Consider the following 57,671-nt stretch of genomic DNA (forward strand, 5'->3'; position numbering starts at 1 on the left):
CTGTTGACGCTGCGAAGTGAAGTGAACCGCCAGAAACAGTTACCGGTCTCGAAGACCATGCCGATGAAGATCGCCTCGTGGGTCTTCCAGCGGCCGAAGCTTTATGCCTGGCTGGGTGGGATCGGCAAGTTCTTTCTGCGGACCATGCCCCGCTTCCTGATCTACAACGGATTGAATCCCTGGGGCCGCAATCGAGAAATGCCCGAGTCCCCGCCCGAAAGCTTCCGCAAGCAATACGCCCAGCGCAAGAAGTCCCAGAAGAGCGAACGTTGATGAGCAGCAAAGACGACATTTTGAAATCGGTCCGCAACCAGATCGTGCCTGCGGCCGACCTGCCCAGCCTCGATCAAGATTGGATCCATTACGGCGATGCGGTCGCCCACTTCGGCGATGTGTTGCAAGCGGTCGGCGGAACAGCGGTCGTGGTCGAAGGGGTCGACGGACTATCGGCCGAACTCGCCAAGATCCCGGTCTATACCGAAGGCCGCAAGACCGTCAGTTGCATCGACGGCTTGATGGGAACGGTTGATCTCGACCGCGTGGAAGATCCCCACGAACTGGAAGATGTCGACTTTGCCGTACTGCCAGGCGAGTTTGCCGTGGCCGAGAATGGAGCCGTCTGGGTAACCGACGCGAAGATTCGTCATCGCGTCGTGCTGTTCATTCCGCAGCACATCGCCCTGGTGATTCCATGCCCCAGCGGCAATGTCGAAGAAGCGATCGTCAACAACATGGCCGAAGCGTATCACCGGCTATCGTGGCAGAGCAACGATTTTGGTTGCTTCGTCTCGGGACCGTCCAAGACTGCCGACATCGAGCAGTCTTTGGTTATCGGTGCCCACGGGGCGCGGTCGCTCCATGTTTTCCTGCTTCTGCCGTGATCGACGATCGTTGTCGGTGTCGGCTACGTTATCGTCATGCTGACGGTCGCGGCGACGTTCTTGTTGTCGCTTTTGTGCTTCGTGCCAGGCCTGGATCTGCTCTTGAGTAGGAGGCGGTCCCGGAGGTGCTGGTCCACGGCGGCCCCAACCAGGATGACGACCATGCGTGTTTCGCCATCCGTTGTGCCAGCCGTTCTTGGGGAACATGTCTCGCGTTTCGCTATCGGTCATAGCAATCTGTTCGCGCGAGATCTGGTAGTGGACGACCTGAGCCATCCGATGCGACTGCTGCGGAATGTCGCGCACAATTTCGAGCACAGCATAACCATCTTGCGGTGAAAGATGCGTGCTGCGAATCGAACCGGCGTTGGCTTCGACCTTACGATCGATCACCTTGCTCCACTTGTCCACGAGAAGCAGTTCTTCGTGATTGTTGGTGTCTGTCTTCGATTGCGCCAGGTCGGTGATCACATAGACCATGCACTCTTCGCCAAGTTCGTCCGTGAACATCGCCTTAAGGCGGACGCTGTACTTCACTGGGCCAAACAACGAATCACGCTGCATGCTGTAGGCGAGCATGTGCTTGCGAAAGTACTGCACGTAACCGGGGCCGTGCATGTAAACCAGGGCGCCGAAGAGGAACAAACCTGGCAATATAAGCTGGGTAATGCTCTTTCGGGTCGATTCCGTCATGGGACTTTTCTCTTCTGTCGATCTGTTCCAAGATTCGAGACGACCGAGGTGGGATGGGGTGGGTCGCCTTTTAGAGTAAACCGCGCAGCACAGCGCAAGTGTCGCTCTGTCTGGACGATTCTCGGGGAAACCGCTTAGCGGTCAAGGAGTTTGTAGACGAACTATCTGGCGATTGTTAGATTTCCACGCCCTGTTGCTTGGCGCGTTTTCGCATCGCAGCTTCGAAGTAGTAAAAACGTCGCCCCTTGTCGTACTGCAGAGACCATTTAAAGGTAGAGTACACCAACTTGGGTGAAAGAATCTTGTTGGCGACCAGCAGCACAACCGTATCAATAAACTCGAATTGTTCTGGCGTTCGAGCGTATAAATCTTTTTCCAAAGTGTCCTTCAGGTCGACCGTATTGGCCGCCATCAGCTGCGACGTGAAGGCCCAGTTACCACCCAGTGCCGATGCGGCTCCGAATGCGAAACTGCTAGCAATCCACTTCAAAATTTGACGTCGCATATTCGACACTCCTTCTCAGTCGAGATAATTCGGTGGCGGTAGGTACCAAAAAGAAGCCGCCCCCGACAAGAGCAACCAGCGACGGCGTTCAGGCCGGAAGATGGAAAACGAATCGGGCCGAAACTCACGCTAGCAGGGCGAATCGGCCGCCCTAAGGGGCATATCGCACCGCTAAAACCGATTGCGGATGCGCAGCTTGACTTTGCCTTTTCGAATTGTCATACTGCGGCCTGCAGCCTTCGTGTGAGGGGTAATACCATGACAGGCTGTTTTGTCGAGGACCGCGCTCTCCCCGCAAGCGCCGGATGCCCGCCGAGAGACCTTCTCTCTCGTTCATCTATCACTTGATGATTCGGCCATCCTACCTCCGCTCGCATGCCATCACTTCATCCGTGGTGGCGATCCTCCCATTTGACCAAGGAGCATTCCTCATGCTGGTCATTCCTGGAAGTAAAGCGAAGGACGTTTGCGATAGCCACCTGGCACCTTCCCGCCGCGATCTCCTTCGCGTTGGTGGATCGGCAATGCTAGGCCTCACCCTTGGGCAACTGCTGAACATTCAATCGCAGCAAGCTCAAGCCGCGCCGGTGACTTCGCATGGTGCTCACTTCGGCAAAGCGAAGAGCATCATCCTGGTTTACCTGCAAGGTGGACCAAGCCATCTCGATTTGTGGGACCCCAAAGACAACGTTCCAGATAACGTTCGCAGTGCGTTCAAACGGATCGGCAGCAAAGTTTCAGGCATGGACCTGACCGAGAACCTGCCGAAGCTGGCCCAGGAAACCGACAAGCTGACGCTCATCCGCTCGATGAGCTATACACCGGTTGGCTTGTTCAATCACACGGCCGCCATCTATCAGATGCATACCGGCTACACTGCCGACAAGGTGAGCCCCAGCGGCCAACTGGAACCGCCGACGCCGAAAGACTTCCCGAACTTCGGCTGCAACATCATCAAGTTCAAGCCGCCCGAAGTTCCGATGCTGCCGTTCGTGATGATGCCTCGCCCGCTGCAGGAAAGTAACGTCGTCAACAAGTCAGGTACCGCTGGCTTCCTCGGCCGCGCATACGATCCGTATTATCTCTTCCCCAGCGGAGACGATATGGACATGAACAAGATGGAGCGCATCAACGTCGACGATTTGAAGCTCCGTCCCGAGATTACCAGCACGCGTCTCGGTCGCCGCGCTCGCCTGCGCGACATGATCAACGCCGGCATGCCGGCGCTCGACAAAGCGGTCGAGTCGTACGATCTCGACAAGTATTACGAAACGGCCCTCAACCTGATCTCCAGCGGTCGGGCACGTGACGCGTTCGATCTTTCCAAAGAATCGGACAAGACCCGCGATCGCTATGGCCGCAACACGTTTGGCCAAAGCTTACTGCTGGCTCGGCGGTTGGTGGAAGCTGGTACCCGCGTCGTCGAGGTGATCTGGCCGAAGGTTGCCAACAGCGACAACCATAGCTGGGACCATCACGTTGAATTGACCAAACGGATGAAGACCCAATCGGCGCCGCTGCTCGACTCAGGCCTTTCGGCACTGATTGCCGACATGGACGATCGCGGCCTGCTGGAAGAAACGCTGGTCGTTGCCGTGGGTGAGTTCGGTCGTAGTCCGCAGCGTGGCGTGAGCACCTCCGGCAACAACAACAGCGCCGACGGTCGCGATCACTGGCCTTATTGTTACACCGCATGCCTTGCTGGTGCCGGAATCGGTCGCGGCAAGGTCTATGGCGAATCGGATGAAACCGCGTCCGCTCCCAAGAGCGATCCGGTCCATCCCACCGAACTGCTAGCGACGATGTATCACGCGATCGGCATCGATCCGCAGACCATCGTTTACAACCACCTCAATCAACCTCGCGAGCTAGTCAAGGCCGAAGCCGTTACATCGCTCTTCGGTTAGAACTCGCTCCAACCCTGCTCTTCTTCATTCCTCCCTATCCCTTTTCGCCAAGCGGCCGCGGTGGCATCCATCCCCACCGTGGCCGCTTTTTTATGCGCGGTTGTGGAAGCGAAAGACGCACTCGAAATCGAACCGGTGAGATTCCTTCGCTACAAAAGCAATGTGCGAACTGGCGAGCGGGAAACCGAGGCAAATGGCAAAAGCACATTCTCTAACTACGCTAGCACCCCTGTTTTTCCAAAAACAGCCACAGAGGTAATTCGCATTGCTGCTGGCATCGAACAGTCCCCCTTCTTCCCCTATCGCCGGTCTACGCGGACTTTTCTTACGCACCTCTTTTCCGCAGTAAAGACCGGATTTGCTGACGGCGAAACCGAAGAGAAAGTTGTGACACGATGTTGTCGAAGGGTTATGTTATCGCAGAGTGTCTTTCGCTCGGACTCGTTTGCGAAGGACGTCGCATTCGTTCGATCCATACTCAATTTCACGACTTACACCGCAAAATCGTATGCTCGAAATCTCCTCCGCTAACAAGCCGCTGGACACCCATCAAAAGGCGCTGGCCGTCAACCTCGACAATCGCCGCTACGGAACCTTCGCTGAAATCGGCGCCGGCCAGGAAGTTGTCCGCTGGTTCTTCCGCGTGGGTGCCGCCGCGGGCACGATCGCCAAGAGCATGTCCGCTTACGACATGCAGGTGAGCGATGCCATCTATGGCCGCGCCGCTCGTTATGTCTGCCGCGAACGCTTGCAGGCGATGCTCGACCAGGAACACAAACTCAACCTCGAGCGTTTGACCGACATGCGCGGCGAGACGAGCACCTTCTTCGCCTTCGCCGACACCGTGGCCGCCCGTGGCTACAAAGGTGGCGCCGAATGCCATGGTTGGATGGGCATCAAATTTCAGGCCCACCCCCGCGACGAAGACAGCCAGGTGATCATCCATGTCCGGATGCTCGACAACGAAACGGCTCTCCAGCAGGAAGCCCTGGGCATTGTCGGCGTGAACCTGGTCTATGGCGCATTCCATTACCATCACGAGCCAGAAATGCTGGTCGATTCGTTGCTGGATGGTCTGTCGACCTCGCGCATCGAAATCGACATGATCGAGTTCTCCGGGATCGCCTTCCGCCGGGTCGACAATCGCCTGATGAGCTTGAAGCTGGTCGAACTGGGCCTGAGCGGTGCTGCCATGTTTGCCGCCAACGGCACCGTGCTGCAGCCATCCGAGTTCCTCTACAAGAAGCCGCTGCTGGTCGAACGTGGCAGCTTCCGTCCGGTCTGCAACGTCAACGTCGACATGCTGCAATGTGCCCATGAAAAGTTCTCGCAGCTTCCCGAAGTGAAAGGGAAAGAGGTGGCCCAGATCATGGAGATCACCATGCGGAACTTGAAGGCCGAGGGGGAGATCGATCGCCGCGACTTCCTGGCCCGAGCCGACATTATGGCGGCCTGCGGTATGACGGTGCTGATCTCGGACTACTTCGAGTATTACCGCCTGGCGGCTTACCTGGCCCGCTATACCAAGGAAAAGATTGCCATCACCATGGGTGCGGGCAGCATGCGAGAGTTGTTCGACGACAAGTACTACACGCAGTTGGACGGTGGCATTCTCGAATCGTTCGGCCGTTTGTTCAAGAACGATCTGAAGATCTATTGCTACCCACTGCTCGATCGCGACACCGGCGAGCTGATGACCTGCGAAAATCTAGAGATCAAACCAGAACTGAAGAAGCTGTACGGCTACTTGCTGGAGCGTGGCGGGATCAACAATCTGGACAATTACGATCCAGATTGCCTTGGCATCTTCTCGCGTGACGTGCTGCGAAAGATCGGCGAGTGCGACCTTTCGTGGGAGTCGATGGTTCCGGCCCCGGTCGCCAAGGTGATCAAGGACCGCAAGTTCTTCGACTACACCTGCGACGACGACCCGTCCTGCGCGACGCGATAGATCGTCTTGCCATAAAACGACGAAAATATACTTTCATAACAATGCACCTCGCGATCTGTGATTGCCAGGTGCATTTTTTAATATCAACATACGTAGTTACGAAATGCCTAGTGAACGATCTGTTTATCACGCCAACTAAATCGAGCAGTACGTTATGTACCTCAACATGTTCCTCCAGGCAGATGAAGACCATTTGACGGTTGAATTATCGCCGGCTGACATGGAAGTGATTCAGGCCCTGTGGCAGCCTGAACAGATCTCGACTGAAATACTCTTCGGGGCTCCCTGGGATGACTACGCCCGCGTGGTCACCAGCGAAGGAGCCAGTGCTGCGGCAGCGACCTTGATCGATTATCTGCAGGGCGATGCCCACGACATGCGGCGGCAATTCTATCTCGAGTACGTCGATCCTGCGGGTTCGATTGTTCAAGAAGCGAAGGTTACCCGAGGCCTACGTTGGCGCGGGGAACCGATTCGCATTGAAGCCGGCATCGGCCGCTGTCAGTTGTTCGAGCAACAAGAGGATAGCTGGAACATCGAACCGATCGACGACCTGCGAGATCAGGCCGCCTTTTTGCATGACAGCGGCACCGTGGCGATCCACTTCCGTGAGATCTCGTTGCCAATCATCGATAGCCTGAAGCGGATTCAAACGTTCGCCCAGCAGCGACCTGGGCAAAGCCTGACAATCGACATCCCAGCCAGCCGGGTCTTACAGCAGCCAGACCCGGACGACTACGAAGATTAACTGATACGAGATGCGAGGTCACTCGTTTTACTCAGCCGCCTTCCAGATGGCGACGTTGCGGAACTGGGCCCCTTCTCCGCGTGCGACGAAGCCAACACGACCCTTGCGATCGAGAAAACGTTCGTGCGTCCCTTCCAGGACGTGATCGTCGACGCGAACCAGCCAGCGATCCCCTTTGACTTCGACAGTCACTTTGTGCCAGGTGTTTGGATCGATGTCGACCTTGATCCGCTTCAACTCTTCCCTGCGTGTCTCTTTGGCAATGCCGCTCATCTTTTGAATCCAGATGGCGGACGGCGTGATCAGCACGCGGCCGAGATGGTGATTGGGTTGATGCGTGTCGCGACAGACGAAACCAACCTGAGGTGCTGGGCCCAGCTTGAACTCGCCGGTCAACACCAGGTCGCCTAAGTCAACGATATGTTCACACACCGCTTCATGGCCACGCGGTCGCTTTTCGCTCGGGCCTTCTTCTTTGGCATAGCCGGCACCGTCGACGACGCTCCACTCGCCAATGCCTGCCCGCCAGCCATTCGCTCCTGGCTTGCCCTTAGGACCAAACGCTTCGTCCTGATCGAGCTTGTCGAAAGTGATTAGCTCGCCAGGCTTTACCAATTGTGTTTCTGGAGGTGCAGGTTTATCGGCGTACGCCACGGCGGCAAACGAAATCAGACAAAGAAAGAGCACTACGCGTTTCATGAGGGGGCTCGCGAGGAAAGAAAGAAAGGTGGGGGGTGGGTAGGAGCTCAATTTAGCATACTTAGCGTCCTCATTCGACGTGCGGAGATTACGAGAAATTGCCCGCAACTCTATGCGGTTTGTTTCATTATAAATCTGGCCTTCTTACGGCATCTTAATCTTTACGATCCCCCCCTCCTCTGCGAGGATTGTACGCAAGCGGCTGGGGCAGCCTCTTCTTCGACGACTGGCATCGCGATTGCTGGTCGTTAAGAGTCGCCAGAGACTGCGGGAACGCACATCACGAAGGTTCTCGTTTTCGCATCGCGCAGCATCAACATATTTACATGCAAGACCTGCATAGGATGTGATCTGCCGCGCCTTCGATCCTCCTGCGATCAGACTTTTCATTCGAGACGAGTAACACGGAACCAAAGCCTGACGGGCGGTTCTGTGGTTGCCTGTTCCGACTTCGCATTTGACGCTTGGATCCCTTTTGCGAGTTTCCTCGGCATGGGCCAATACATCCGTTGCATCATCACGGACGGCAATCTCACGCGTGACCAGCTCGCGCGCATGCTGCCGCAGATCTCTCGGCGATATCGTCTGGAAGGCGACCTGCTTCTGCACGACGCGGAAGCGAAAGCGGTCCTGGAGTTCAATCATCCAGGAGACGGCATCATGGAAGACGATGTCGAACTGCTGAAACGCTATGCACAGGCAAAGCAGGACAGCGCACACCTGGCCAGCATGCTGGAAAAAGCGACCAGCATGATCGCCGCTCAAGACATTACACAGCAAGGGGACGAGAAAGAAGCGCCCCGCAGCGTGCTCGACCCGATCTGGAAGTGGCTACTCGCCAATCGCCAGGCACTGATCGTGTACGAGGGTGGGCACTTCGTCGATGCCGACGGGCCACACCCATAAGATTTCGGAAGCCAGCGGCCTACTCAGGGCTTTCCGCCGAGGATTCTTCTGCCGATGCTTCCGCAGGCTTTTCCTCGCCTGGCTTCTCTTCGGTCATTGGCTCTTCTTCCGATCCAGCCTCTTCCTTCGGCTCTTCGGTTGCCATTGGCTCTTCCGCCGGGGCAGTCGTGCCGTCCGAGACCTTCAAGTCGGCCGCAAAGCGATATAGCGATGGCAAGTGCCGACTGTTATCGCTGGTGTAAGACAACAACTCGATCGAGTAACGCTTGCCACCCAAAACGGTTTCCAGTGTCACGCCGCTGGCTGGCTGGCTGCGGAACGACATCGCTTTCTCGAAGCGAACGAAGCGGTTGCCACCGAGGTTCATCTTGGTGATGGCAGCCTTCTTATCGCTGCCGACTTCTTCGGTCACCTTGGCGACCAGTTGATCGACTGCGGCGTCGGAATCCGAATCTGGCAAGCCATCCGCATCGGTCTGCTTCAAGACGATGCGCGGAACGCCTGCCTTATCTTCGAGATAGGCGGCGAACAGATAGTCGTTGGACCGTGGCAGAAACTTCCAGCCGGCCGGCATGGTCGATTGAACCTTGCCACCATCCAGCGGAGGCGTAGCGTCGCCAGGAGGGGCAAGCGCAAACATCGGAGGCCCACCGGCGGTCGCAGGTCGCGGAGCAGTTCCTCCACCACCCGCAGCAGCTGGTTTAGCCGGCTCCGTGGAACACCCCAGCGCCATTCCAAACAGAACAGCGCACGAAGACAGATAGATTCGAAGCATCATCGAGGAAACTCCCGCACTCAAGACGTTGAGGTTGGTACTAGGACGAGGCAACGACGCATGGGGGTGACCGTTCAAGTAGTTGCTGAACGACCGCGAGGCTTACTCGATCGTTTCTTCGATCGTTTCCTTCACCTTCTGAACGAAGTGTGGCGGCTTGCCCGACTTGCTCAGATCGGCGGCTTTCGCTTCTGCTTCTTCCTTTTGGTCGAATTCGTAGAGAGCGACCCGCTTCATCGATTGATTGAAAACGCCCCAGAACATCTTCATGCGGACTTCTGTGGTTTTCTTACTGCGGGATTTGCGCTTCGCCTTTTTCTTCTTGGGTGCTCCATCATCCTGAGCTTCGGCTGCTTCTGCAGCTTCCACTTGGGCGCGCAACTCTTTACGATTAGCGACTTTTCGGGCCATAGTGCAATCTTGCCGTTGGGGAAGTTGACCTAGTACTTGCGAGGCGGAGAATCGACTGAAGAGAAGTTTGCCAGTTGGCCCCGCCATCGCGAAGTGATGAATTTCGCTAATATAACGCATTCTGACGCTGTTCACCATGGGCAAGACGTTTTCCCCCGATTTGACCAGCGACGGCATTCCAGGCCACAACCGAGGCTTAAAATCGCCCGCTGGCAATGGATCGGCCCGAATGGGCTGCAAGCGGGTCCTTCCGCTCTGGGGCGTATTGGCCGCTGTTTTCCCGCGAATCCTTGGGTTTCTGGGCTCGCTTGAGTACCATTTTTGAATGATCGACCTCGTAGAACAAATCGTCCAGCATCAGCTCGAAGCATCCGTCCAAGAGCTGGGACAGCCGAAATTCCGTGCCAAGCAGCTGCGCGACTGGATCGTCCAGCAGCGCGTCGACTCGTTCGAAGAGATGACGAACCTTCCCAAGGCACTACGGGAAAAGCTGGCGGAGTCGGCCCGGATCTGGACGACCACCATCGCCAAGCACACCACCGCTGACGACGGCACCGAGAAGCTGCTGGTCCAACTTCAAGACGGCGGACGGATCGAATGCGTTTTGCTGCGGGACGGAGAACGCCGCACGATCTGCATCAGCAGCCAGGTTGGCTGTGCGATGGGGTGTGTTTTCTGTGCCTCGGGCCTGGATGGTGTCGACCGCAATCTGACCTCGGGCGAAATCGCCGAACAGATGCTGCGTCTGCAAATGCTTCTTCCGGCCGGTGAACGCCTGAGCCATATCGTCGTGATGGGCATGGGCGAGCCGCTGGCCAACGTCGATCGCTTACTGCCGGCGTTGAACTTTGCCTCGGCGGAAGATGGCCTGGGGATCAGTGCCCGCCGCATAACGATCAGCACCGTCGGCTTGCCGCCGGCCATCGATAAGCTATCGAAGCTCGACACACGCTTTCACCTGGCGGTTTCGCTACATGCCCCGAACGACGAGCTTCGTACCCAGATTGTGCCGGTGAACAAGAACATCGGGATTCAAAAGATCCTCGACGCGGCCGATCACTACTTCGACGTCAGCGGACGCCGCCTGACGTTCGAGTACGTATTGCTTTCAGAACTGAACGATCGCCCGGAACATGCCCTGCAGCTGGCTCGCCTGCTGAAGGGTCGGCCTGCCCTGCTGAATGTGATCCCTTATAACCCGGTCCCAGGGCTTCCCTACGCGACTCCGACCGTACAAGCGCAACAACGGTTTCGCGAGATCCTCGAGAGCCACGGCATCACCGTGAAGTTCCGGCATCGCAAGGGAGACAAAATCAACGCCGCGTGCGGGCAGCTGCGGCGGCTCTCGAAAGAAAACCTGGTTCCGCTGGATGGGGCCATCAGCCCGTAATCGATCGGCAGAGACGCTTTCCTACTGGCAAGAAACAAAAAACGCCCCGCTTAGTCAGCGGGGCGTCTTTTGTAAGTAAACCTTCGGCCAATGCGACGAGTGGAGTCGCTGCGAGAAATACGCGTTTCTTAGCGTGCACTTGCACTAGCCGTTTGTGAAACGGGTATTCGCAAAAAATTGGTCCCTCTGCCGGATGGAGGCCGAAGGCTTAGATCCAAATGTTTTGTGTTGCTCCCCTATTTTACCTCCCAAAGGCAATTGGGGTAGGCGGAAGCATGAAGAATATGTTCGTCCAATCGCCCTGCTCAGCATTACTAAAACCAGCAATCGGATTGATTCGTGAAGTATCTGCTACAGTCGTAACGATTTGCGAAACTTTGCTAGCCTTCCGATTTTTTGACCCGGGACCGAAAATCTTCTCGCCAAACTTCCGCTAGCAAGGGGCAATCGGCCATGGTCCGGGCATCCTCGACATTATGGCGATCGCGGTAGAACAGTTCGTTCACCCGCGCGATCGGCCAATCGGGTAGCGGACGCTCGATTAATTGCATCGATTGCCCCTTCGCCACGGCACCTTCCTCCAGGACCCTGATATACCACCCCATTCGGCCGGTGGTCACCGCCAAGGCGGTCAATTGTTTCAGTTCCCATCGGCGGCCCAGCTTCCAGCAAGGCTGCCTCGGCTGCGAGACCTGGACCTTGGCCGTCCCGATTTCGTAGACATCCCCCAGGCAGACCGTCTCTTCGCTGAGCCCCGATACGGTCAGGTTCTCGCCGAACGCCCCGTTGCCGAAGTCCTTCACCGGAAACGAGCTCGCCAGGCTATCCAACTGCTGGAACTCGTTCCGCCAGACCGGGTAATGCTCGGCACAATAGCACAGTACCGCTTTATCGACGCCGCCATGATTCACCAGGTCGGCCACGCCGTCTCCCTCGAACCCCAGCTGGTTCAATTGAACCTCGCCTTCGACCGGCTGCTTGAAAAAGCCAGTGGTCCAGACGCGCTGCATCGGGTCACTCGACTCCGGGTTGCCATACCTCTTGGGCATCCCGACGGCAAGTTGCACTACTTCGGCTGCGATAAGTTCCGTTTCAGACAAGATTTAAGCCCTTTTAACCGATGGCTTCGCCACAACAACGATGGAAAAGTCCTGGTGGCGGTCATTCTTCCTTCGATGAACGTCACGCCCTCAGGTTTCGACATTTTATGGTCAGCTTTTCCCCTGCCGATGCGCGGAGTCGGAAACTTTCTTGAATATTTCCAGGCGGCTACGAACCACTTCCGTGAAGAGATCGTAACAAGCACATCGAGACATTTCCCTCCAAGAATGTTTACGAAGCAGTTTGTGAGTTCCAGGACAAGGCCACTGAAGAACGCACCGGATTTCCCGAGCGTTTTGCAGTGGCCTTTTCCATTGGCTGCGCGGTTTGATTTCTTAACATCGACCTTAACAACCTAACAAACTCCTTAACACTTCTCTTCATCTTTCTTATTTCTGCGCACGATCACTCATCGTGACCGTTTCGCTTGCGCTCTCTTCAAGCGAAGACAACTGGGACTAAATCCGTTCTTAACACCACGTCCCCAGAATGTGGGCGATTGCAAGCGGCAAGGCAGGCAATCCATAAGCAAGCGTTCCTACATCCAAGCTGAAAACCAACCCGTACATTCCCTATCCGCTTTCCCGAATCTGCCTCGGCGGACGGCATTTCGAGGCCATGAAAGCGGACTCTCTGAAGAACCAACTGCAACCAGGCCTTCGCCCATGGCCAGTCGTGGCGAATCGGCCCCAATGCCTATCCAGTGCAGGTAAGCCATGTCCATGAGTCCATCGAATTCCAAACCGCGTCGAGGTTTTACACTCGTCGAATTGCTGGTCGTGATCGCGATCATCGGTATTCTGGCCGGCTTGATCCTGCCAGCCGTGGCGACCGCGCGAGCTTCGGCGCGACGCATGGAATGCCAGTCGAATCTGAAGCAGATCGGCATCGGCCTGGTGAACTTCGCGGCTGCGGATCGTGGCGGCCGGATGTGCAGCGGTAGTTTCAGTTGGCGCCGCGATGGTGCCGTGACGGAAGTGGGCTGGGTGGCCGACCTGGTGAACTCCGGCATGACCATTGGTTCGATGACCTGCGTCTCGAATGTCTCGCAGGTTTCCGATACCTATGAAGACCTGATCTCGGAAACCAACACGTCGATCACCGGTACCGCTCCGAATCTGTATGCCCAGTTTGCCGACCCGGAAGGGAAGTCGCTCGGCTCGGAATCAGCCATCTTCGATAGCGGCGTGGTTGGCTTTAATCCTTGCCGCGAGATCGCCGCGACCGGCCTGGGCATCGGCCCTGCTCGCGACGAGCTGGTCAAAAGCAAGATCTTTGAACAGCAGTACAACACGAACTACACCGCGCATTGGTTCCTCGTCCGATCGCGCGTGAAGATGACTTACGTCTCGGGTCGCCCCGACGGCAATATCCGTGGTTCCAGCACCGGTAATCCTCTGATCACGCTCGGTTCGACCTATGGTCCGCTGAGTACGGCGATTCTCGACAGTGCCGCGGCATCGTCCAGCCTGGTGCCGATCATGGGGGACGGTTTGTCAGGCGGCGGTGGCCTTCTTTCGCGTGGCATCTCAGGTGCCATGAAGGCAGGTGATCCGATGGTTCCGGCCCTGACCTGGGGACCACGGGTCTGCAATCCAGCTGGCCTGACCAACGCCGCTTCTGGAGGTTCGTGGAGCGGTGGTGCTGCTGCCCTGCTAAATCCGCCTTCGTTTGCCTCTGGTGCCGATCAGCGTCTCTGGAAGGAAGTCTGGTGGGACCGAACCCGTCAGGACCTGCGTCAGTTTGGCGTGAACCATGGCGACGTCTGCAACGTGCTGATGGCCGACGGCAGTGTCCGCTCGACGACCGACGTCGATGGCGACGGGTACTTGAACCCTGGCTATGTCGCGGTCGAGGAATATCAGATTGGCTACGACATCACCAATGCATCCGCCGCAGATCCTGAAGTGCCCGAAACCGACATGTTCTCGCGCTGGGATCTGAAGCCCCTGAAGTACAAATAACGGCCAGAAATGGCGGCGGAATGAGAGTGCGTGAGGGGGCTAATGAACCTTCACTGAAACTTCGTTCCGAGGTTCATACAACGTTGATATTCGCAATCAACAATCTCACCAAATCACATCGATGAAAGGAGGTCAGAGTAGTCCGTAGGTTCCTGTTCGTAGATGAGAAAACGGTCTGGATCGCGTCTCCAACGCCTTCAAGACACCCACCCCGCAATGGAACATCACAGCCAGAAATAAAGAGAGACCGAAGCACTAGATTTGGAACTCCCAGTGCAACGGCCCTCTGAAAAGCGTCTTACGACACTCTTTCCACAATTGCTTGTAATCAAATCCTTGGAGATTTTCAATGAAGAAACGTGGTTTCACGTTGATCGAACTGCTGGTGGTTATCGCCATCATCGGTATCCTGGTTGCCCTGCTGCTGCCAGCCGTTTCGCGTGCTCGCGAAGCTGCTCGTAACGCCCAGTGCAAGAACAACCTGCGTCAGTTCGGTATCGGCATGTACATCTGGTCGAACACCGACAAGCGCGGTCGTCTGATCAGCTCGGCTTACGACTTCCGTCGTGACGGCTGCCCAGACACCTACGGTTGGGTTGCCGACCTGGTGAACACCGGTGCTGCTGCTCCGGCTGAAATGCTCTGCCCAACCTCGCCACTGCGTGGTCTGGAAAAGCTGAACGACCTGTTGGGTCTGGACACCACCAACGCCAAGGACAACGGTGACACCCGTCGTCTGGCCGCTGGTGCTTGTTCCGCTATCCGTGCCGCTAGTGGTTCGGCTGGTGCCGACCTCTCGGCTGATCGTGGCGAATACGTGAAGGTCAACTTCATCGACAACGGTTACAACACGAACTACGCTTCGAGCTGGTTTGCTGTCCGTACCGCTCCTCGCTACACCGCAATCGGTCAGTCGCTGGCTCTGAACAAGAGCGGCACCGGTTCGAGCCTGAAGGGCGAACCAGGTACCCTCGGCGGTCTGTCGCTGCGTATCGTTGAATCGGCTGTCATCCCATCGCAGGCCATTCCTCTGCATGGTTGCGGTGCCCCTGGTGACACCGACGAAGCCGTTCTCGGTGCCGATATCAGCCTGGACGCTGGTCTGGGTCAAGGTGCTCGTTTGGCCGAATCGTTCTGCGACGGTCCAGCTGTCAGCACCACCGCTTCCGGTATCACCGGTGTTGATCGTAAGGTCACTCTGGCCAACGACGTCTCGGGCGACCTGGTTGTATACACCGACACCGTTTCGGGTGCTTGGGACTACCTGCAGGATCCTCAGACCTACGCCAGCCCAGACCTGATGACTAACCCATCGGGCACGGCTTACTCCGCCATGACCATGACTTCGGCTACCCCAGGTACCTACAACAACGAAGCTGGCCAGCGTCTGGCCGGTGTCGGTCCAGACAAGAACTGGGCTCAAGACACTCGTGACTGGTTCGCCTGGCACTCGGTTGGTAAGTCGGGTGGTGCCGCCAACATCCTGATGGCTGACGGTTCGGTCAAGTCGATGTTCGACACCAACGGCGACGGCTTCTTCAACCCAGGTTTCCAGATCTCGGGTTCGGACGAAACCGCTCTGATCGCCAACGTTGGTTACACCGACGACACCGTGGAACTGGACTGGTTCGACATCTACTGCGGTGTTGACCTCCAGCCTCGTAAGGCTCAGAAGGGTAAGTTCGAGAAATAAGCTTCTCGATCTTTCTTCGACGAGCTAGGAACCGAAATCTACGATGATCTCGAAAGCTTGAGCCTTGGGGGAAACCCCAAGGCTCACTTTCATCTGCTCCTTCATTATCCATAGGATTTCTATCCGCCATGAGCCGCTTTATCCCACTGGTGATCACGCTGGTAACGATCGTGACTTTGGGAGCTGTTTTCTTCCTGAGCTCTCCGAGCGATCCTCCATCCGGTAAACCGGATGCGACCAAGGCCATCGCCAACCACAAGCCTCGCACTGAAGCGACCACGGCAACCACGGACTTTAAAACCAAGCTTGCAGCCAGCTCGAATCCATCCAGCGATGCTGCCCCACAATCCATCCCCAAAAAATACCCCAAGGCAGTCACCGAAGAAACCGAATTCGACTTTGGTGTGCTCCCTCGCTTCACCCAGTCTTCGCACACGTTCCTCGTCAAAAACGAAGGGGACGCTCCGCTGAAACTGGAGCAAGGTCCCAGTTCGTGCAGTTGCACCTTGCTGGGGCTCGAATCAGACGAGATCGCCCCTGGCGAACAAGCCGAAATCAAGCTTGAGTGGACGTTGAAGTTCAAAGAAGGTGGCTTTCGCCAGTCCGCCACCGTCTATACCAACGATCCCCAGCGCAAAGAGATCGAGTTCGTCGTCTTCGGTTTGACCGAAACCCGCTTCGGCTTGAGCGAGCCTTCCATGGTCTTCTCGTCGGTGCTGGTCGGTCAGGCAGGTGCCTTTCGCGAATGTTACCTCTACTCGCGAACCTGGAAAGAGATGGAGAATGTCGACTTCCACGTGAAGACCGAAATCCCTGGCCTGAAAGTGGAAGTCTTGCCCCTCACCGAAAGCGAATTGGCCGAGCTCGATACGCGTTCCGCTTGCAAGGTCCGCGTGGAAGTCCCCAAGGATCTGGAAGCAGGCCATCATGTCGGCCAGATCGTCTTCACCGCCAACGATGCCGAAGACACCGACAAAGAGGTCGCTGAGACGACGTTGACCGTCGAAGTGCGCGTGAAGCAGCCAGGCTATCGCTTCTATTCCCCTGCGATCGATGGCTTCGGCCGCATTCAACTGGGTAAGGTCGATCAGGCCACCGGCAGCGAAGTCTTGAAAATCAACTTCCGCGTCGATCAGGGTGCCGAGCCCTGGGAACCGAGCGATGTCTTTCGCTTCCCGGAAAGCATGGACGTGAAGATCGAAACGATCGACGAGAAGATCGGTCTGTTTCAGCTGCAGATTCAAATCCCGCCTGGCATGCCGAAAGGCAACTATTACGGCCAGCACGTCGGCCGCATCGTGATCTCCAGCGACCACTCGCTGATCAAGCGTATTCCCGATGGGGAACGCGCCGGTATTCTGGTCGAATTTCACGTCGAATAAACCACCCGATCTTGGCATTTGTCTTCATACAGCCTTCATGATCCATAAATACACTGGTGCCATGCCCACCACCGACTCAACTATCGATCCGTACGACCGTCTCCTTCGCGTTAAGACCGAAGGGAAGACGCCTGACTTCTATACCCTGCTTCGGCTCGACCTGTTCGAGGATGACATCAACTTCATCCGCAGCCATGGCGAGAAAGCCCGCAAGCAGCTCCACGCCAAGTTCGGCGAGATCGACCCGGCCCAGTGGCGCGATGTCTTCAACCATGTCGAAGACGCGATCGCCACGCTGAGCGATCCCGATAAGAAAAACGAGTACGACAAAACGCTGAAGCACGAACAGAATGGTGCCACGCTCAAGACTGCCAACAGCAACGGCGGCGGGAGCAACGGTCATGGTGCGGCACACGCGGGCGATCGGATCGACTGCCGAAAGTGCTCGACGCCGAATCCACCTTCGCGACGGTTCTGCTCGGCTTGCGGCGATGCGCTGTACGTGGCATGCCCTCAGTGCGGTGGCATGAACACCGTGCATGAACGCTTCTGCGGCGAGTGCGGTGTGAACCTGCAAGCGTCGGCCAACGCCCAGCGGGAAGCCCTCGAATCGAAGTTCGACGAAGCGGAAACGCTGCTGAAAGATGGTCGCCACGACCGGGCCTGCGAAACGCTTCGCCAGTTGACCAAGGCGCAGCACGAAGGGGAAATGGAGTTCGCCAAACGGGCTGCCAAACTGATCACGCAGATCACGCTCGAAAAAGAACAACTGCTGGCCAAGGCTCCTGAAGTGGAAGCCGAAGCCCGACAGCTTCGCGATGGCAAACACGCCGAAAAAGCGGTCTCGGTCATTCGCGAGATCCCGAAAGCTTTGTGGCACGAATCGCTCCGCGAACTGTACGACGAAGTCAGCGAAATCAAGAAGCAAATCAAGCGTCTCGCGCAAGAGATCAAGCTGGCCATCCAGGAACGTCGCACTTCGCGTCTGCTGCCGAAGGTTGAGAAACTGCTGGAACTGAAGCCTCACGACATCTCAGCCCAGCGACTGGCTGAGAAGCTTCGCAAGTCACAAGATCAGGCCGATCGCTTGAAGCGTGAGAAGCTGGTCGAAAAGGCGAAAGAGTATATCAAGCAGTTCCGCTACGAACGTGCTTACCAGGTCCTGACCGAAGTCCCCGAATCGGTCCGCACCGAGAACTTCACCAAGTTCTTCGACCAGGTCTCGGAACTGGCGTTCCTCTCGGCCGACTTGCGTCGGTCACGCTACGCCGATCCAACCTTGGTCGGCATGGCCAGCCGCCTGGTCAAGCTGATGCCAAAGGACAAGCACGCCATCGATCGGTTGCACAAGATCACGCAAAAGTGGGAACAGTCGAAGAAGAATCCCGCCACGGCCGACCGTACCTGGAACGAGATGCCGAAGAAGACTCCGCTGGGGGTGCCGGTCGACTTGTACCCACGTTTCCGCAAGTTCAACGCCACCGCCGTTGCCGACAACGAACACTTCGAGAACTTCTCGTCCGGGTTCATCGTGGCCACAGGCCTCGCGTTGCAAGGGCTCGGCCTAAGCCGGGTCGAAACGAACTTGATCCCCAACACGTCCGGCGGTGTCTTCGGCTTGTTAGGTGGCGGCAAGAAAGCCGCAGCCTCGGATCTGGCGTGGGGCCTCGACCTGAGTAACTCCGGGCTGAAAGCGATCCTGCTTCGCAAGGAAGTCAAAGGGGACAAAACCAACCAGACCACCGTCGTTCATATCGAACAGATGGTGAAGGTCGACTACAAGCGTCCTCTTTCCCGCGCGGACGATGCCGATCGCCGTGGACTGATTCAAGACGTGGTCGATCAGTTCTTCAGCATCGTCGGCAAAGACGCCCTGCAAGACAAACGTGGCAAGACGAGCGTTTGCTTGAGCCTGCCGGCAACCGAAGTGCTGGGTCGCTTTTTAACGCTGCCGCCAGTCGAAGATAAGAAGATTCCAAAGACGGTCCAGTACGAAGTTCGCCATCAGATCCCCTTCCCGATCGAAGAACTTTCGTGGGACTATCACGTCTGGGACGACAAACTCACTTCGGAAGAACTGAACCTGGAAAGCGAAGCAAAGCGACACTGCGTCGTGGTGGCGACGCGTCTTTCCAAGCTGCAGGAACGTCTCGCCTTCTTGCGTGGTCTGGGGATCACGCCGCACTTGGTTCAAACCGATCAATTGGCGATCTACAATTTCTTCGACTTTGACCTCTTCTCCGATCCTTCGTATCGAGAGCAAATGGAAGAGACCGAACAGGCCTTGGGTATCCTCGATGTCGGTTCCGATGCCAGTCACCTGGTGATCTGTGGAGCCAACTCGATCTGGTTCCGTAGCCTGGAAGTCGGTGGCGAGAACTTCACCCGAATTCTGGTACGTCAGATGAGTCTGACCTTCAGCAAAGCGGAAGAACTGAAGAAGAAGCCCGACACGGCGGACGAGATCTTCAAGCTGTACGATGTCCTTGATCCGGTGCTGAAGAACATCTCGAAGGAATCGTCTTACTCGGTGAACACCTACTCAGGCCTCGACCGCGAGCGCCTGGCCGAGGTCAAACTGATTGGCGGCGGTTCGTACATGCATGGCCTTCTCACCTTCCTGCAGCACGGCAAGTTTCTAGACGTTTAATTTCGGGCGATCCTGGTCGTTCGTTCGTCGACGCCCTGTTCTTCTGTTCGGCCGCACGCCCCCAGACTGTCGAGGGCGTGTATCTTTCGTACGGCAGCCTGTGTGCCCGCCCCCCAAAAGAACGCATAAACGCCCGATCTGCGTAATTCCTTATTCAGCGTCGAGCATCTAGCGCCTTAGGCTGATTAAGAAAAAAACCCTCAACAGCTCGGCGAAATACAGTTAACGAAGAAGAGCAAGCTCTGCGCTTTTTCTTAACTTTCTAGTTGATTGAAAATTATTTCAACAGTAGACTGCGGTACGCCCAATCTGCAAAGCTCCAGTAATACATCTATTTGTTACTCCACAACGACCTTATCAAGGAGCGTTACGATGTCTCGACCCGCACGGGGTTTTACCCTCGTCGAACTGTTGGTGGTCATCGCCATTATTGGCGTGTTAATCGCCTTGTTACTTCCAGCCGTGCAGCAAGCGCGGGAAGCCGCTCGCCGAATGCAGTGCACCAACCAGATGAAGCAGTTGGGCCTGGCGATGCACAACTATCACGACACCTTCGGCCAGTTGCCACCATGCAACTCGGACCTGTCCGGTTCGCAGCGTCGCGAATGGGGTTGGGCTCCTCGCATCATGGCCCACATGGAACAGAGCGCGATCTTCGATCAGCTCGATTTCACGAAACCAGCATGGGACCGCCCCAGTGGCTGGAACGTGTCGATGATGGACGACCCGAGCGTCATCTGTAACTACAAGTTCATGCGAATGGAACATCCTCAGTTCCACTGCCCTTCCAATTCGCAAAGCCATGCGGCTGCCGTCCAGCACGACTTCGACCCAGGCTGGGAGATCTCGGAATCGGACTATGCCGCCAACATCGGCGACTACCCGAACGAAACCGGCATCGCCGGTGTCGGTGTGACGGCAACCAACGCTGGCAACGACATCCTGATCCCGCGCGGCGTGATCGGCACCATGGACTACGGCGCCAAATTCGCGGAAATCAACGACGGCCTTTCGCATACCTACCTGTTGGGTGAATGCGTCGGTGCGTGGTCGAACTGGCAGAACTGGGGAGCAGAGTGCTTCGCCAACACCGCCTTCCCGATCAATCATCGCAATCGCGAGTTCCTGCAGGGAACGCTCGGCCCAACGGTTGCCCATTGGCGCGAGAACATCAACTTCCGCAGCTTCCACCCAGGCGGTGCCAACTTCCTGCTGTGCGATGGCTCGGTTCGCTTCCTGCCAGAAACCATGGATGGTGCTGCTTACCGTGCCGGAGCATCGCGTAGCGGTGGCGAAGTGGTTCAAGGCTTTCAATAACCTGGATGCCGAAGGCCTCCCTTCGCAACGCATCTTCAAAACAAGGGTAATCACATGAGATACGCTGCGTATTTCCTGGTACACTTCGCCCTGGTTGCGGTCATCGCTGGTGCCGGTGGCTGCTCGAACGGCCATAACCTGGCCCAGGTACATGGCACGGTGACGTACCAAGGAAAGCCGCTGAAGAATGGCACGATCATCATCGAAGTCTCGGACAATCGTCCTGCATACGGACAGATTGTCGATGGCCAGATCGTGAACGTTTCGACCTTCGAGCAGAACGACGGCGTTCCGGTCGGGGAAGCAACGATTGCGATCAACTCGATCGCGGAACCCGGTGCCGATAACAAAGGCGGTGCCAGTGGATCTGCCGACCGACCTTCCGAATCGGGTGGCATTGTGACCGGTAAGAACATCCTGCCGCTTCGCTACGCCAACCCAGCGACCAGCGGTTTGACCGCGACCATCGCTGCCGGCGATAACGAACTAAGCTTCGAGCTCTCGAAGTAAACCGGACAAGAAACAGAGCGAGACTCGCCCCCACGCGAGTCTCGCTTTTTTATGCGCGGTCGGTTCTGTCCGACTGGTGTTGGCCGGTTTGATTCGGCCGATGGTGTTTACTGCTGCATGGCATACAGCAAGATGTTGGTCGCAATACGGGCCGCGTCTTCTTTCACGTAGCCTTTGCACTGCAACGAAGTGCCACTCTCCATGGCACAGCTCAGATCATTTGGGCTGAAGACCACCGCCAGGCGGCCATCGATCCACAAGCCTTCCAGTTCTGGTGTTGTTTGTCGCTGCACCGATTTCAAACCACCTTCGTCGCTGCCGCGGGTTTGCGGATCGTTGAGCGTGACATTGCTCAGGTCATAACCGCCGTACTCTTCCGACAGCATCGGGTGATCGATCGGAATCGCTTCAAGCTTCGCCCCAGGGAAGATCGTCGCCAGTTCTCGGCGAAATGCCGTAGTGAATGGCTGGCCGGCACAGATCGAGTCCGCGAACAGAAAACCGCCCCGTTCCAGGTACTCTTTCAAGTTCTTCCGCTGCTCGGTGTTGAGACCGAAGTCGCGACGTCCGTGCATGAAGAGCAGCGGATAGTATTGGTGCGACTCGTCGGCGAGTGTGACCATCTTCTTTTCGAGGTCGAACCGAACCTTCAGGTGATCGCCTGCCACGCGGACCATGTTCGCCAGCGCCGCCGGGGCATCGTCCGAGCCGCCGACATGCTGCACCTTGGCGATCTTCAGCAGATTGCGATTGGTCGAGTCTTCTACCCCAGCGCCGGTGGTCAACTCGACGCGTTCCAGCTTGTCTTTCAACTGTCGCCCGGTGGCATAAGCCAACACGTTGGCACCCATCGCGTTGGCCGCTTTGACCTGGTTGCGAACCTTCTGCGAAATCGATGGGTCGTCGACAAAGCTGCGGCTGCCGGACAATTCCCAGTAGCAGCTCAAATCGCCCGGCGTATAGACGACACTTGTGCGGCAACATGCATCCAGACCATACAGCGGCATCGCATAGTCCGCGTTGACTGGCTCTTCGGCGAACCATACCGGATGATCGGGCGGGAGCATTCGCATCGCACTGTCAGGCAAGATGCGTTTGAGCATCGCACGGAAGTCTTGGTCGAACTTCTTTCCACCGCAGCCTGCTTCGGCAAACAGAAAACCGCCCCCTTCGATGTACTGGCGGAGCAGTTCTTCATTCTTGGCGTTGATCTGGAAACCATCTTTAGCACTGATCCACAGCACCGGCGTCTGCAGCATCTCTTCGGCCGACTTCACCGCGCCGAGGTCGATCACCTGCCAGGTCATGCGTTGTTTCCACAACCCTTCGACGTAGTGATTCAAATTGTGCAGATCGTGGCGATGCGGCTCCCAGTCCGAGTTCGCCGTGTAACGCAGCTTCGACACCAACACCGGACGACGCCCCTTCGCCAAAAACAGCAAGGCGAAGCTGGTCGAGATGAGCGGATTATCGAGCTCGACCACGCCGGTACCCTTCCAACTTCCCTGGAGTCGGTCTTGCCAGGCAACCAGCAGCTCGGCCCCTTCGCGGTACCAGTCGTGCGTTCCGAGAAACCGTCGGCCACTTAAGCGTCCAACACGCTCGATCCCATAGAGGTAATACAACAACGAATTCCCGCCGCCGCCACCTTCCGATGGATTCGTTCGCAGGGTCATGTTACGGGCCAGCCAATCGAAGCCGCGATCGACCGACGATTCCTGCTTGAGCGGCAAACAGCAGTTGACGTTATCGCCGTTGATTTCAACGTCGCCTTGTTCCAGGCGTTTGGTCGTAATGATCATCGACGTGATGCCAGCACAGGTCATGCTTCCGGTGCCAGGTGCTCCGGGATAATAGCCCCACGATCCACTACCGTTTTGCATCGACTCCCAGCGAAAGAAGGCGCGTCGCCAGGTTTGCTCTTTGACCTGGGCACCATGCTCAGCCGCTTCGTCGAGTGCCAGCAGCGCGAACTGACTATTACTGTTGTCGCCCACGCCAGGGCCACCTTGCGTCGCGCCATAGGTCCACAAGCCAGCACGTTCGCCAGATTCGACCTGAAAACTTTCCAGCAGCGCGGCATTCGATTTGATGAGCTGCAGATCTTTTTCCGGGTCGACCGCACAAAAGACCATCGTCTGCAGCGACAAGGCGTAGGTCTTTTGAGGGCGTGTGTTCCTCAACGAGGTGAGCGCTTTTTGAATGACAGGGTCATCTTTCGGAACGCCCGATTCCAAAAGTGCCAAAGTAACGAGCGAAGTTACCCCCCCGTCGAAGTCGTGGTAATTTGGCCAACTTCCATCCGACTTTTGCGCCTGTTTAAGATAGCGAATCGCGCGATCCATGGCGTCGCGTACATCTTGCGGGGTAACTCCACCGCGCGTTGGCGCACGCTGCGCCTGCAAAGTCGGCGTAAGCAGAAAAAATGCCACAATCAGAGTGCAGCAGCTAGTGATTCTCAGCGGGAACAAACGGCAGTTCTCCCAGGGACACGTCGCGATTGCTTCTTTTCATCTTAGGATTCCCTTCCGAAGACACAAGCAACATGCCGATGCGTTGTTTCGTTGGAAGGACGTTTCTACAATCACTGGGCGGCGTTGCTCGTTTTGTTCGACGGAAACCAAATCTCTTCCCTCGCGTAACTTACAATGGCCCAACTTGCGAACATTGGGCAAGCTATCGAGGCTTTCGCTGCCCTAAGATCGCCTGAGACGCCCCCTTCGGGCGAGGTGGCTGGTACAAACCAGTCGCCACTTTTGGCTTTCGCTTTCCAGCGTTACCTATTCAACATCGACGATTCCCATCCGAGACAAGGCGTCTATTGTGGGCAAAACCAGAAACCTGGGCGAAGTTCTTCAAGAGTTCAAACAACAACGCATCGTGATGCAGCAAGAGCTGCAGAAGGTAATCGTTGGACAAGACGAAGTCATCGAGCAACTGTTCGCGGCCATTTTTACGCGCGGTCACTGTTTGCTGGAAGGGGTGCCGGGGCTGGCGAAGACCTTGATGGTCAGCACGCTGGCCAAGGTGCTCGACATGCAGTTCAAGCGTATTCAGTTTACGCCTGACCTGATGCCTTCCGACATCACCGGCACCAACGTGCTGGAAGAAGACGAAGATGGTCGCCGCAACTTCCGCTTTGTCGAAGGCCCGGTCTTCACCAATATTCTGCTGGCGGACGAAATCAACCGTACGCCTCCGAAGACGCAAGCATCGCTGCTGCAAGCGATGCAAGAACGCGAAGTGACGGTCGGCCGCGAAACGATGGACCTGCCCGATCCGTTCTTCACCATCGCCACGCAAAACCCGATCGAGCAGGAAGGGACTTATCCGTTGCCGGAAGCCCAGCTCGACCGTTTTATGTTCAACATCATCATCGACTACCCGTCGCTTGACGAAGAAGAACGGATCTTGATGGCGACCACGCGTCAGGAACGGGTCGAAGTCCGCAAGGTGTTTTCCAGCCGAGCGATCCTCAACATTCAAAAGCTGGTTCAGTCGGTGGCGGTCAGCGAATACGTGATCAAGTACGTGGCCCGGCTGGTACGTGCCACGCGGCCCCGCGATTCCGAAACACCTAAATTCATCAAAGAGCTGGTCGACTGGGGTGCCGGTCCGCGTGCCGGGCAGAACCTGATCAACGGCGGCAAGGCAATCGCCGCCATGGAAGGCCGCTTCTCGGTCGCGATCGAAGATGTCAAGAAGATCGCCATTCCGGTGCTGCGTCACCGCATCGGAACCAACTTCCAGGCCCAAGCCGAAGGCATGACCAACGTCGATGTCATCACCCGCCTGCTGGAAGAAATCCCCGAACCCAAGATCGAAAAGTTTGACCGTTGACCACTGCCGAAAGTTATCTGAAGCCTGAGGTGATCCGCCAGATCTCGCGGCTCGACCTGCGCGCTCAGTTCGTGGTGAAAGGCTTTCTGCAGGGTCTGCATGCCAGTCCTTACCATGGCTTTTCGGTCGAGTTCAGCGAGCATCGTCGCTACGAACAAGGAGACGATCCGAAGGACATCGATTGGCTGGTCTATGCCAAGACCGATCGCTACTACATCAAGAAGTTTGAAGCGGAAACGAACATCACCGGTTACCTGGCGATGGACCTGAGTCGCTCGATGGCGTACACCTATCGCCAAGAGATGACCAAGTTCGATTACGCCATCAGCCTTGCCGCGGCACTCTGTTATTTGATGGTCCACCAGCAAGATCCGGTCGGGCTGGTCACTTTCGACACCAAGATCCGCGCCAGCCTTCCTCCGAAATCGAAACGGAAACAACTGGGGGACGTCCTCTCGCTGCTGGCCAACTTGAAGCCGACCGGCGAGACCGATATCGGGCACAGCCTTTCGCAGTTGGCGGCCATGCTCAAGCAACGCAGCGTGGTGATGATCTTTTCGGACCTGCTGGCGGAACCTGACGAAGTGATGCGTGCCCTTTACCAACTGCGGCATCGCAGTCACGACGTGATCTTGTTCCACATCATGGACGAAGCGGAAGTTACCTTTCCGTTTGACGGCATGGTCGAACTGGAAGATCCCGAAACCAAAGAGCGGATGAAGGTCGACGCCAATAACTATCGCCGCGACTATCAGACCGAACTGAAAGCGTTCCGCGACAAGTATCGCCAGGACTGCTTTCAGGCAGGCGTCGACTACGTGGAACTCGACACAAGCATGCAGTTCGACAAAGCGTTGACCGAGTATCTCATCAGCCGGCAGTCGAGGTTTTAGCCCATGCAGTTCGCCAACGTCGGCCTGCTGCTGGGAGGCCTGCTTATCGCGGTGCCAATCGTCCTGCATTTGGTAATGCGGCAGCAGCCGAAACAACTCGAATTCCCGGCTCTGCGTTTCGTTCGGCAACGTAGCGTGCAAAACACACGTCGCTTGCAACTAAAGCACTGGGTACTGCTCGCCCTGCGCTGCCTGGCGGTGCTGGTGCTGGTGGCAGCGCTCGCGCGGCCTGGGGTCGCGTCGGCGGCACTTGGCAAATGGGTGCTGACCGGTTCGCTCGGGATCATTCTGTTGATTGGCCTGTTCGTCTCGGCCGCGGCGTGGCTGGGGGGTGAAAACCGTACGCTCGCCTACATCTTAACCGCGATTACGGCGCTGGTCGGCTTAGGCACGATCGGCACCGGCGTCATGGCGATGACCAGCAGCAGTGGCCCGATCGTGGGCGAACAGGAAGCTCCTGTCGCGGCAGTGATCATTGCCGACACCTCTCCGCGCATGCTGTATCGGCATCAGAATCAAACGCGTCTGGAGAAAGCCCAAGAGCTGGGCATGTGGCTGACATCGCAGCTTCCCGAAGACAGCGAGATGGCGATTCTCGATCAACGGGGCCAGACGGCCGTTTTCGCTCCTGATCGTGGAGCGGCGCGGCAAGCGCTGCAGCGGCTCGAGATCGCAGTGGGTGGCAAGTCACTGATCGACTTGACCAACAACGCCTTAGATATGCTGCAGGACCATCCGCTGGCTCGCAAAGAAATCTATGTGCTGACCGATCTCGCGGCGCCGGCCTGGGATGCCGATCAGGCCCAGCGTCTGAAAGCGAAGCTCGCCGAACAGCCTGACATTCCGCTGTACATCGTGGATGTCGGAGCCGACGACGTTCGCAACGTGGCGATCAGCGACCTGGTTCTTTCGTCGGAGAGCGTCTCGGAAAACGAAGACGTCATGCTTCAAGCCGAGGTTGTGGCCGACGGCAGTTCGGAACCGAAGACGATCGAACTGTTCATTGAAAAGCAGGACGACCGTCTGCCCATCGTCGAGAACGGCCAGCTGATCGTCCCGGAAGCGACGCGGCGGAATCGTCAGACGATTGAACTGGTCGACGGGCAGCCTCGCGCCGTTCCGTTTCGGCTCCCATCGTTGACGGCCGGCACGCATCATGGCTGGGTCGAACTACTCGGCGACGATGGCCTGAGCGCCGACAACAAACGCTGGTTCACCATCGAAGCCCGCACGCCATGGTCGCTGTTGGTGGTCGAATCGGCCAATGCCGAGAGCCGCGATCTGGTCAACGCGTTGGCACCGCGTAGTTATCGCGATGCGGGACGAGGAGCCTTCCAGGTCGAGATCATCAAGCAAGACGAGTTGGCGCAAGCGAAGCTGGACGAATACCAGGCGGTCGTGCTGCTTGACCCAGGCCCGATGCCCGACGCGAACTGGGAATCGCTGGAAAGCTTCGTGCAGCGTGGCGGCGGCTTGATGGTGTTTCTAGGGCGTGCCGCCGTGAAGGCCGACTTCGATAAAGAGGCCCCGCAAAGCGTTCTGCCTGGTAAGCTTTCGCGACAGTGGCGAGCCGGCGACAACCTTTGGTATCTCGACCCGCGCGAGTACCAGCATATCGTGTTGTCTCCTTTCCGCGACATCGGTGCTTCGGTTCCATGGCGAGAATTTCCGGTCGATCGATTCTGGTCGTTGACTGATATCGACACCGACAGCAATACGATCGTTCCGTTCAGCAACGGAGCCCCTGCCCTCATCGAACAACGCCTCGGCAAAGGGATCGTGCTGACGTTCCTTTCTTCGGTCAGCGATCCAACGGACGATGCCTGGAACACGCTGTTCACAGGGTTTCAGTCGTGGCCGTTCTTTGTCCTCTCGAACCAGATGGCTCGCTACGTTGTCCGGGGTGGCGAACAACGTTTCAACTATACCGCCGGCGATGTCGCCACGGTCGAAACAGCCCCCGGCGAAGAGGCCACGATCCATCTGCTGTTCACGCCAAATGGTCTCGATCCACAAGAAGTGGTGCCAGACTCCGGCACGATCACGATCCCGTTCACCAGCAGCCTGGGAACCTATCGCATTCGTCCCCGGACCGGCGGCAAGTCGTCCGGCTTCAGCGTGAACCTTCCTCCTTTCGCCACGCGAATGGAGAAGCTGACCGAAGCCCAACTGGACGACATCCTGGGAGCAGGTCGCTATCGACTGGCTCGGCAGCAGGAGCAGATCGTTCGCGAACAAGGCAAAGCACGACTGGGGGTTCCGTTGTTCCCTTGGCTGATGCTGATCGTGGTGATTGTGTTTGGCCTGGAAAATGTCTTGGCCAATCGTTTCTACCGACAACAAGCAACGGAATCGTAACACGTGTCGTACTGGTATCTGCAACCTTTGGGCGAAAGCTATCTCCTGGTGGGGATCTTGGTGTTCGCGCTGGTTGCGCTGCTGGCGATTCGTCCGCAGTTCCAGGGGCTCACGCCGCGTCGCCATTGGATTTTGACCGGGCTACGATTCGGAGTGATCTTCTTGATCGCCCTGACACTGCTTCGCCCGACCTGGGTTCATACGGTGAAAGAAACCCAGGGATCGTTGCTGGTCGTGCTGTTCGATTCTAGCCGCAGCATGACCGTTCCAGACGCCGCCGATGGCATTCCACGCTGGGACGTGCAGCGCGAATTGCTGCAGCGGATGGCCCCGCAACTGGCGAACCTCGGCGACAACTTCGAGGTCGCTGTCTATCAATTTGACGAAGCCGCCAAACGAGTCGAGTTCGTTGATGGGGTATTGGCGATGCCGGCCGCCGCGGATGGTCGCTTCACCGATATTGGCTCGTCGATCGCGGAAGTGATGCAGCAAAACATTGGCAAGCAGCTCGCCGGCGTGATCCTGCTTTCCGACGGATCGCAGCGTGTCTATTCGCCCAAGGTTGAAATGCAACAAGCGGCCCGCGACCTGGCCCGGCTCGACACACCATTGCACACGATCCCCTTCGGCAAAGCGCTCGATCCGTCCCAGGCCCGCGATGCCGCGGTCGAAACGCTTTCGGATCATTACACCGTCTTCGTGAAGAACGACTTGCTGGTCAAGACGGCGGTACGCATTCAAGGGATGGCCAACAAGCCGATACCGGTGCAACTGGTGATTGAAGACGCCAACGGCCAGAAGACGATCATCGACACGCAGAACGCGACCACCGCGAAGCCGCAAGAGATCGTCGATGTGTCGTTCCGCTATACCCCGCAGCAAGCAGGCCAGTTCAAGCTAAGCGTCGTCGTGCCGGAGCAGGACGGCGAACTGGTGACCAAGAACAACATCCTGAGCGCTTACGTCAACGTGCTTGATGGTGGGCTGAAGATTCTTTACCTCGAAAGCAGCACGCTCGACCGTCCTGAGCAAAAGTGGATTCGCAACGTCATCGCGCAGTCGGCCGACATGGAACTCGACTTCCGCGTCATCGACCGTCGGCGCCGCGATCAATGGCCGGTCGATTTGACCGAAACGATCACGCAAGGCAAGTACGATGTCTATATCATCGGCGACGTCGACTCGTCCGCGTTCGGCCCGACCTCGCTCGATCTCCTGGCCAAAGAAGTGGAAGATGGCAAAGGCCTGATCATGCTGGGTGGCTTCCACGCGTTTGGAGCCGGCGGTTATCAATCGACGATCTTCCAGAACTTGCTGCCGGTCGAAATGAGCCGGTTCGATCGCCAGGACTTCGATGCTCCGATCCGAACCGACATGCATCTGCCAGGTCCGATTCAGATTGTCACGTCGCGAAACCATTTTCTTTCTTCACTCGGCACCGATGACAGCGGTACGCCCGCCTTCAGTGCCGTTCCTGCTTTGTCGGGTGCGAACAAACTGGCAGGCGTCAAACCGCGCGGGCTCACCATTCTAGAAACCCAAAACGGACAGCCGCTGCTGGTCGCTGGCGAATATGGTCTTGGCCGCACGCTGGCCTTCACCGCCGACAGCACCTGGCTGTGGGTCTTCGCTGGCAAAGGCGATATCCACAAGCAGTTCTGGCGACAAATCATTTTGTGGCTGGCGAAGAAAGATGGACTCGAAACACGTGACGTCTGGGTGCAACTTGGTCAACGACGTTACGTACCTGGCGCTCCGATCCACTTCACCGCCGGTGCCAACTCGCAAAGTGGCGAGCCGCTGAAAGGGGTGACGATGGAAACGACCCTGATCAGCCCCGATGGCTCGCGAACTCCGCTGCGTGCGGTTCCTTCCGATAACATCCTGGAAGGGAACTTCGACGCCAGTCCGCAGACCGGCGACTACACCATCGAAGTGGTCGCGCAGCAAAATGGCGTTACCGTCGGCACCGGGCAGGGACGCTTCTTTGTTTACGACCAAGACCTGGAACTGAGCGATCCTTCCGCCCGCCCTTCGCAGTTGGCCGCCCTGTCGGCGATCACGCAAGATGTCGGCGGTCGGATGTGGACGCCGGAAGAGTTCTCGCAGCTGCTGGAAGAGATCAAGAGCCGCCCTCCCGAAACGGAAGTCGAAGTCCAGACGAAATGGACCTGGCCCGAATCGACGCGTGATAGCTGGATCAACCTGCTGTTGATTGTCGGTCTGCTGGGCTGGGAGTGGTATCTGCGAAAACGCTGGAGCATGGTTTAGATCGCCTGGGCGGCCTCGTATATTAACAAGCGTGAACGAACGCTTACTTCTGAACGAGGCCTGACCATGTCTGATCAATGGGACGCTTACCTGACCAATGTGAACGAGCATCCCGCCGCCATTCTGCTGGACATGGGAGCCTCGGACGATACTTCTAAAGCAGAACGTCCGCAGCTACTGCAAGTGACGTTTCAATTGAACAATCAAGATGAATACGGCCTGCCGACCAGGGACGAATTCAACGCCCTTTATCCCATCGAAGAAGCGGTCGCCGAAGCCATCGAGCAGGCACTGGGAGCCGTGCATGTCGGTTACATGACGACGCAAGGCAAGCGCATCCTCTGCTTCTATGCTGCCAGTGGCGAACAACTCGAAGAGGTGACCACCGCCGCCACGGCTCGCTTCACAACGCATCGCTGGGCCTGTAAGTCGCAAGAGGATCCCGATTGGGAGTTCTACTGGGATATCCTCTATCCCACGCCGTACGACATGCAGATCATGAACAATCAGAAGGTGCTCAAGGCCCTTTCCGAATCGGGCGATTCGCTCGAGAAGCCGCGGACAGTAACGCATTGGGCTTACTTCCCAACCGATGCCAGCCGCAGCGATTTCGTGATGACGATCTCGTCGCAGAACTTCGAGGTGAAGGACCTGATGGACGGCGAAGAGCCGGAAGACGATCGTCCGTTTGGTGTCTGCTTCGAGCGAGTCGACCCAGTGGACTTCGACGCGATCAACGAACTGACGCTGGGCCTCGTCCACGAGGTCCAGGAATCGGGCGGCACGTACGATGGCTGGGAGACTTCGGTCGAATCGGAATAGCTTGCCAAGAAACACAACAACCGCGGCGGATTCCCCTGCGACAAGGAATCCGCTCGCGGCTTCTGCTGGAGAGAACGTTGGGCGGCCCGACTACTTCGAGTCGTCCGCGAGATTCAAGGTAACCGTCGAGTAGTGACGGATCGTGTCGTACTTCTTCCCGTCCTGTTCGCCCTGATTTTCTTCGACGAGCTTGGCACGCACGGTGTAAGTGACCGGCTTCGCATCCTTGAGCAGCACATTGCCGGCGGCGTCGGTCTTGGTTTTGGTCTCGTTGTACGCGTCGTCCTGAATGACCACTTCCGCTTCGGCGACAGGCTTGCCGTCGAACTGCACTTGCAGCTGAATGCCATCCGCCGTGCGCGAAGGAACGATGTCGAGCGGCAACTTCTGGCTATCGCAAAGCGTCACGTTCGCCAGCGACTTGGTATCGATGTACTTGGCGTAGTACTTCAACCAGAATGGGCTATCTCCCTTGGCCAGCACACCGTAATCGCAAACCGCTTCCAGCCCTTGCCACTGAGCATTGGGCTGCTGCACGGTCCAACTGCCGTTGGTTCCTTCCACCAGCTTTTCAAGCTTTAGCGGAACGTACTTTCCATCGGCCGAGCGGGCAAAGACTTCCGACTGCTGAACGCGATCGAGCAGGTCGGCTTCGCTCGGCTCGGGTCCTTCGCCGAAGTAAAGCGAGGCCTGGTTGGGCTGCGACAAGGCAACCCAGACAAAGTGTGCGTGCGCCGACAATCCAAACGTAACGACCAGGGTCAATGCCAGCGAGGTCGTGATCCAATAACGAAACTTCATTTCGGTAACGATCCTAAGACAAGTTGTAAGCGATGCTTGCCGGCGATCGTCACCCGAAGGCTAGAACGCGCCGGAGCTTAATTGAAACAGCAGTGGGTTGGGTTTCCCCGCGTGAAATGTCGCGCTGAGGACACCTTTCTTTTCGTAAACCTTCGGAACAAATGCCTTCGGTACCGGGATCCCTTCGCCCCGCTGCACCGACTGCACAATCGCTCCGGCTCCTGGCTGCTGCGCGACGACGGTCACGTAGTACTCGCCAGGTTTGACCCAACTCGAGTTGGCTACGGTGAAGCTTCCTTGCGTGATCTCGGCCGTGATCTCTTTCGCCTCGGGGTTTCCCTTCGGCTTAAATCGGATGACCGCTCCATCCAGCGGCCTTCCATCTAAAAAGACCCGCCCCGAGATCTCTCCGGTCGTGCTCCCACACCCGGCACTCAACATCACGGCCCATGCCATCACCAGGCCAACACTCGCTTGAAATCGGAAACGAGACATCGTGCTGCGTCCTCGATCGACGTCTTCGACGGTGCCTGCCAGCCCAACGCCGGCAAACTTTCGATCGATTTTAGGACCGCGGCGATCGGCCGAGGATGGCGACCAAGGAAGCTTAACGGGAAGTTAAACCACCCCTCGTGGCCACGGCAGAAGAACTGCCAGGGGCGCTGGATGTCGTCCGAATTCCAGCCAGATCGCAATTTCCTGGATTGAAGCTGGCTGGCACGACTCGCTGGCAAGCTCGCTGGCAAGCTCGCTGAGAATTCGACCTGTGGATGGCAAATTCTCGCCGCACAGGTTGATACCGAGTATCAATATCGCTATAACCTACCAGAGCGTTAGCCAGTGTCAACGACATCAGCGATATTTTCCTCGGTTCCCATAGACCTGATTTCCCTCGAGATTTTCTCGCATGAATACGTCGCAACGTGATGCCAACATCACCTCGCCCGCCTCAAACGGACACGAAAACGCCCCTGCTCCCCAGTTCACCAAACGGACCATCCAGTCCGAGGAGATCATGGCCGGAGAGAAAGAAGTTTGGATCCAGCATGGCGATGCCATCTATCGCTTGTGCGAGACCAAATCGGGCAAGCTTATTCTGCAAAAGTAGAACCGGTACGGGCGACCACTTCGCGTCGCACGCGGAGTCGCTGCCGGTAATACTGCAGACCAGGAATGAAGAAGCTGCCTGCGGACACGATCCCAAACAGAATGTGGGCAGCATCAGGATAGATCGCCATCGGAATACTGCACGCAAAGAGCGCGAGGGCCTGGAAGTAAAACCAGCCGGTCAGGATGCCTCCCTTAATCAGGAAGATCATGCCTGAGATAATCGCTAATAGAGGCGACAGTTCGAGCGGTGCCAGCCCCAACAGCCATTCAATCGGAAACAGGCACGCCACGCCTATCAGACCTGCCCCCCATACGTGAGCGATCTGACGCTCGACAAAGGTCACCGGCCCCATGCGGCGGCGAAGATACCAGAAGCAAGCCGCCCAGATTCCTGAGATCACCGTCCAGATGGCAATGTAGTGCCAACGGTGGCCATCCTGGTTCCATTGCAGGTACTGCGTTGCCAGGCAGCAGATCAGCAGCACCAGGCTATGCCACATCCAAAGCAGGCCCCAGTTCTCTAGAACCTGGGCGTTGTGTGTCTCGCGGAACAGCCGCGAGAACACCTGCAGGAATTGTCCACTGCGAGCCGAGATCGCTTCATCGTTGAGGTACGCCTCGAAGTCGTCGCACAATGACTGAGCGTTGGGATACCTCAAGTCGGTCGGCTTCTGCATACAGCGCAGCGTAATCATCTCGAGATCACGATCGCAGCGCGGATTGACATGGTGCGGAAATGGCGGATCCTGCTCGAGAACTTTCAGCAGCACATCGACCGGCGTACGTCCTTGAAACGGAGGTTGCCCGGTCAACATGGCAAATAAGATCGTCCCCAGTCCATAGACATCGCTGCGGACGCCGACGGCACCTCGGTCGCCACTGGCCTGCTCGGGCGCCATGAAGGCAGGCGTTCCGAGGATGGCACCACTGCGGGTGATACTGTCGACATCGCTGGTTACCTGTTTCGCCAGACCAAAGTCGGTCACCACTGGCGAGCCTGTCTTGTCGATCAAGATATTCGACGGCTTCAGATCGCGATGCAGAATGCCATGTTGATGCGCTTCGTGCACGGCACTGGCCACGATCCGCATCATCTGGGCCGCTTCTTTGGCGGGCATTGGCCCCCGGGCCAGACGCTGCGAAAGCGTCTCCCCTTCGATGTATTTCATGCTGAAGTAGTAGCGGCCATCGCGTTGACCCACTTCGTATACCGGGACGATCCCAGGGTGGCTGAGCCGGGCGGCGGACTCGGCTTCCGCCAGAAAGCGGCTCAGTTCATCTTCCGAGGCAAGCTGTGCCTTGAGGATCATCTTGACCGCGACGATTCGGTTGAGACTTACCTGGCGGGCACGGTAGACGACCCCCATCCCCCCGCGGCCAATCTCTTCCAGCAGTTCGTAGTCGCCAAAGCGAATTGGCAACTGAAGCTGCGAGAGCTTCTCGGGCATCGGCTGTTCGTCGGGACCGGGCTGGGTTACGGAAAGATTCAGCGCGACGGCATCGGCCAGCATGACCGCCCCCCACACTTCCTTCAAATCTGCCGCCAGGTGCGGATGCTCTTGGACGACGGTATCTAGATCGACCACTTCCCCCTTTTGCATTCGCTGGGTCAACTCGTCCAGCAGCTGGGCCAGTTGTTCGTCGATGTGATCCTGATCGGTGGCCATGCAGCGTTTTGAGGGGAAGAGGTTTTATTCGTCGACGGCGGTTGGTCCCAGCAAGGCTCGTAAACGACGGATCGCACGCAGATACCGCATGCTGGCCGCAGCCGGTGTCAGATCGAGTGCCGCGGCAACGTCCTGATTCGAGAGTTGCTCGAAGTGTCGCATGATGACCACTTCGCGATCCTGGTCGTCCAGTTCTTCGATCGCGGCTTGGAAACGGATATGCAGCTCTTGCATGGTTGCCGCTGCCCCAGGCGTGGTATTTTGATCGCACAGCTGGGCGGCGAGATCGACCGACGACTGGTCCATGTTGAACCCGACGTTCAAGTTTTGCTCGCGGTCGACGCTCCGCTTGCCGCTGACGCGGTGCCGACGATGGGCGTCGATGATCCGATCTTTGGCCATATGCCGCAGCCACAAATGGAACGGCATCTTGGGTTCTGCCAGGTAATCGGTCAGGCGGCGGTTGGCGTCGACCAGAACTTCCTGGACAATGTCGCTGGCGTCGACTCGTTGCTGGATGCGTTTATCAAGCCGCATCTCGATCATACGGCGCAGCGAATCGCGATGACGCTGCAGAAGCGCATCCCGAGCCGAAGTGTCTCCATTTCGGGCTCCGTCCAGGAGCTGCTGCGTTTTGTCGGTTTCCGGCCACATACTGTTATTATTTTGGTCGAGAGGGGTAGGCAGCAAGCCGCCAAGGTAGAATTCCGGGGGAACTAGACCGGCATTAACCCACAAAACCGGGCAATCTGGTGTTAAAACGCATCCATTCTGCTAAAAAATCGGTGCCTGGGCGGAATCGTTTTCCCCGGTCACTTCGTCTAGTTAAGCATAAAGGCCCATTGTGGAGCATCCGCGTCGTGCAAGCAGTTCCCCCCCATCGGAAAGCCGAGGGGATTTGTTGGAGTCCCATTTTTCGGGTCTTCACGGGGAACTTTTGGGCACGTTGTACCACCTTTTGGGCAATATGGAGGACGCGCACGACGCCCTTCAGGAAACATTTATCAAGTGTTGGCGGCATCGAGATCAACTTCCCGAAATTGAGAATGTCAGGGCATGGATCTTCCGCATCGCCGTGAATACGGGTCGCGATATGCGGATGACGGCGTGGCGCCGGAAGCGTCAGGCCCTGGGAGACGAGCAGCAAGCGGTTCCCAGCAACGAGGCCACCCCGGCCTTCCATGCTCAAAGGTCTGAGCAAATGGAACACCTACGGATTGCCGTATCAGAACTGCGAGACGAAGAACGGGAAGTGTTCCTGCTTCGTCAGAACGGTGACCTGACGTACGAGGCAATCGCCGAGACGCTTTCCATTCCGCTGGGAACGGTCAAAACGCGAATGCGTATGGCCCTGACCCACCTGCGACAATATCTGGCCCCAGACGACCAACCACGAAAGAATCCCTTGTAACTTTCCTTCAGCGTACGAGAAGCCTCGGAGGCGACTCGTGCCCGGCAGCAACAAATTCAACCATGAACGATCGCGAGCTACTCCAGCAGCAGATGCTGGAACTGATTTACGGCCTACTCTCGGATGAAGAATCCGCAGAGCTGGTCGATCGTATCAGTTCCGACGGCGAGCTGGCCCGCGAATATGCCGAGCTGAAAGAACGGACCGAGCTGCTGGCCGAAGTCACCCGGATCGACCAGCCCCAGCCCGACTACGACAAGTGGAAGCGCGAAGCGGATCGCAACGACGATCGTCCGGCTCCGAAGGGTGCCGCCACGTGGGCTTCGCGAACGCTACAAGTCGTCGCCGCCCTGGCAGCCTGCTTGCTGGTCGCCGCCTTGGGTTACCCACGGCTGAGCATCGACACTGAAGAACAAACCTTGGCGATGGCTAAGCGGCAACAATCGCTGGCCAACAACTTCTTAAGCGTCTCGGTGAGCGGGCCATCGCTGATGGCAGCCGACGTTCGCAACGACTTCTACGTCTCGGTCGAGAACGCCGCCGACGAGCCCGTCGATGCCGAGGTCGAGTACACCTTCAAGTCACCAGAAGGCAACACGGTTTATTACGGCCTGACGCAAGCGGTCAACGGCCAGGTCGTTTGCCAGATTCCACCCGACGAAGTCTCGAGCGCCGCCAAGCTGGAAGTGGTCGCCAAGCATGGCCAATCGAAGAGCGAGCTGGGTCTCGACCTGGCCGTCGCTCCGCCGAAGCCAATCGCGGTGCTGCAAACCGATCGCGAAATGGTCGAGCCAGGCGAGCTTCTCAACTTCCGCGCGGTCGTCCTCGATCCACAGACCAATCGAGACCAGTCAGCCAATGTCGACTTCGTCTGGAGCTTCGCCCAGGGTGGTCCTAGAAATCATATCGCCAGTGCCGAGCGTTCGACGCTGAAAGGTGTCGCGCAAGGGCAAATGATGCTGCCGGCGGAAGAACGAACGCCGATCGTCGAACTCGGTGTGCAAAGTCCGCAGCTTCAAAACGCCTATCAGCAGCGGGCAGTCCCCGTGGTCGACAATCACCTGAACGGCGACGACGCTTACCTCGCGGAATCGCAGCGTCGATACGAGAGTGTCTACAGCAACAATCTAGCCAACAATGCCCGCGCCGCCCTTTTAAGTGGTGCCGCGACCTTGCCGTCGGTCGAAGCCAAACCGGAAGGTGGCCAATTGGTCGCCGGGGTGAAGAATCGCTTACGTTACATGGCCAACCGGGTCGATGCCGACCAGCCGCAGACAGCTCCACAGCTTCAGATCAACGGCGCCCCGGAAGCCCAGGTCGCTGCCAGCAACAAGCCAGAGCAGGCGTACGGCTACTTCGAGTTCGTTCCTGAAGCGATGCAAGATTACACGCTGGAAGTTTCTGAAACCGCGAAAGATTCGATCCAGCAGCCGATCGCCCAGGCCCTTCCATTGCCCGCCGCATTGCAGATCAACAATGGGGTCGCTCCGGCCGACCAGCCGCTGGAAGTTGAAGTCCGCGTCGCCCAACCGAACACCACGCTCGCGCTCGTTGCCGGTGACGACTACGCCACGATCGGACATAACGTCTGGAACGTCGGCGTGAACGCTCCGATCACGCAGCCGGTTCAGCTCGATCTACCCGCCGAAGCCACTGGCGCTCAGCGCGTCCGGCTTTATAGCATTCCTCAAGAAGACAGCGATTCCGATCAGAATCCACAGCTGATCGCTGAACGCATCATCTATCGCATTCCGGTTCAACGGTACGACATCACCGTCGATGGCCTGCCAACCGTCGCCCAGCCAGGTCAAAAGCTAGATCTGCAAGTTGCGGTTACCGACGAATACGATTCCCCTGCCCCGGCCACGCTGGGTGTGCAGATGGAACGTTTGTCGGACGTTCTTCCCCAATCGCAGCAACCGCTGGGACTGGAAGGGGAACTGTTCCTCAATCGTCGCGTTCAGGTCCCTCGCGGTGCTGCCGGCATGCCTGACAACGTTCGCGATCTGGAACAAGACACCGTCTGGTTCGACCAGGTGCTCGCTTTGTCGTCTTGGCGAAACGATGCCTCGCAAGTCGATTCCATGGGAGCCATGGCGTTTGGGATGGCTCTAGCAGCCGATACGTTACCGGACACCTCAGTCGATCTTCCCTTGCTACGACGCAGTAACAAGAAGGCGATCGCGTCCGACTATCAGAAGGCGATCGCTGCCCTGCATTCGGACTGGGAGAATCAGCTCGAACAAGTTCGCCTCACCTCAAGTTGGCTTCTGTCGATCGCCGGCAGTGTGCTGATTGTTTGCTTGATCGCTTTGGCCGTTCTGCAAGGCGTGTCGAAGATCAAGGTCTGGGGCCCTGGTCTGCTGGTCGCCCTTGGGGCGATGCTGTGGGGCATGATGTCGCTGAACCTTTCGCTGCCGAGCATGAGCACGACGAAGGCAATCCCTGACATGGTCGCGCTGAACGAACCAATCGCGAAACCAATGATGGCCGACCGCCACGACTTGAGCGACGCCAAGGCGACTATCGAAGAACGCTCGCTGCCAGATGGTGCCCTGCGAAAAAGTGCTCCGAAAGTCAGCGCGGCGAAGCTGCTGCAGCCAGCGGCCGAGTTCCAACGCAATGGCATGGCCATCGAACAACAACAAATCAACTTGAAGCAAGGCCGACCAAGCGTCGACAATCTCGCCAAGGGTGGCTTTGGCGGTGCGATGCCTAGCGCTGGAATGCCTGGCGCAGGGATGCCAGCAGCCGCGCGAAGTCAGGCCCCTGCCGCGGATGCCGACATGGGCGGCATCGGTGACATGCGAGGTATGGGCATGCCGCAACCAGGTCGAGGGATGGGACTGATGGCCCAGCCAGCCGACAATCCTTTCCCAAAGGAATCGGAATCGCTTCGCCGAAAGCTGCTTCCGCAACCGATCTTGTGGCTGCCACGTCTTTCGACCAACTCCGACGGGCAAGTTTCGATTCCGGTCGATCTGCCACAAGAGCCCGGTCGTTATCGCTTGCTGATCGACGCCCATGGTTCCGGACGAATCGGAACGGTGGTTCGCTACATCGAGGTCGCGCCGCTGGCGGTTTCTGAACCAGTCGCGCCGGCCAGCGAACCTGCCGCCGAAGAGTCTCCGTAACGAACATGCCGGATCTGCCGATCGCAGCGATTGCGATCGGTGCCGAGCCTGACAAACCGTCAGGCCTCGCTCGACGCTTCTTTCCCTACGGCGAAAACTACCTTGTGCCTCCGCTTTCACCGGAAAGCGATTCTCTTTGGCACCTACGTGCAAACGATTCGACTTCGGGAAGTATCTTTCGTGGATTTACCTGTCTGGCAGATCATCGTGCTGGCGATCGTCCAAGGGGTTGCCGAGTTCCTGCCGATCAGTTCGACGGGGCACCTGGTGGTGCTGGCCACGCTGCTCGATGCCGACGCCGACCACTTCGACCTGGTGGGGCTGAACATCGTGCTGCATGCTGGCACGTTGGGCTCGATCCTGGTGGTCTATCGCCAGCAGCTTTATGAAGCCCTGACCAAAGACCGGCGGCTTCTGTTTTTGCTGGTCGTCGCGACCATTCCGGCCGTGATCGCGGCGTTGGTTTTGAAAGCAACCGATACCGACTCGCTGCTCGAGTCACCGCTGGTCGCCGGAATTTGTTTGCTGGTGACCGGAACGATTCTGCTTCTGTCGCAGCGACTTCCGCAGACAAAACAAACCTACGAACAAACCTCGTGGTCGCAAGCCTGGTGGATCGGCTGTGCCCAAGCGTTGGCGATCCTGCCCGGCATCTCGCGCAGCGGTTCGACCATTTGCAGCGGCCAGGCCCTGGGCCTTTCCCGCGAAGGTGCCGCGACGTTCTCGTTTCTGATGGCGGTCCCGGCCATTCTGGGTGCCATCACGTTGCAAGTCGCCAAGAGCATCGGCGACTGGGACGACGCCTCGAGAACACCTGCCTGGCTACTGCTGCTGGGTGCGGCGATCTCGTTTGTGGTGGGATGGTTCTCGCTGGTACTGCTGATCAAGGTGGTCCAGCGTGGTCGCCTGCACTGGTTCGCGTGGTGGTGTTTTGCCGTTGGGTTGTTTGTCATCGCCTGGCAAGCGACGATAGACTGAGAGATCTCTTCCCCCAGGGCGAACCATCCGATGCAACTGTCTGAACTTCACCAGCAACTACTCCGCCACGACCGCACCAAAGACACCTACGCCGAAGGTGTGGTCGCGACCTTGCTGGCTGGCGCGATCCAACTGGAAGCCAGCGACGTTCACTTGCAGCCGACCGCGCAAGGCTTCGACGTGAAGCTGCGAATCGATGGGGTGCTGCAAACGGTCGGCAATCTGCCGCGCGGCGAGAAAACCGACACGTCTGCTCGGCTGAAGATCATGGCAGGCCTGCTCACCTATCGCACCGACATTCCTCAGGAAGGCCGCGTCAGCGAGCTTTCCCACGGGCACGAAGTCCGCGTGAGCACCTTTCCGGCCCTGCATGGCGAACGGGTCGTCATCCGTATCTTGTGGCAGAAAGAAACACTGCATCACCTGGAAGATCTCGGGCTCGACACGGCCACCACCAAGGAACTGGCCAGCCTGTTGCAAGAGTCGTCCGGCATGATCCTGATCGCCGGTCCAGCTGGCAGCGGCAAGTCGACGACTGCTTATGCCTGCTTGCGACATATCGACTCGCTGGAAGATGGCGGACGTAGCATCGTGACCTTGGAAGATCCGATCGAAACCGAAATCCCAGGCATCTCGCAAAGTCACATCCGTCCTTCGGCCGGGTTCGATTTCGCCACCGGACTTCGCAGCCTGATGCGACAAGATCCGGAAGTGATTTTGGTAGGCGAGATGCGTGATCCGGTCACCGTCGAAACGGCCATGCAGGCCAGCTTGACCGGGCAGCTAGTCATTAGCACGTTTCACAGCGGCAGCGCTGCCGAAGCGATCCGCCGACTGATCGACATGAACATTCCGACCTACATGATCCAGTCGGCATTGCTCGGCGTGCTGCATCAACGGTTGGTTCGCAAGCTGTGCGACTGTGCGGTTGCTTGCGAAGAGTCGCAGCGATACGGCTTCCGCCTGGAAGGCATGCGTCAGCCGGTAGGCTGCGAGAAATGCCGAGGCACCGGCTATCTGGGACGAACGCTTCTCGGAGAATGGCTCGTCCCGCATAAGCATCGCCTGGGACAGGTCGCGTTAGAGTCGGCGACGACGGCGATGATTGAAGCCTGGGCCCATGAAGCGGGCATGGCTTCGCGGTGGGAACAAGCCGACGCGATGCTTTCGGCCGGCATCACCAGCCCGGCGGAAATTCGCCGGGTGCTTGGTTTTCGCGAAATGCCTTCGTCCGGCTAACCAGGGGCCGCGGCCGCTTCCGCCTCGGCTTGCTGTTTCTGCACGACCATCGTGTCGATGATCCCCGCACCACAAGCGTCGCCGTAGACGTTAACGGTCGTACGCAAGCGATCCAGGAACCAGTCGATCGCCAGGATCGTACCGATACCAGTCAATGGCAGCCCGACCGCTTGCAGCACGATGACCATCGTCACCAGGCCTGCTTCCGGAATACCAGCCGCACCGACCGCCGCCAGCGATGCCGTCAGGAAGATGATCACCAGGTCGGCCATATCGAGATGGATGCCGAGCGTCTGGGCGATGAAGATCACCGCGACCGCTTCATATAGCGCGGTACCATCCATGTTGATGGTCGCCCCCAATGGCAACACGAACGAAGCCGAGCGATTCGAGACGCCGTTGTTCTCTTCCACGCATTCCATCGTCACCGGCAAAGTGGCCGCACTGCTGGCGGTACTGACCGACGTCAACAAGGCCCGCAACAAGTTGAACGTGTAAACGAACGGATTCCGTTTGCCCAATGCCCACAGCAAGGTTGCCAGCACGATCGAATGCAGCAGCAAACCAATCACAACCGTGGCGACGTACCAGCCGATCGCTTGCAACTGTTCGAGGAAGCCTGCCGCGCCGCCATTCTTGGCGATGTTGGAAGAGACCAGCCCGAAGATACCTATCGGCGCAAACATCATCACCATGTGCACCATCTTCATGACCGCCTCGTTACAGACGTTGAAGAAGCGGATGACCAGCATCCCTTCATCCCCGAGCGTCGTCAAAGCACCACCAAAGACGATTGCAAACACGATCAACGCCAGCACGTTGGTGTTGGTCGCCGCCAGAAACAAGTTCGACGGGAACATACCACTGCCAGGGTCTCCTTCACGGCCACGGAAGACATCCAGGAAAACTTCAATGGTCGTCTGCCCCTGCTTCGCTTCGACCGAGTCGGTTCGATACGCGAAGGTATCGTCGGCAGAGTTTCCTGGCTGAATGATGACCACCAGCAGAATGCCGATGAACACCGCGATCGCCCCGGTGCTGAAGTAATAGATGATCGTCGACAGACCGACACGTCCCATCTTGCGAACGTCCCCCAGCGAAGTGATCCCGCTGATCATGCTGGTCACCACCAGTGGAATGACCAGCAGTTTGAGGACCTGCAGGAACAAGTCGCCACAGAACTCGCAGATGATGTAAATGCCTTGCGGCACGCCGAGGTTGCCGGCAGCCTTTTCTTTCTCGACATCTTGGACCGTATCGCGGGTCGCGTCGATGCGGGCCTGGATCTTGGGCAACTGCCCTTCCAGACGATCGGCCTCTTTATTCAGCCGCTGAACTTCCTGCGGGTCGGTCTCGGCCTTGGCTTGCTCGCGGAACTTGGCAGCGTCCGCTTCTTTCTGCTCGATCGTCTTCTCGAGACGAGTCAGTTGCTTCTCGGGACCTTCCGAGGCCAGCCACATGGACTTCCCATAGACCAGACCCAGCGTCACACCTAAGAAGATGCCAACCAGGATGAGGATCAGACCTCGCATGCTGTTGTCGGTATGGGGTTTGTCTTGGGTGTCGCTCATTCGGGTTCCTCCCTCGGATTGCCGCGGCATTGCTAGTTGACCGCCTAAGATAACCGCCCCAACAACCGAAAACCCAGACAAGAAGGTCATAAATTGCCGCGTGAGAGCCATATATTGGAACCACAGCGACATTTGGACTCGGATTTGCTGGAAAAGTTTGTGTGGTCCCTCTTGCTACCCGGAGCGTATAATTCCCATAGATGGCCACCAATGCGGTTTTATTTACCACAGTGGCCAACTGGTCGTTTAGAGGAGTGAAACGTTCGCTGCTTCGCCAAGGAGATGAATAGCTATGAAATTGGTATCTCTTTTAGCGTCGATTGCCGCGCTGTGGTGCGTGCTGGGGGCCATTGTTCTGGGGCCCGGCATCCTGGCGTATCCGCTGGCCTGGGGTGCGGTCTTCGCGGTTTTGTTCGGGATTCATAAGGTTTTCGGCAGCTCGATAACCCCGTCCGACGCGACCCCGCAAGTCGAGAAAACGTCGTCCAGCAATGTTTCGGACAATGCGCTCTCGCACGATCGCTCGGCCGCCCTGGCTCGATAAGGCGATCGAAACGCTTCCGACTGGTTTCTCCTGCCGAGAAGGCGATTCTCGGCGGATGAAAAATCAGATGAATTTCTGAAGAAGCAAGAATTCTGCCTATACCTGAGGCATCTTCGTGCACACTAAAGCGGCTTTATCGGGCCGATCGCACCCCTAGCAAGCCCGTTGCCCCACTTCTAGACGGATCCCCTTACGCCGCTTGTGTATCAAATTAAGGGGTCGTATAATCGCCTTCACTGGCGAAGCCACCGCTCTTAGAGCGTTTTCACTTGGCGCAGACGCCAGGTTTTCTGGGCACGGATGTCTTGCCCGCTTGGGCACGCGCACGATGCGTGCTATAACGCCGGGACTACACCCCACTCGGGATCCTCCCGAGAAGACTACAACCATCGAATAGTTTGCAGCGAATCGCTCGCTGCTCGCAGAAGTTACCCCCTCAGGAGATTACGTACCGTGGCAGTAAAGGTTGCAATCAACGGTTTTGGACGCATCGGTCGACTCACCTTCCGCAACATGATCGCTCGTCCTGAGGAATTTGAGGTCGTCGCGATCAACGACCTGACCGACAACAAGATGCTGGCGACGCTGCTGAAGTACGACAGCACCCATCGCCGCTTCCCAGGCACGGTCGAATTTGACAGCGAAGGCCTGACCGTCAACGGCAAGAAGATCAAGGTTCTGGAAGAACGCAATCCAGCCAACCTCCCTTGGGGCGATCTGGGCGTTGACGTTGTGCTGGAAAGCACCGGCGTTTTCACCGGCAAGAAGACCGAACAGAAGCCTGGCTACGATTCGCACCTGGACGCTGGTGCTCGCAAGGTTGTTCTGTCGGCTCCTGCCAAGGACGAACCAGATCTGACCTGCGTTCTGGGTGTGAACGACGACAAGCTGACCGCCGACATGACCACCGTGTCGAACGCCAGCTGCACGACCAACTGCCTGGCTCCAGTCGCTAAGGTCCTGAACGATTCGTTCGGTATCGAAAACGGCTTGATGACCACCATCCACGCCTACACGAACGATCAGCAGGTGCTGGATCTTCCTCACTCGGATCCTTACCGTGCTCGTGCTGCTGCCCAGAACATCATTCCAACTTCGACCGGTGCTGCTAAGGCAGTGGCTCTGGCCATTCCGGAATTGAAGGGCAAGCTGACCGGTATCGCCATGCGAGTTCCTGTCCCAACCGGTAGCGTCGTCGACCTGACCGCTAACCTGTCGAAGGAAGCCACCGCCGAAGAAATCAACGCTGCCATGAAGGCTGCCGCTGAAGGTCCGATGAAGGGTATCTTGGCTTACACCGAAGACCCAATCGTCTCGTCCGACATCATTGGCGACCCACACAGCTCGATCTTCGCTGCTCCGTTCACCGCGGTCATCAGCGGCAAGCTGGTCAAGGTTGTCTCGTGGTACGACAACGAAGCTGGCTACTCGGCTCGTGCTGCCGACCTGGTCAAGAAGCTGGGCACCATGTAATTCGCCCGGCTTAATCGCCAAAACCATCAAAACCCTCGGATGGATCTTCCCTCCGAGGGTTTTTTCGTGCGCGCATTTCTTAGGGTAGATTTGAACAATTCATGACCGATCAAATTTTGCCTGTCCGATTCGCTTTGACACGGTTGGCCGAATGTCCGAACATTGGTGCATCTGCGTGAGCCCATCGCGCCCCGCCCCACTTGCTCTCAAGACTTCCAGTCCCTGACGACTGCTCAGCATTGCCATGAACCTGACCTTAAAATCAATCGGAATCGTTGCCCTGGTAGCCTCGCTACTGGCCGGCACCCAACTTGTTCAAGCCGCGGATGCCAAGGCACCGAAGCTGCCAAACGTCGTCGGCCCCGAGACGCCAGCGTTTGTCATGTCTGAATACATCTTTCCGGCCGAGAACCGCCCAACCCCCAACAGCCACGCTTCGACCGTCGTCGAAACACCAGAAGGCCTGGTTGCGGCGTGGTTTGGTGGAACGCATGAGAAGAACCCGGATGTCGGCATCTGGGTTTCGCGTCACACGCCCGAAGGCTGGACCACTCCGGTTGAAGTCGCCAATGGCGTCGAATCGGAAGAACTGCGATACCCAACCTGGAACCCGATCCTCTTTCAACCGAAAGAAGGACCGCTGATGCTGTTCTATAAGGTCGGTCCGAGCCCCAGCAGCTGGTGGGGCATGCTGATGACGTCGACCGACAACGGCGCGACCTGGAGCGCACCGAAGCGTCTGGGCGAAAACGAAGCGATCGGCCACTTGCTGGGCCCTGTGAAGAACAAGCCGATCCAGTTGGCGGACGGTACGATCTTGTGTCCTTCCAGCACCGAGACCAAGGGCTGGCGAGTCCACTTCGAGGCAACCAAAGACCTGGGGCAAACCTGGGAAGTGATTGGCCCGATCAACGATGCCAAACTGTTTAACGCTATCCAGCCAAGCATCCTGACCTATCAGGACGGCCGAATGCAGATCCTTTGCCGAACGCGAGAAAACGTCGTTGCTTCCGCCTGGTCGCAAGACGGTGGCAAGACCTGGAGTGCCCTCAGCCCGACCGATCTTCCGAACCCCAACTCCGGAACCGATGCGGTCACGCTGGCCGATGGCCGCCAACTGCTGGTCTATAACCACACCGTTCGCGAATCGGACTTCCCCGCAGGCCGTAACATGCTGAACGTGGCGATCTCGGAAGATGGTCAGGCCTGGCATCCGCTGCTGACCCTGGAACGCCAGCCAGGCGAGTACTCGTACCCGGCCGTCATTCAGACCGCCGACGGCAAGGTGCATATCGTGTACACCTATCGCCGCGAAACGATCAAGCATGTCGTACTCGATCCGACGAAGCTGAAGATCCCCACGGCCGAACCGATGAAGTAGGCCGAACACATCGGATCCGGCAAAATCGTTGCCGGATCCGCGGAATCATGCGATGCTAACTGGCAGTTGCTTTCGTCTGCCAGCGATTCCGCGAAGGTACTTCCATGGACTTTGAAACCGCTCCTGAGCGAGCTCCCGTCGACTGGATCACACCGGCGTGGAAACTTGGGCTGATCGCCCTGATGCTCGGCCTCTTCGCCGCCTTTCGTGGTCAGGTCGTCTTCGCTTCGCTCCCTTACCTTCAATACTTGCCAGGCACCTTGCTGGCCCTGGTGGCGATCAGCTATTTGCGACGAAGCCATGTCGCCCTGGCCGTGATCGTCGCGAGCTTCTTTGTCGGCGTGTTGTCGACGCCGGTCGTTCGGCCTGATCCACCGCGTCGCTGGTACTTGTTCCTGGAAAGCTTTGGCTGGATGAAGCTGACGCACAGCTTGCCGCTGCTGGGCTGCGTGCTTCTGGGAACGATCGTGGCGATTGCCTGGGTGGCGTGGAAATCTCGCTCGCCTGCCTCCCCCAAGACCGCTTAACAGACCGCTCGTTCGTTATCGCTTCGCAACGCCTGGCAGGCTTAACTGCCCACGACTGGCATCCGCGAGGCGTCCCTTCGCCATCTCGACGTACTTCTGCGATTGATCGATGCCGAGATAGCTTCGTCCCAATCGCTGAGCGACCAGCGCCGTGGTGCCACTGCCGAGAAACGGATCGAGCACGACGCCATCTTCCGGGCAGGTCGCATTGATGCAGGTTTCAACCAGCGTTTCTGGAAAGACGGCGAAGTGCGCGTCGCGGAACTTCGACAGCGGGATCGACCAGACTGTCCGCTTGTTGCGGCCCTTGGGATGAAAGGCCTGGTCCCAGCGAGCATCGTGCAGGTTGCTGCTGCCCCCATTCTTGCCTGCCTCTGGCGTGCTTCCGCGGCGATGAAAGTGGTTGCGGCCCCCCTTCATCTTGCTGTTCTCGCTGAAGGTGACGTGCGGCTCGCGAATGGCGTCGGCGTCGTAGAAGTACTGGTTGTTCTTCACCAGCAGAAAGACATACTCGTGATCGGTTGTGGGACGTGTCTTCACGCTGCTGGGCATGGCATTGGGTTTGTGCCAGATCACGTCGCTTCGCAGCTTCCAGCCATCACCACGCAAAGCCAGGGCGACTTGCCATGGCAGACCGAGCAATTCGCCGTCGAGGTATTTGTCGCCGAGTACCAGCCACAAAGCGCCGGTCTCTTTCAGCGTCCGGCGCACTTCGCGGAAGACTTCGACCAGGCTCTGGACATACTCTTCCGGCGAGGTCTCTTGGCCGATCTGATCGTCGCCGTCGTAGTTTCGCTGCTGAAAATAAGGAGGACTGCTCACCACGCAGTCGACCACTTCATCTGGGAAGCTTTGCAGCACATCGCGCGAGTGCCCGTGATAGACGGCATTCAACGCGAACTGGGGCGAGGTCTTCTGGGAACCCTTCCTTGGCATGCTGCCTCCTGGCGACTACATCTTTTCGACGGTATCGATGCCCAACAGATTCAGGCCTTGTTGTAACACCCGAGCGGTCAAATCGCAAAGCAAGAGCCGGCTGTTCTTCTGCTCTGGGGTGTCCGCCTTCAGCACTTTGCACTGATCGAAGAACGTGCTGTACGACTTGGCCAACTGATCGAACAAGTAGTTCGTCAGGTAGTTCGGGCGATAGTCGGCCAGCACATCGTCCAGGGCTTCCGAGAACCGCAGCACAGCGATCGCCAACTGACGCTCGGCAGGATGCTCGATGACGATCTTCGCGCCGCTGGTTCGCAGCGTGGCGATGTCGACTTCACCGCGACGGAAGATGCTCTGCACGCGAGCATACGCGTACTGCATGTAGGTCGCCGTGTTCCCCTGCAGGGCCAGCATCTTGTCGTAGCTGAACTTGTAGTCCGACTCGCGGTTCTGCGACAGGTCGCCATACTTCAGCGCGGCGATCCCGACCGTTTCCGAAATTTGCTTCCGCTTGGCGTCATCGAGTGTTGGACCTTCCGGAGCGGCATCGTCAGCATCGCTCACCACTTTGAAGGCTCGCGAAACGGCTTCGTCCAGCAAGCCTTCCAGCCCGACCGTATCGCCGGAACGGGTCTTGAACGGCTTGCCATCGTCCCCCATCACGGTGCCGAAGCTGACATGCTTCAGCTCGATATCGTCGAAGCCCCACAGCCTTGTCGCGGCGAACAACTTGTCGAAGTGCTCGCCCTGGCGGAAGTCGACGACGTACAGAATCGCATCGGGCTTCCACGTTTCCATCCGGTACTGAATCGTGGCGAGGTCGGTCGTCGAATAAAGGAACGCGCCATCTCGCTTGCGGATGATCATCGGAGCCTTGAAGCCATCCAGGAAAACGCACGTCGCCCCTTCCGACTCCTTCGCCAAGCCCTTTTTCTCGAACTCTTCGACCACCGTTGCCAGTCGATCGTGATAGAAGCTTTCGCCAAGCTGATGATCGAAGGTGACCTTCAGCCGTTCGTAGACCCGTTTGATTTCATCTTCGCAGTACGGCAGGAACTCTTTCCACAACGCGAGGTTCTGTTCGTCCCCTTGGTGCAGCTTGACCGTCTCTTGCAGAACGGCCTCGGCGATGTTGGCGTGCTGGGCTGCCATCTCGCTTGCCTGAGGTGAGTCTTCGGTCTTGGCAATCTTGGCCTGTGTGGCGGCGATGTCTTTACTCAAGTCGTCCATCTGCGATTGCAGGCGACCAAGCTCTTTCTTTTGCTTCTTCGCTTCCGCCTTGTCGGCAGGTTCGCCGGCCGCTTTCAGCGCTTCGCATTCCGTGGTTCGTTCGGCCAACTTCGCCTGGAGTATCGGCAGTTCCTTCTTGGCATCGAAGTAATCCATCAAGCCGCGCACGACACGATAGATTCGCGACAGCTCAGGCACCGGGGCGGCCTTGTAGGCATCGGCGTCGGCAAAGTTCTTGTAACCATAAATGATCATCCCAAACTGGGTTCCCCAGTCGCCGAGATGGTTATCACTGATGGCGTTGTGCCCCATGAATTTCAAAGTTCGACAGATCGCGTCACCAATCACCGTGCTACGGATGTGCCCGACATGCATTGGCTTGGCAACGTTCGGCGAAGAGTAGTCGACGATGTAGGTCTTGGCGGTCTCGGCCTTGTCGACACCAAGACGCGGATCGGCCTGGGCAGAATCGAGCTGCTGTTGAATCCACGAGTCGCGAAGCTTCAAGTTGATGAAGCCTGGTCCGGCGACTTCCGGCGTTTCGCACAAGTCGTCCAGTTGAACGGCAGCCACGATCTCGGCAGCCAGGTCACGTGGCGACTTGCCTACCTTCTTGGCCAGGCCCATCGCAAAGTTGGCCTGGTAGTCGCCAAACTTCGGATCGCCAGCCGGGCGGATCATGTCCAGCAACGGAGCAACATCGTCCGTCATCGGCTGAAGGACAGGCTGAAACCGGGCACGCAACAGGGCAAGAATGTTCATAGCTTGGCTTAGAGAAAAATTCTGTCGTAACTCTTCTTGTCCCCTCTCCCTTGAAGTGAGAGGGCCAGGGTGAGGGATTACAGACCTCGATGCCATTTTGCAGAGAAGCGTCCACGCATCTTCTCGACATCCATCGGGAGCCAACCCCAGATCCTATTTGAAACGCTGGTACTTGCTTCACCCCTCATCCTAACCCTCTCCCCGAAGGGGCGAAGGGACGGAAAGACGCGAAACAAGCGACCTTGGATCAGATAGGCCTCAGTTTCCGATTATCACCCAGATACGGTCCCAGGGGGACCCGGGGAAAGACTATTCGCCGGGGCTGCGAAGGATGTTGGTCATATCGACCTTCTTGGCGTCGCCCCACAACTGTTCCAGCTGGAAGTATTCGCGGGTCTCTTCATCGAAGAGGTGGCACACGACCGTTCCATAGTCCAGCAGGATCCAACGGCTTTCGTCGTATCCTTCACGCCCCATGCGGCGGTCGCCCATCTCTTTTTCGAGCTTGTCGTCGATCTCTTCGCTCATGGCGTGCAACTGGCGGCGGCTGCCACCGGTGCCAATGACGAAGTAGTCGAAGATCGGCGTCAGGTGCCGCATGTCGAGGATGCAGATATCGCGCCCCTTGTTGTCTTCAATCACTTGCGCGGCGGCGGCTGCCAATTGAAGGCTGCGATTGTCGCCGTCGGCGGCGGGAGTTTCAGGCTTTTCGGAATCAGTCACGCGATTGCTTTAGATAACAGGAGACGAATGTAGTTTGGTACGTGGGCCAGATTAGGCCGAGGTATTCGCATGAGTTTTATGGCCGCCAGATCCGCCCCCTTCGAGCGATTCGTAGCGACCGAAGATCATGCGGCCAGCGCTGGTCTGCAGCACACTGGTAACCAGAATGCGGACCTGCGAATTGATATGATCGCGACCACCTTCGACGACAATCATCGTGCCGTCGTCCAGGTAACCAACCCCTTGGCTGTCTTCTTCCCCCTTTTTGACAATCCGAACCGAAAGATGTTCGCCTGGCAAAAAGACGGGCTTCAGGGCGTTGGCGATTTCGTTGAGGTTGATCACCTCGACGTTATGCAGCTTGGCCACTTTGTTCAGGTTGTAGTCGCCGGTGACGATCTTCCCTTCCAGCAGCTTCGCCAGAAGGACCAGCTTCATATCGACCGGCTGCCCTTCCATGTCGGGCGTTTCGCGGTCGTGGATCTTCAGGTCGACCTGATCGTTGTTTCGCAAGCGATTCAAGATGTCGAGCCCGCGACGTCCGCGGCTGCGTTTCAGCTTGTCGCTACTGTCGGCGATGCCCTGCAGTTCCGCCAGAACGAACCGAGGCATGATCAGCACGTTGTCGAAGAACCCGGTCTCGACCACGTCGGCGATCCGGCCGTCGATCACGATGCTGGTATCCAGCACGTAAGGCTTCGGACCCTTCACTTCCTTCGCGAATTCGACGTAAGGAATGATGAAGCGGAAGTCATCTTTGGTTTGCAGCACGAGGCTAATACAGGAATAGCACAGCACCATCCCCACCACTAACTGCAGTGCCCGGTGTGCCGTCACGGCCCCAGGGTTTTCGGTTGGGAACCAGACCTGCGTAATAAGCCCGAGGATATACGTTAAGGAAAGTCCGACCAGCAGACCAAAGTAGACGCCTGAGATGGTGTCGTATCGCTTGTTTTTGACGCCGATATCGATGCCGATGACACCAAATGCCAGGATCAACACCCCGATAAATGCCCAGAAGGGCTGATCTTGCAGCGCGCTACGAAAGGCATCCACCTGAATGACGGTGATGCCCACCCCGGCCGCCACCAGGATGAAAACGATTCTAAGAACGATCAGCGCCACGAGAGACCCTGCAGGAGCCGACCCGATACGAGGCGGTTGCGCCAGCAACCCCCATCCAGGCAGGTCGAGCTCCCCTTAAAAGATAAACCTGTTCACTATTCCGAGTGCGTATTCTACTCCGCAATTCTTCGGAAAGCATCCCCATAGACTACCGAAAATGGGCGTCAAACTCCCGTTGGCAGTAGGAGTCGGTCATGGTTCCGATGTAATAGCCGACCGTCCGAGGCAGCCCCCAAACGTCGACCCATTCCGCCAACTTTCCGCGGATCAGTTCCGGCCGTCGAAGGTACCCGTCGTACATCCGCCGAAGCTGATCTTGCCCCCGTTCACGGAACTCGACGATGTCGGGATGGCGGTAAACACGATGAAACAGAAACTGTTCGAGCTTCGTCTTTTGCGCACGCAGATCGTCGCTGACCGTGACGATCGGCTCGCACATCTCCGCCTCTTCCGGCGTCTGCGGACTCCACTTCGCCAGACGCTCCAACGCGGTCTCGGTGACGTCGGTCACTTGCAGGTCGATCAATTGTCGAATGACCAGCTTCCGCAGCCGGCGTCCCGTCAGTTCGCCGTAGCGCTGATAGACCCGCTCGGCACTTTGGGCAAACAGTGGAATCTGCATCAACTCGTCGAAGGTGACCAGTCCCAGCTTCAAGGCGTCGTCGGCATCGTGAGCGTCGTAGGTGATGCTGTCGCACGACTCGACCGTCTGGGCTTCCAGCAGCGGCCGCAGAAAGGTCATCTGCCGCTTGTCGACGCGGGTATGCTGCCCTTCCAGAACCTCGTAGGTCAGGTTCAATCCATCGTAATGGGGACTGCGAACTTCCAGGTGCTTCACCAGGATCAGGCCGAACGCGTTGTGCGAGAAACCGCCACAGTCGACCATGCATTCCTTCAGCACATCTTCGCCGGTGTGGCCGAACGGTGGATGGCCGATATCGTGTAGATAGCCCAGTGCTTCGATCAATTCTTCGTTCAGGCCCAGGCTGCGGCCGATCGTACGGGCAATGGTGACGACTTCGATCGTGTGCGTCAGACGCGTCCGATGATAGTCGCTGATATTCATGAAGACTTGCGTCTTATCGGCCAGGCGACGGAAGGAACTGCTGTGGATGATCCGGTCGCGATCGCGTTGGAATGGCGAGCGGTAAGGGTGGTCGGGCTCATCGAACTCGCGACCGCGCGATTGTCGGCTCCGCAGCGCGTAGGGCGCCAGCAGCCGCTCTTCTCGCTCGTTGTAATTCATGAAACTTCGCATGGTTCCTTCTGCGGGACGCCTCTCGATTTCCGGTGTCGATGCGGTTCGCAAGGCAAATCACATCCGGTTGCAGCCCCTGAATCGTTCCCTTTGGGCTACGCCCCTTAAGATATCGCCCATCGGCCGTAACTCCCAGTATAGGCCTAAGTTCGGTGCGACTTACTGACGCTGGAAATCCACCTAAGGTGTTGCGGCTTATCCCACGTAAGTGGTTCGGCGCCTCACCTCTAGTTGCCACCTCTGACGGGCCCTGTTAGCCTGAACTGAATTAGCGCTCGTCATTTATACCTTTAAGGTCGGGTTTGCCCCATGGCAGGGGCAGGCGTGAGGCCCGGTCTTTCCAGCCCAGCATGATTGTCTGCCATCGTGGATTTTCATCGAGACAAGCTGTCTGCCATTGATCCGACGCAAGATGCTTCTTGCATCAGCGTTCGCGGGGCACGTGTCCACAATCTCAAGAACGTCGATATCGACCTGCCGCGGGACCAGTTGATTGTCATCACTGGTCCGAGTGGTTCCGGGAAAAGCTCTCTGGCGCTCGACACCTTATACGCCGAAGGACAGCGGCAATATGTCGAAAGCTTGTCGGTCTATGCCCGGCAGTTTCTCGACCAGATGGAACGCCCCGACGTCGATCTGATTGTCGGCCTTCAGCCCACCATCTGCATCGACCAGCGAACCGGCAGCCAAAACCCACGCAGCACCGTCGCCACGATCACCGAGATCTACGACTACCTGCGCCTGCTGATGGCACGCCTTGGGCAGCCTCACTGCTGGAAGTGCGGTCGCGAGATCACCCAGCAAACGGCCGAACAGATTCAGGATCGCCTGCTGGCCCTGCCTGAAGAAACCAAGCTGATGATCATGGCCCCCATGGTCCAGGGACGCAAAGGAGCCCACAAAGAAGTCATTGATCGGATCCGACGCGAAGGCCTGCTGCGGGTTCGTGTCGACGATGAGGTCTATCAGATCGACGAAGTTCCGGAACTGAATCCGAAGAAAAATCACACCATCGAAGCAGTCGTCGACCGGATCATCATTCGCGAAGGTCTGCGATCGCGGATGAGCGACTCGGTGGCGATGGCCCTGAAGCTGGCCGACGGCCGCCTGCTGTCGTGCCACCTCGACACCGAAATCATCGACCCAGACCATCCCAAGGGAACCTGGATCGACCAGATCTTCAACACCGAACTGGCCTGCGTCGAATGTAACTTGAGCTTCATCGACATCGAGCCACGCACGTTCAGCTTCAACAGCCCGTACGGTACCTGCCCCAAGTGCGAAGGCCTGGGCATTTGCGAAGAGTTCGATCCCGATCTGGTCGTGCCTGATCGCGAGATTTCGCTGGATGATGGAGCGATTGCACCTTGGCGGGGCGTGACCGCCTCTTCGTTGACGAAGCTCAGCAAAGGACTCGATGCGTTTCTGACCAAGCAGAAAGTTGATCGAACCTCGAAGCTGAGCGACTGGAGCGAAGAACAGCGGACGAAGCTTCTTTCCGGCGATGGCGACAAGTTCCTCGGCGTGCTGATCGCGCTCGAGAAAGAGTTTGTCACCACCACACGTAAGAAGCGGCTTGAACAGCTCTCGAAGTTCCGTGGCAAGCTCCCCTGCCCTGCCTGCCATGGTGCACGATTGCGTCCCGAGGCTTTGGCCGTCCGGGTCGCCGATCACAACATCCACGAGATCGTCCGCAAGAGTATCAACGATGCCCGCGGCTTCTTCGATGAACTTGAGTTCGACGAACACGAGAGCCTGATCGCCACGCCCATCGTTCGCGAGATCGCCAAGCGTCTCGCCTTCCTCGAGAAGGTCGGGGCCGATTACTTAACGCTCGACCGCGCGGCCGATACGCTGAGCGGTGGCGAACTACAGCGAGTTCGCCTGGCGACCGGGATCGGCAGCGGCCTGGTCGGCATCTGCTATATCCTCGACGAACCATCGATCGGGCTTCATTCGCGTGACAATCATCGCTTGATCGAAGCCCTCGTCGAACTGCGAGACCACGGCAACACCGTGATCGTCGTCGAACATGACGAGGCGATCATGCGGGTCGCCGATCGCCTGGTGGACGTCGGTCCTGGGGCAGGTCATCGCGGCGGGCAGATCATCGCCGAAGGGACGCCTGCGGTGGTCTCGGATGTCGATGGTTCGATCACCGGCCAATATCTTTCCGGCCGAAAGAAGATCGAGATCCCCCCATCGCGTCGCAAGATTGCCAAGACACGGATGATCTCGCTGGAAGGTGCCACCACCAACAATCTGAAGAACGTGGGCGTGCAGGTTCCGTTAGGTGCATTTGTCTGCGTAACCGGCGTGAGTGGCAGCGGGAAGAGTTCGCTCGTCAACGAAACGATCACGCCAGCTTTGCTTCGCCGACTCGGCCAACCGTCGCAGCGACCCGGTCCGTTTACCAGCCTGCGTGGTACCAGCCAGATCGACAAAGTGATCCCGATCGATCAGTCGCCAATCGGCCGCACACCTCGTAGCAACCCGGCCACCTATACCGGCGTGTTTGACGAAATCCGAAAGGTGTTCGCCGAAACCCGTCAGGCAAAACAGTATGGCTACAAAGCGTCTCGTTTCAGCTTCAATGTGAAAGGCGGTCGCTGCGAAGAATGCCAGGGGCAAGGTTTGCGGAAGATCGAAATGAACTTCCTGCCAGACCTCTTCGTCGAGTGTCCCGCTTGCCATGGCAAACGGTTCAACCGCCAGACGCTGCGAGTTAAATACAAAGATCAATCGATTGCCGACGTGCTGAACCTGCCGATCGAAGAAGCGGCCGAGTTCTTCGACGCGGTCCCCACGATTCATCGTGTGCTGGCCAGCTTGTGCGACGTCGGCCTTGGCTATCTTTCGCTCGGCCAACCCAGCACGACCCTTTCCGGCGGTGAAGCCCAGCGTATTAAGCTGGCGACCGAGTTGGCCCGAACCGAAACCGGTTCGACGCTTTACGTCCTCGACGAACCAACGACCGGTTTGCACTTCGAGGACATTCGTCGTCTGCTGTCGGTCTTAAGCCGGTTGGTCGACAAGGGAAACACGGTGCTGGTGATCGAGCACAACCTGGACGTGATCAAGTGTGCGGACTGGCTGATCGATCTTGGCCCCGAAGGTGGCTCTGGCGGCGGTCAGATCATTGTGACCGGAACGCCGGAGCAAGTCGCCGAATGCGAGGCGAGCTATACCGGTCAGTATCTCAAACCATTGCTTAATGGGCACGCCGGCGAATAATTCGCCGTGGGGCTCTTCCCCGATGTGATTTTCGAACTCTCTCGCGATCAAGGCGCTTCGATGGCAGATATTCAAACGGCAACGTTCGGCGGTGGTTGTTTCTGGTGTACCGAGGCAGTCTTTCTGGAACTGCGTGGTGTGCAGAGTGTCACCTCTGGTTATGCCGGCGGTCACGTTGCTAATCCGACCTACGAACAAGTCTGCACCAAGACGACCGGGCATGCCGAAGTGATTCAAATCACGTACGATGCCGACGAGGTGAGCTACGAAGACCTGCTCGAGATCTTCTTCCAGACGCACGATCCCACCACCAAGGATCGCCAAGGGAACGATGTCGGACCGCAGTATCGCAGTGCGATCTTCTATCACTCGCCCCAGCAACAAGAAACGGCTGAGGCATTCATTCAGAAGTTGACCGAAGCAGGCACCTTCGCCGATCCGATCGTCACCGAAGTGACCGAGATCAACAACTATTACCCGGCCGAGAACTACCATCAGGATTACCTGGCCAATAACCCAGGCAATCCTTACTGTGCGATGGTCGTCCGTCCGAAGGTCGACAAGTTCCGCAAGCAGTTCGCCGACCGTTTGAAGTAAGGCCGGCGATCTGCCAAACGCCGCTTACTTGCGTTCAAACTTGAACTTGAAGCGGTCGTTCTCGGTGTGGGCTTCGTCGAAGATTCGCTTTACCTGGGCGACCACTTCGGGATGCTTGTCGGCGACGTTGTTCTGCTCTTCGAGATCTTCTTCGATGTTGTAGATCTCGATCGGGGCGTTCGGCTTGTTGGTCATGTTCAGCTGAATCCCCTTCCACTTGCCCAGGCGAACGGCTCGCTTGCCGCCTCGCTCAAAGAACTCCCAGTACAAGTACTCGTGCTGCGGCTGGTCTCCCTTGCCGGT

At 57.6% G+C, this 57,671-nt stretch carries 46 protein-coding genes (2 of these 46 running past the window's edge); 29 read left to right on the forward strand and 17 right to left on the reverse strand.

Going from position 1 to position 57,671, the window contains the following annotated elements; all coding sequences use genetic code 11:
* Both ABD890_RS10400 and ABD890_RS10405 read left to right on the forward strand, forming a co-directional pair.
* Positions 1 to 273, forward strand: the 3' end of a protein-coding gene (locus ABD890_RS10400) for a LutB/LldF family L-lactate oxidation iron-sulfur protein (protein ID WP_345088522.1). 1,125 nt of this gene lie to the left of the window's left edge; the window shows 273 of its 1,398 coding nt (coding positions 1,126-1,398); the start codon falls outside the window, past its left edge; the stop codon is at positions 271 to 273.
* Entirely contained in the window at positions 273 to 881 is a 609-nt protein-coding gene (locus ABD890_RS10405) for a LutC/YkgG family protein (RefSeq protein ID WP_345088524.1), read from the forward strand. Before ABD890_RS10400 ends, ABD890_RS10405 begins: the two co-directional genes overlap by 1 nt.
* 868 nt (positions 882 to 1,749) lie before the next feature.
* Here the strand turns inward: ABD890_RS10405 and ABD890_RS10410 are convergent.
* Complete coding sequence (locus ABD890_RS10410; RefSeq protein ID WP_345088526.1) at positions 1,750 to 2,079, reverse strand: hypothetical protein; 330 nt, start codon at positions 2,077 to 2,079, stop codon at positions 1,750 to 1,752.
* Positions 2,080 to 2,510: 431 nt separating this feature from the next.
* Here ABD890_RS10410 and ABD890_RS10415 point away from each other — a divergent pair, with 431 nt between their 5' ends.
* The 3 genes from ABD890_RS10415 to ABD890_RS10425 all read left to right on the forward strand — a co-directional run bounded on the left by ABD890_RS10415 (position 2,511) and on the right by ABD890_RS10425 (position 6,685).
* Positions 2,511 to 3,986 (forward strand): DUF1501 domain-containing protein, encoded by a 1,476-nt coding sequence (locus tag ABD890_RS10415; RefSeq protein ID WP_345088528.1) that lies wholly within the window; start codon positions 2,511 to 2,513, stop codon positions 3,984 to 3,986.
* Positions 3,987 to 4,494: 508 nt separating this feature from the next.
* The gene (locus ABD890_RS10420; RefSeq protein ID WP_345088530.1) at positions 4,495 to 5,937 is read left to right on the forward strand and encodes a TonB-dependent receptor; all 1,443 of its coding nucleotides are present in this window, start codon (positions 4,495 to 4,497) and stop codon (positions 5,935 to 5,937) included.
* A 154-nt stretch (positions 5,938 to 6,091) separates the two neighbouring features.
* Positions 6,092 to 6,685, forward strand: a complete 594-nt coding sequence (locus ABD890_RS10425; RefSeq protein WP_345088533.1) for a hypothetical protein — start codon at positions 6,092 to 6,094, stop codon at positions 6,683 to 6,685.
* A gap of 27 nt (positions 6,686 to 6,712) precedes the next feature.
* Here the strand turns inward: ABD890_RS10425 and ABD890_RS10430 are convergent, their stop codons facing one another.
* A complete protein-coding gene (locus ABD890_RS10430) occupies positions 6,713 to 7,384 on the reverse strand; it encodes a 3-keto-alpha-glucoside-1,2-lyase-like domain-containing protein (RefSeq protein WP_345088535.1) in 672 nt (223 codons plus the stop codon).
* Between the two features lie 492 nt (positions 7,385 to 7,876).
* Between ABD890_RS10430 and ABD890_RS10435 the strand changes: the two genes are divergently transcribed.
* On the forward strand, positions 7,877 to 8,290 hold the full coding sequence (locus ABD890_RS10435; protein ID WP_345088537.1) for a hypothetical protein: 414 nt from the start codon (positions 7,877 to 7,879) through the stop codon (positions 8,288 to 8,290).
* Between the two features lie 19 nt (positions 8,291 to 8,309).
* On the opposite strand, the gene ABD890_RS10440 is transcribed toward ABD890_RS10435, so the two are convergent.
* Positions 8,310 to 8,930, reverse strand: a complete 621-nt coding sequence (locus tag ABD890_RS10440; protein WP_345088539.1) for a hypothetical protein — start codon at positions 8,928 to 8,930, stop codon at positions 8,310 to 8,312.
* A gap of 237 nt (positions 8,931 to 9,167) precedes the next feature.
* Positions 9,168 to 9,335 carry a hypothetical protein gene (locus tag ABD890_RS10445; RefSeq protein ID WP_345088541.1) on the reverse strand — a complete coding sequence of 56 codons (168 nt, stop codon included), beginning with the start codon at positions 9,333 to 9,335 and terminating at the stop codon, positions 9,168 to 9,170.
* A 466-nt stretch (positions 9,336 to 9,801) separates the two neighbouring features.
* Between ABD890_RS10445 and rlmN the strand changes: the two genes are divergently transcribed.
* Positions 9,802 to 10,866, forward strand: a complete 1,065-nt coding sequence (gene rlmN / locus ABD890_RS10450) for a dual-specificity RNA methyltransferase RlmN (protein WP_345088543.1) — start codon at positions 9,802 to 9,804, stop codon at positions 10,864 to 10,866.
* A 380-nt stretch (positions 10,867 to 11,246) separates the two neighbouring features.
* Here rlmN and ABD890_RS10455 read toward each other — a convergent pair whose 3' ends face one another.
* Positions 11,247 to 11,966, reverse strand: a complete 720-nt coding sequence (locus ABD890_RS10455; protein WP_345088545.1) for an MOSC domain-containing protein — start codon at positions 11,964 to 11,966, stop codon at positions 11,247 to 11,249.
* Between the two features lie 723 nt (positions 11,967 to 12,689).
* Between ABD890_RS10455 and ABD890_RS10460 the strand changes: the two genes are divergently transcribed.
* The 6 genes from ABD890_RS10460 (at position 12,690) to ABD890_RS10485 (ending at position 21,483) form a co-directional block, all read left to right on the forward strand.
* Positions 12,690 to 13,931, forward strand: a complete 1,242-nt coding sequence (locus ABD890_RS10460) for a DUF1559 family PulG-like putative transporter (protein WP_345088547.1) — start codon at positions 12,690 to 12,692, stop codon at positions 13,929 to 13,931.
* A 349-nt stretch (positions 13,932 to 14,280) separates the two neighbouring features.
* The gene (locus ABD890_RS10465; RefSeq protein ID WP_345088549.1) at positions 14,281 to 15,624 is read left to right on the forward strand and encodes a DUF1559 family PulG-like putative transporter; all 1,344 of its coding nucleotides are present in this window, start codon (positions 14,281 to 14,283) and stop codon (positions 15,622 to 15,624) included.
* Between the two features lie 128 nt (positions 15,625 to 15,752).
* Complete coding sequence (locus ABD890_RS10470) at positions 15,753 to 17,006, forward strand: DUF1573 domain-containing protein (protein ID WP_345088551.1); 1,254 nt, start codon at positions 15,753 to 15,755, stop codon at positions 17,004 to 17,006.
* A 37-nt stretch (positions 17,007 to 17,043) separates the two neighbouring features.
* Positions 17,044 to 19,656: a pilus assembly protein PilM gene (gene pilM / locus ABD890_RS10475; protein ID WP_345088553.1), complete on the forward strand. Its 2,613-nt coding sequence runs from the start codon at positions 17,044 to 17,046 to the stop codon at positions 19,654 to 19,656.
* A gap of 372 nt (positions 19,657 to 20,028) precedes the next feature.
* On the forward strand, positions 20,029 to 20,973 hold the full coding sequence (locus tag ABD890_RS10480) for a DUF1559 family PulG-like putative transporter (RefSeq protein WP_345088555.1): 945 nt from the start codon (positions 20,029 to 20,031) through the stop codon (positions 20,971 to 20,973).
* Positions 20,974 to 21,027: 54 nt separating this feature from the next.
* Positions 21,028 to 21,483, forward strand: coding sequence for a transthyretin-like family protein (locus tag ABD890_RS10485; protein ID WP_345088557.1), 456 nt, complete (start codon positions 21,028 to 21,030; stop codon positions 21,481 to 21,483).
* Between the two features lie 107 nt (positions 21,484 to 21,590).
* Here ABD890_RS10485 and ABD890_RS10490 read toward each other — a convergent pair whose 3' ends face one another.
* Positions 21,591 to 23,828: a DUF4159 domain-containing protein gene (locus ABD890_RS10490; protein ID WP_345088559.1), complete on the reverse strand. Its 2,238-nt coding sequence runs from the start codon at positions 23,826 to 23,828 to the stop codon at positions 21,591 to 21,593.
* 538 nt (positions 23,829 to 24,366) lie between these two features.
* On the opposite strand from ABD890_RS10490, the gene ABD890_RS10495 reads away from it, so the two are divergent.
* The 5 genes from ABD890_RS10495 to ABD890_RS10515 all read left to right on the forward strand — a co-directional run bounded on the left by ABD890_RS10495 (position 24,367) and on the right by ABD890_RS10515 (position 31,667).
* On the forward strand, positions 24,367 to 25,323 hold the full coding sequence (locus ABD890_RS10495; RefSeq protein ID WP_345090880.1) for an AAA family ATPase: 957 nt from the start codon (positions 24,367 to 24,369) through the stop codon (positions 25,321 to 25,323).
* Positions 25,320 to 26,216, forward strand: coding sequence for a DUF58 domain-containing protein (locus ABD890_RS10500; protein ID WP_345088561.1), 897 nt, complete (start codon positions 25,320 to 25,322; stop codon positions 26,214 to 26,216). The genes ABD890_RS10495 and ABD890_RS10500 overlap by 4 nt, the downstream gene beginning before the upstream one ends.
* Positions 26,217 to 26,219: 3 nt before the next feature.
* Complete coding sequence (locus ABD890_RS10505; RefSeq protein ID WP_345088563.1) at positions 26,220 to 28,574, forward strand: BatA domain-containing protein; 2,355 nt, start codon at positions 26,220 to 26,222, stop codon at positions 28,572 to 28,574.
* 3 nt (positions 28,575 to 28,577) lie between these two features.
* Entirely contained in the window at positions 28,578 to 30,845 is a 2,268-nt protein-coding gene (locus ABD890_RS10510; RefSeq protein ID WP_345088565.1) for a glutamine amidotransferase, read from the forward strand.
* A 66-nt stretch (positions 30,846 to 30,911) separates the two neighbouring features.
* Positions 30,912 to 31,667, forward strand: coding sequence for a DUF695 domain-containing protein (locus tag ABD890_RS10515; RefSeq protein ID WP_345088567.1), 756 nt, complete (start codon positions 30,912 to 30,914; stop codon positions 31,665 to 31,667).
* Between the two features lie 90 nt (positions 31,668 to 31,757).
* Here the strand turns inward: ABD890_RS10515 and ABD890_RS10520 are convergent, their stop codons facing one another.
* Together ABD890_RS10520 and ABD890_RS10525 are read right to left on the reverse strand one after the other, a co-directional pair.
* Positions 31,758 to 32,468: a DUF4198 domain-containing protein gene (locus tag ABD890_RS10520; RefSeq protein ID WP_345088569.1), complete on the reverse strand. Its 711-nt coding sequence runs from the start codon at positions 32,466 to 32,468 to the stop codon at positions 31,758 to 31,760.
* Between the two features lie 60 nt (positions 32,469 to 32,528).
* The gene (locus ABD890_RS10525) at positions 32,529 to 32,963 is read right to left on the reverse strand and encodes a hypothetical protein (RefSeq protein ID WP_345088571.1); all 435 of its coding nucleotides are present in this window, start codon (positions 32,961 to 32,963) and stop codon (positions 32,529 to 32,531) included.
* A gap of 412 nt (positions 32,964 to 33,375) precedes the next feature.
* On the opposite strand from ABD890_RS10525, the gene hemP reads away from it, so the two are divergent.
* Positions 33,376 to 33,576, forward strand: a complete 201-nt coding sequence (gene hemP, locus ABD890_RS10530; protein WP_345088572.1) for a hemin uptake protein HemP — start codon at positions 33,376 to 33,378, stop codon at positions 33,574 to 33,576.
* Here the strand turns inward: hemP and ABD890_RS10535 are convergent.
* Complete coding sequence (locus tag ABD890_RS10535) at positions 33,560 to 35,245, reverse strand: serine/threonine protein kinase (protein WP_345088573.1); 1,686 nt, start codon at positions 35,243 to 35,245, stop codon at positions 33,560 to 33,562. The genes hemP and ABD890_RS10535 overlap by 17 nt on opposite strands.
* A 24-nt stretch (positions 35,246 to 35,269) precedes the next feature.
* A complete protein-coding gene (locus ABD890_RS10540; protein WP_345088575.1) occupies positions 35,270 to 35,899 on the reverse strand; it encodes a sigma-70 family RNA polymerase sigma factor in 630 nt (209 codons plus the stop codon).
* A gap of 313 nt (positions 35,900 to 36,212) precedes the next feature.
* Here ABD890_RS10540 and ABD890_RS10545 point away from each other — a divergent pair, with 313 nt between their 5' ends.
* From ABD890_RS10545 to ABD890_RS10560, 4 genes are all read left to right on the forward strand, one after another.
* Complete coding sequence (locus ABD890_RS10545) at positions 36,213 to 36,656, forward strand: RNA polymerase sigma factor (RefSeq protein ID WP_373356125.1); 444 nt, start codon at positions 36,213 to 36,215, stop codon at positions 36,654 to 36,656.
* Positions 36,657 to 36,718: 62 nt separating this feature from the next.
* Positions 36,719 to 39,790, forward strand: coding sequence for a hypothetical protein (locus tag ABD890_RS10550; RefSeq protein WP_345088579.1), 3,072 nt, complete (start codon positions 36,719 to 36,721; stop codon positions 39,788 to 39,790).
* Between the two features lie 180 nt (positions 39,791 to 39,970).
* Positions 39,971 to 40,768 carry an undecaprenyl-diphosphate phosphatase gene (locus ABD890_RS10555; protein ID WP_345088581.1) on the forward strand — a complete coding sequence of 266 codons (798 nt, stop codon included), beginning with the start codon at positions 39,971 to 39,973 and terminating at the stop codon, positions 40,766 to 40,768.
* Between the two features lie 30 nt (positions 40,769 to 40,798).
* Entirely contained in the window at positions 40,799 to 42,007 is a 1,209-nt protein-coding gene (locus ABD890_RS10560; RefSeq protein ID WP_345088583.1) for a GspE/PulE family protein, read from the forward strand.
* Here ABD890_RS10560 and ABD890_RS10565 read toward each other — a convergent pair.
* Positions 42,004 to 43,578, reverse strand: a complete 1,575-nt coding sequence (locus tag ABD890_RS10565; RefSeq protein WP_345088585.1) for a cation:dicarboxylate symporter family transporter — start codon at positions 43,576 to 43,578, stop codon at positions 42,004 to 42,006. The two genes, ABD890_RS10560 and ABD890_RS10565, sit on opposite strands and share 4 nt — an antisense overlap.
* Positions 43,579 to 43,870: 292 nt before the next feature.
* On the opposite strand from ABD890_RS10565, the gene ABD890_RS10570 reads away from it, so the two are divergent.
* The 4 genes from ABD890_RS10570 (at position 43,871) to ABD890_RS10585 (ending at position 47,503) form a co-directional block, all read left to right on the forward strand.
* On the forward strand, positions 43,871 to 44,122 hold the full coding sequence (locus tag ABD890_RS10570; RefSeq protein WP_345088587.1) for a hypothetical protein: 252 nt from the start codon (positions 43,871 to 43,873) through the stop codon (positions 44,120 to 44,122).
* A 453-nt stretch (positions 44,123 to 44,575) separates the two neighbouring features.
* Positions 44,576 to 45,595, forward strand: a complete 1,020-nt coding sequence (gap, locus tag ABD890_RS10575) for a type I glyceraldehyde-3-phosphate dehydrogenase (protein WP_345088589.1) — start codon at positions 44,576 to 44,578, stop codon at positions 45,593 to 45,595.
* Between the two features lie 244 nt (positions 45,596 to 45,839).
* The gene (locus ABD890_RS10580; RefSeq protein WP_345088591.1) at positions 45,840 to 46,976 is read left to right on the forward strand and encodes a sialidase family protein; all 1,137 of its coding nucleotides are present in this window, start codon (positions 45,840 to 45,842) and stop codon (positions 46,974 to 46,976) included.
* A gap of 104 nt (positions 46,977 to 47,080) precedes the next feature.
* A complete protein-coding gene (locus tag ABD890_RS10585; protein ID WP_345088592.1) occupies positions 47,081 to 47,503 on the forward strand; it encodes a hypothetical protein in 423 nt (140 codons plus the stop codon).
* A 15-nt stretch (positions 47,504 to 47,518) separates the two neighbouring features.
* On the opposite strand, the gene ABD890_RS10590 is transcribed toward ABD890_RS10585, so the two are convergent.
* The 5 genes from ABD890_RS10590 to dgt form a co-directional block, all read right to left on the reverse strand.
* A complete protein-coding gene (locus ABD890_RS10590) occupies positions 47,519 to 48,439 on the reverse strand; it encodes a DNA-methyltransferase (RefSeq protein ID WP_345088594.1) in 921 nt (306 codons plus the stop codon).
* A 15-nt stretch (positions 48,440 to 48,454) separates the two neighbouring features.
* Positions 48,455 to 50,431, reverse strand: coding sequence for an arginine--tRNA ligase (gene argS / locus ABD890_RS10595; RefSeq protein ID WP_345088596.1), 1,977 nt, complete (start codon positions 50,429 to 50,431; stop codon positions 48,455 to 48,457).
* A 309-nt stretch (positions 50,432 to 50,740) separates the two neighbouring features.
* Complete coding sequence (gene rsfS, locus ABD890_RS10600) at positions 50,741 to 51,154, reverse strand: ribosome silencing factor (RefSeq protein ID WP_345088598.1); 414 nt, start codon at positions 51,152 to 51,154, stop codon at positions 50,741 to 50,743.
* A 51-nt stretch (positions 51,155 to 51,205) separates the two neighbouring features.
* Complete coding sequence (locus ABD890_RS10605; RefSeq protein ID WP_345088600.1) at positions 51,206 to 52,279, reverse strand: PIN/TRAM domain-containing protein; 1,074 nt, start codon at positions 52,277 to 52,279, stop codon at positions 51,206 to 51,208.
* A 148-nt stretch (positions 52,280 to 52,427) separates the two neighbouring features.
* Positions 52,428 to 53,537: a dGTP triphosphohydrolase gene (gene dgt, locus ABD890_RS10610; protein ID WP_345088602.1), complete on the reverse strand. Its 1,110-nt coding sequence runs from the start codon at positions 53,535 to 53,537 to the stop codon at positions 52,428 to 52,430.
* A gap of 366 nt (positions 53,538 to 53,903) precedes the next feature.
* On the opposite strand from dgt, the gene uvrA reads away from it, so the two are divergent.
* Positions 53,904 to 56,771 carry an excinuclease ABC subunit UvrA gene (gene uvrA, locus ABD890_RS10615; protein ID WP_373355744.1) on the forward strand — a complete coding sequence of 956 codons (2,868 nt, stop codon included), beginning with the start codon at positions 53,904 to 53,906 and terminating at the stop codon, positions 56,769 to 56,771.
* Between the two features lie 60 nt (positions 56,772 to 56,831).
* A complete protein-coding gene (gene msrA / locus ABD890_RS10620) occupies positions 56,832 to 57,368 on the forward strand; it encodes a peptide-methionine (S)-S-oxide reductase MsrA (RefSeq protein ID WP_345088603.1) in 537 nt (178 codons plus the stop codon).
* A 24-nt stretch (positions 57,369 to 57,392) separates the two neighbouring features.
* Here the strand turns inward: msrA and ABD890_RS10625 are convergent, their stop codons facing one another.
* On the reverse strand, positions 57,393 to 57,671 hold the 3' portion of the coding sequence (locus tag ABD890_RS10625) for an arylsulfatase (RefSeq protein WP_345088605.1). Its footprint extends 1,110 nt past the window's final position; 279 of the gene's 1,389 nt are visible here — the last part of the coding sequence; its start codon lies off the right edge, out of view; its stop codon occupies positions 57,393 to 57,395.

Source organism: Bremerella cremea, assembly GCF_039541315.1.
Classification (GTDB): Bacteria; Planctomycetota; Planctomycetia; order Pirellulales; family Pirellulaceae; genus Bremerella; species Bremerella cremea.

What these genes read in the sequence shown, in the direction of transcription:
- ABD890_RS10430 (WP_345088535.1), bottom strand. Translation starts at nt 7,384, where the DNA reads ATGAAACGCGTAGTGCTCTTTCTTTGTCTGATTTCGTTTGCCGCCGTG.
- ABD890_RS10565 (WP_345088585.1), bottom strand. Translation starts at nt 43,578, where the DNA reads ATGAGCGACACCCAAGACAAACCCCATACCGACAACAGCATGCGAGGT.
- argS (WP_345088596.1), bottom strand. Translation starts at nt 50,431, where the DNA reads ATGAACATTCTTGCCCTGTTGCGTGCCCGGTTTCAGCCTGTCCTTCAG.
- pilM (WP_345088553.1), top strand. Translation starts at nt 17,044, where the DNA reads ATGATCCATAAATACACTGGTGCCATGCCCACCACCGACTCAACTATC.
- hemP (WP_345088572.1), top strand. Translation starts at nt 33,376, where the DNA reads ATGAATACGTCGCAACGTGATGCCAACATCACCTCGCCCGCCTCAAAC.
- ABD890_RS10480 (WP_345088555.1), top strand. Translation starts at nt 20,029, where the DNA reads ATGTCTCGACCCGCACGGGGTTTTACCCTCGTCGAACTGTTGGTGGTC.
- ABD890_RS10525 (WP_345088571.1), bottom strand. Translation starts at nt 32,963, where the DNA reads ATGTCTCGTTTCCGATTTCAAGCGAGTGTTGGCCTGGTGATGGCATGG.
- ABD890_RS10550 (WP_345088579.1), top strand. Translation starts at nt 36,719, where the DNA reads ATGAACGATCGCGAGCTACTCCAGCAGCAGATGCTGGAACTGATTTAC.
- ABD890_RS10560 (WP_345088583.1), top strand. Translation starts at nt 40,799, where the DNA reads ATGCAACTGTCTGAACTTCACCAGCAACTACTCCGCCACGACCGCACC.
- dgt (WP_345088602.1), bottom strand. Translation starts at nt 53,537, where the DNA reads ATGCGAAGTTTCATGAATTACAACGAGCGAGAAGAGCGGCTGCTGGCG.
- ABD890_RS10570 (WP_345088587.1), top strand. Translation starts at nt 43,871, where the DNA reads ATGAAATTGGTATCTCTTTTAGCGTCGATTGCCGCGCTGTGGTGCGTG.
- ABD890_RS10465 (WP_345088549.1), top strand. Translation starts at nt 14,281, where the DNA reads ATGAAGAAACGTGGTTTCACGTTGATCGAACTGCTGGTGGTTATCGCC.
- ABD890_RS10420 (WP_345088530.1), top strand. Translation starts at nt 4,495, where the DNA reads ATGCTCGAAATCTCCTCCGCTAACAAGCCGCTGGACACCCATCAAAAG.
- ABD890_RS10545 (WP_373356125.1), top strand. Translation starts at nt 36,213, where the DNA reads ATGGAGGACGCGCACGACGCCCTTCAGGAAACATTTATCAAGTGTTGG.
- ABD890_RS10410 (WP_345088526.1), bottom strand. Translation starts at nt 2,079, where the DNA reads ATGCGACGTCAAATTTTGAAGTGGATTGCTAGCAGTTTCGCATTCGGA.
- ABD890_RS10490 (WP_345088559.1), bottom strand. Translation starts at nt 23,828, where the DNA reads ATGGATCGCGCGATTCGCTATCTTAAACAGGCGCAAAAGTCGGATGGA.
- rlmN (WP_345088543.1), top strand. Translation starts at nt 9,802, where the DNA reads ATGATCGACCTCGTAGAACAAATCGTCCAGCATCAGCTCGAAGCATCC.
- ABD890_RS10585 (WP_345088592.1), top strand. Translation starts at nt 47,081, where the DNA reads ATGGACTTTGAAACCGCTCCTGAGCGAGCTCCCGTCGACTGGATCACA.
- ABD890_RS10405 (WP_345088524.1), top strand. Translation starts at nt 273, where the DNA reads ATGAGCAGCAAAGACGACATTTTGAAATCGGTCCGCAACCAGATCGTG.
- ABD890_RS10580 (WP_345088591.1), top strand. Translation starts at nt 45,840, where the DNA reads ATGAACCTGACCTTAAAATCAATCGGAATCGTTGCCCTGGTAGCCTCG.
- ABD890_RS10540 (WP_345088575.1), bottom strand. Translation starts at nt 35,899, where the DNA reads ATGTGGCCGGAAACCGACAAAACGCAGCAGCTCCTGGACGGAGCCCGA.
- ABD890_RS10415 (WP_345088528.1), top strand. Translation starts at nt 2,511, where the DNA reads ATGCTGGTCATTCCTGGAAGTAAAGCGAAGGACGTTTGCGATAGCCAC.
- ABD890_RS10460 (WP_345088547.1), top strand. Translation starts at nt 12,690, where the DNA reads ATGAGTCCATCGAATTCCAAACCGCGTCGAGGTTTTACACTCGTCGAA.
- ABD890_RS10440 (WP_345088539.1), bottom strand. Translation starts at nt 8,930, where the DNA reads ATGTTTGCGCTTGCCCCTCCTGGCGACGCTACGCCTCCGCTGGATGGT.
- ABD890_RS10445 (WP_345088541.1), bottom strand. Translation starts at nt 9,335, where the DNA reads ATGAAGATGTTCTGGGGCGTTTTCAATCAATCGATGAAGCGGGTCGCT.
- ABD890_RS10535 (WP_345088573.1), bottom strand. Translation starts at nt 35,245, where the DNA reads ATGGCCACCGATCAGGATCACATCGACGAACAACTGGCCCAGCTGCTG.
- ABD890_RS10505 (WP_345088563.1), top strand. Translation starts at nt 26,220, where the DNA reads ATGCAGTTCGCCAACGTCGGCCTGCTGCTGGGAGGCCTGCTTATCGCG.
- ABD890_RS10520 (WP_345088569.1), bottom strand. Translation starts at nt 32,468, where the DNA reads ATGAAGTTTCGTTATTGGATCACGACCTCGCTGGCATTGACCCTGGTC.
- ABD890_RS10470 (WP_345088551.1), top strand. Translation starts at nt 15,753, where the DNA reads ATGAGCCGCTTTATCCCACTGGTGATCACGCTGGTAACGATCGTGACT.
- ABD890_RS10590 (WP_345088594.1), bottom strand. Translation starts at nt 48,439, where the DNA reads ATGCCAAGGAAGGGTTCCCAGAAGACCTCGCCCCAGTTCGCGTTGAAT.
- ABD890_RS10435 (WP_345088537.1), top strand. Translation starts at nt 7,877, where the DNA reads ATGGGCCAATACATCCGTTGCATCATCACGGACGGCAATCTCACGCGT.
- msrA (WP_345088603.1), top strand. Translation starts at nt 56,832, where the DNA reads ATGGCAGATATTCAAACGGCAACGTTCGGCGGTGGTTGTTTCTGGTGT.
- ABD890_RS10515 (WP_345088567.1), top strand. Translation starts at nt 30,912, where the DNA reads ATGTCTGATCAATGGGACGCTTACCTGACCAATGTGAACGAGCATCCC.
- ABD890_RS10485 (WP_345088557.1), top strand. Translation starts at nt 21,028, where the DNA reads ATGAGATACGCTGCGTATTTCCTGGTACACTTCGCCCTGGTTGCGGTC.
- ABD890_RS10425 (WP_345088533.1), top strand. Translation starts at nt 6,092, where the DNA reads ATGTACCTCAACATGTTCCTCCAGGCAGATGAAGACCATTTGACGGTT.
- ABD890_RS10495 (WP_345090880.1), top strand. Translation starts at nt 24,367, where the DNA reads ATGCAGCAAGAGCTGCAGAAGGTAATCGTTGGACAAGACGAAGTCATC.